Origin of the sequence: Thermotoga sp. 2812B (assembly GCF_000789335.1) — a bacterium.
GTDB classification, from domain to species: Bacteria; Thermotogota; Thermotogae; order Thermotogales; family Thermotogaceae; genus Thermotoga; species Thermotoga maritima.
This window is the reverse complement of the sequence record NZ_CP003408.1, coordinates 1775649-1833319: the sequence shown is the minus strand read 5'-3', so window position 1 is coordinate 1833319 and position 57671 is coordinate 1775649. Positions and strand designations below refer to the sequence as shown.

Genomic DNA, 57671 nt, shown 5'->3' with positions numbered 1-57671 from the left:
AGATAAGAAGACACCTTTCGCAGATAGGTTTTCCCGTTGTGGGAGACGACACCTACGGTGACAGACATTTCAACAGAGAGTTTCGAAAGAGATACGGTTTAAAAAGACAGTTCCTCCACAGCTATAGAATGAAGTTCATCGATCCGTGGACTGAGGAGGAAAAGGACTTCAGGGCACCCCTTCCAGATGATCTTCTCAGCGTTCTGAACCTTTTAGAAGAGAGGAGTGATGAATGGTTAGAAGAATTTCTTTCCTGATTCTCATTCTCTCGTCTCTTCTTCTGTTTTCTAAGGAAGTGCTCTTCAACACTTACAACAACACTGGCATCGTTTCGTTGACGAACAGAACTTTCCCTTTTGAAAATTCGCGCGACCTGGAGCCCTTCAAAGCCTCTCTCGAGACAATTTACACTCCTCCGAAGGTTCGAGGTATCACCATTGATCTTCCAGACAGCACGGCCCTTGTCTTGAGCAACGGTGTGACGATCGGAGTCGATGTGGGGGATATCCGAATTCCCGAGGATGTTTTCGCCGAGCTTCTTGACAGCACAGATCTCACGTTCGTTTACGACGCATTTCCCATTGAAGTCTTTTCACGCGACAGGGTCGTTGTAAAGGGATCTATTACAAAAGAGAAGCTCGAGTACTATCTTTCCTTCTTCTTCAAAAAATTTGAGGTTCCAAGGAGAATAGAAGGCACCATAGACGTCACTCCAAAGCCTCCTGAGGTGAGATATTCAAAGGTGTGGCATCCTCTTATCGGAACGGTGATCTTTCTGAATGTGACTGACGATTCTACCTTCGTCACACTCTGGAATGGAAGGGAAGGCAAATTGTGGTACCAAACCACGGAAGCCACGAGGCTCGAAGTAGAAGTGGTGGACTCTCTGGGACAATCCACCAGTCTCTCATTCGAAGCTCTTCCTGTTTCTTTCGCGGAAAGATCGTACCAATCTTCTGTTGAGTTCGGCCAAAGCCTCATTCTACCACCTCTTGTGAACTGGTTTCTTCCATCAACTGGAGAAAAGATCACTGTGTTTTCTCCAGAATTTCCTGGTGTCTATCACCTTATCGGTTGCGATGAATCCGGAAACTTTTTGAGAATGGAGATCGATGTGAGAGACACCACTCCTCCACTCGTTCTCTCTCCGGAGAAGATAGAAGACGCTTCTTCTTTTCGAGTTGAATACATCTGCGATGGAAGAGAAGTCCAGAAGATACCAGATGGGCATCACGTTGTCTTTGTGAAGGCTACGGATACTTTCGGTAACACGAGTACCGCTTTCTTTGTGGTGAACAGACCGCACAGAGTGATTGTGAGAGAAAGGCCCGTTCCCGTGTATCTGGGACCAAAAAGGAAAATCCAGATCGGCGGACTCTCCCTGAAAGGGAGTTTGATCTTCGGCTGGACTAGGGAAGAAGTCGAGGTGATGGTGGGTGAAGAAGTTTACAAACTTGAGAAATAGTCTTTTTCTCATTTTTCTGGTGAGTTCTGTTGTTCTCATCGTGTTCTTTCTTCCAGAAAGGGTGGCTTATGACAGGAAAGGGATGGAATTTTCCTTTCTGTTCGACGACATGATCGATGGAAAGCGAGTGGTTCTCTTTGACCTTTCGAGCAGAAAAGATTTGCCACCGGAAGCCGAGATCGTGATTCTCAAAGGTGAACCTCTCTTCTGGGAACCTCAAGAGTTGGCAGAGAAATTGAAAGGAAAATGGCTTGGGATTGTAGAGTTCGATCCATCTTACGATTTCGCAAGAAAAGTCGTGCTTTTGAAGAAAGACGGCCTCTTCTTTCGTGTTCACACGGTGAAACCCGAAGAGATAGAAAAGCTAAATCTGGACGAAGAAGCGCTGTTTCACAGGTACAAAAGAGCCGTTCTTGAACGAAGTGTGGAGGTTCTCTGGATAAGGGACATAGACGAAAAAGAGTTCCTCGTTCAGAGGCTTTCCAGTTATTTCAAAGGAAAAGTTGTACCGTTTCCGGCTCCTCCAGAATCTGAACCGCCTTTCCCGAAGTGGATCTTCTTGATACCTCCCATTCTTATGATAATCTCTCTGAACCCTCTGCTTCTATCTATAGTTCTCGTTTTGCCTTTTTCAAGGGAATGGTTCGTGTCTCTCCTTTTTGTTTCCGGTACACTGGCGGCGTATTTTGTGCCGAAAAAGAAATGGTTGAAAGTGTTGAGTTTTCTCTTTCTGTCGATCTCTCTGTCTCTGAGTCTCAGCGATCTGTACCACCTCAACGGTATCCTGGACTTCCGCGGAGTGAAACTTTCACTCGTGCTTCTTCCCGGGCTTCTCTTTCTTTCAGGACTTTGGAAGAACAGAAGAAACTGGAAAAAGTACCTGCCGCTCCTTTTCCTTGCCATTCCTGTGGGTTTCTATTATCTTATGCGTTCGGGAAATTCGGGATGGGTGCTGGAAGTTGAAAGAAAGTTCAGAGACTGGCTGGAGAGTGTCTTGATGGTTCGGCCCCGTTTCAAGGAAATTGTGTGCTACCCGTTTTTCTGGTTGGAAGGATTCAGGGAATACGATTTTCTCAGAGAGAGTTTTGGCAGCGTTGCACTCGTTTCGATGTTCAACACGTTCTGTCATGTTAAAACGCCTCTGGTGGTTTCTATCTACAGAAGCGCTCTTGGCCTTGCTATAGGATATGCTGTGTTCTTATTTCTGAAGGTATTTCTAAACCGCTTTTTAACTTCCAAATAATTTGCAATTCACAAACGGCTGTTATATTCTACGCATAAAGATGCAAAAAGAAAAACCCCTCTGTCCCGGGGACAGAAAAGGTTGTTGTTTTTCAAGTTTTGATCTTCACTCTCTTTGCTTCTGTGTGTCAGGGATGATAATTATACCATGAATATCATCAACATTCAAGAGGAGGTGTTTCCATGACGATCGAAGAAATCAAAAAGATCATCGAGAAGGAGAACGTCCGCTTCATCAGACTTCAGTTCACCGACATCAATGGAATCTTAAAAAACGTGGAGATAACTCCCGAAATTTTCCTCGAATCCTGGGAAGACGGAATCATGTTCGACGGTTCATCCATCGAGGGTTTTGTGAGAATCGAAGAGTCTGATATGTACCTCAAGCCCGTCCTCGACACCTTCGCCGTTCTTCCGTGGACGGTCGATGGTGCAAAGAGTGCAAGAGTCATCTGTGACGTTTACACTCCAGATGGTAAACCCTTTGAGGGAGATCCCCGTTACAGACTAAAAAGAATGATGGAAAAAGCAGAACAGCTGGGTTACACCCCTTACGCGGGTCCCGAGATGGAATTTTTCATCCTTCCCATCAACGAAAAAGGAGAACCTGTTCCTGAGTTCCTTGACCATGGAGGATATTTCGATCTTCTGCCGCTCAGCAAAGTTGAAGAGATCAGAAGGGACATCGCGATAGCTCTCGAAAAGATGGGTGTTGTTGTTGAAGCAACGCACCACGAAGTTGCTCCCTCACAGCATGAGGTGGACTTCAGGTACGACACTTTCCTGAGAACCGCCGACAACGCCCAGACCGTGAAACTCGTCATCAAAACCATGGCAATCTTCCACGGATATCATGCAACCTTCATGCCCAAACCATTTTACGGTGTGAACGGATCGGGAATGCATGTCCACATGAGTCTTTTCAAGGGAGACAAAAATGCCTTCTACGATCCCGACGATCCTCTTGGGCTTTCTAAAGAACTCAGATATTTCGTTGGTGGTATATTGAAGCACGCCAAAGCTCTCGCAGCCGTCACAAATCCCACGATAAACAGCTACAAGAGACTCGTTCCCGGTTACGAAGCACCCGTTTACATCTCCTGGTCAGTTGGAAACAGAAGCGCCCTCATCAGAATTCCAAAAGCGAGAGGAAAAGCGACAAGATTGGAGTACAGATCACCCGATCCATCCTGTAACATCTATCTTGCTTTTGCGGCCATCCTCGCGGCAGGTCTGGACGGTATCATCAACAAGATCGAGCCTCCCGCGCCAGTTGAAGAAAACATCTACCACATGACTTCTGAGAGAAGGGAAGAACTCAATATAGAATCGCTTCCAGGATCGCTGAAAGAGGCTGTCGAAGAACTCAAGAAAGACGATGTTATAATAGATGCACTGGGAGAACATATATTCGAAAAATTTGTGGAGGCTGCCGAAAAGGATTGGAAGGAATTCAGCACCTACGTTACAAACTGGGAACTGCAGCGCTACTTGTATCTCTGATTGTAAGTGTTTTCGCGGGAATCCTCGAAACAGAGAGGATAGATCTCAATGTGAATCCTTTGAGAGGAACGATCAACGAGGGTGTCATCACCCTCGTTGATTCTTTGAAAAGAGAAGTCGTCGCGGTGAATGCGCTTTCAAAGAGAGTAACAGCACGTTTCACAGGTTTTTCCTACCCTGTCTGGGGTATGTACCTCAAAGGGAACTTCTACGTTACTGATATGTTCGAGGGAAAGTTCGTTGAACTCACTCCTTCAGGAAAGAGAAAGAGGGAAATTCTTCTTGGTGGGGATCCCACGGTCTTTCTTTACCACAACGGTGTTTTTTACATTTCGTTGTTTTCTCAGGGAACGCTCGTTGGAGTGGATCTACGTTCCTTCAAAGTTGTGGAAAGGTACAGAACAGGAGTTTCAAGCACCTATTTCGTTCCAACTTCGAAAGGAATCGCCTATCTTTGTTACTGGAGAAATGAAGACGACTCCGATGTGATTTACCTCAGGTACGGCAGCATGACCTCTGTTCGTCTGGGACTCTCCCGACCTCTGCGCTACGTGGAAGGTTCAAGCGGTGATTACGTCCTTGACTACCGAAACGGCTGGCTCGTGAAACTGGTGAACGGAAAGGTGGTGTGGAAGAAAAACCTTCCCGATTTTGCTTACGGTATTTCCTTCTATGGACCCGACATCGCAGTTGCCAGCCTTGTTTCTCCCGTTATCTCTGTGGTTGACAGAGACGGCAATGTAAGACAAATCAACGTGCCGCACCCTGTGCTCTACCTCGAGGAGATAGGAAACTATCTGGTGGCACTTTCTGTGGAAGCAGAAGAGTTGTATCTGATAAAAAACGATAGAGTCGTTCAAACGGTTAAAACGGGAAAGTATCCTCTGAAGATTTTCAAGATCTCAGAAAAAGAATTTGCTGTTCTCTGCACCGATTCTGGAGAACTCATCTTCTACACAGTCTACTAAGTCTTCGCCTGGGATATCAGATTCACCAGGAGGTTGTAGGAAAACCACACGTCATCCAGTTCAAAAAACTGAGGCTTTTTCGTCTTTGCATCTTGGTACACCATGATTCCCTCTTTGTATGGAATGACCGAAATGATTTTTTCGTAAGGAATCTTATAACTTCTTGTTTGTCCGACGAAATACAGATTTTTGCTCGTTAAAACAAGTGTTCCTTTATCGACATGCGTCAGTTCAGTCTTTTCAACGGGAGTTCCTTTAAAGCCTCCCACCCTGTAGTAAACGCCACGTGCGATCCTTATACTGAGACCAGAATATCCTCCCGCGTACTCTTTTCGTTTTCTCATTTCGTAGTTTTCTACGCTTCGAAAGACCCACACAGGTACTTCCGATTTTCCAAGGATGACGGGGACAGGTCCTTCGAACTGTTCTATTTCTCCATGAACCACTTTTCTCAACAATCTTCCCTTCTTGAACTTCTCATAGGCACCCTTCCTGTTCAATTTTTCCTCAGAAAGTCCCGTTTCCCATATGAAACTGGCGAGGATCCTTTCCTCAGATTCATCGAGATTGCCGTCATTCAAAAAGTGATCCACCATCCTTTCCCAGACTGTTGCAAGTACATCTTCCACATCATTCTCTGTTCTGAAATGGTTCCGAGCTATTTCGAGAAGCTGACCCCTAAGAGATTGAAAGTTTCCATTTTCGAAAGACTTTTCGACGAAATCCAGCATCTTTTTCCATCCTTCCTGGTAGATAACCTCACACGCCTTATGCTTGGTCTTCAAGAAACCTGCGGGCTTCCCACAATATTTACATTTTCCCAAGGTTTCACCCCGCTATTCCACCATCATCTTACTGCAAAGCTTAATCCTCAAACCATTGGTTTCGAGAGTTACCCTCAAGAAGTACGCTTGATAAAAACCTTCAGGCTTTTCAGGAGGTACCCCGATCAGCGAATCATCGGTTTCTTCCACGCCACATCTGAGCCACACCGTCTTTCTGAAATCTTTGCTCTTCGATCTTGCAAACCACAGTTCCGCGTCCACAATTTCCGGGATCTTTTCAACGAGTATTTTACCGCCCTCGTAAGAAAATTCCACCTTCGGCAGTTTGGGGTACATCTTGAAGAACGAAGAAAGAGTCTCTATTATCTCTTTCACATTCTTCAGGTTATGGGGATCGTTTGGAGAATAGAATAGAAAGGTTTCACCCGGAAGGTCATCCACATAGAGGTTCGCCGAATCCACGGTCCAGTATTCGTCGTTGGTGCCGAGTACAAGGATCTTTGGAAGAGAGAGTCTCAATCTCATAGCGTAAGGATCGACAATTTCAAGGAGCCTTTTTCCCAGATCATTTTCGAGAGTTTCGAAAAGCCCTTTTTCCTGATAATCTTTGAGTTTTTCGCTGTAAGTGCTGTAGTACTCCTTTTGATGCAAAAGCTGGGCTTCTATGTTCAGATTGTCGTACACCATAGGAGCGATGGCGAAAACACGCGGATCGAAGATCGCCGTAAGATACGTGGTCCACCCTCTTTTGGAAGCCCCTGAAACCATGAAGCCTTTGATTTCTATGCCTTTTTTCTCAAGGAAATCCTGCGCTGTGTCCATGGCCTTTATCACACCGTACGTCATGGGAACAAGGAGAGGAAGAAACGGATCTGGGTTCTCAAGGAACATTTTGAACGTTTCTGCGATCAGGGCATCTTCTCTGAGCCCGAAAATCGGCTGATTCGGAACGTCCCCCACAACTATGAAAGATGCTTCGAATTCTTTCGCCACCCACAGATTCTCTTTTACGTCTTCCAGAAACGAATCGTAATAGCGTTCGTTTTCTTCCTTTCTGCTTCCTCCTGTTATGAAGAAAAACGCCCTGTCTTTGTAATTCAAGTTTGACGGAAGGATTATGCCCACTCTGTGGAACCACTGGATGTTCTGCCAGTTCATGCCGTAGGATTTCAGTATGTATATCTCGTCGCCGTCCTGGGTTGTGGTTGCAATGATCGTCTCGTAGACAGGATTTCCCCTTGCACGAACAAGAAGATCCAGAGGATGTATCGCAAGCACCATGACCGGAAGGATCAAAAGAATTGCCAGAAATCTTTTCATGTTATCTCCCCCCTCCAGTTATAAATTTTACACTGTTTTTTCATTTTTCTTTTACTACTGGACGTAGAATGCACAGGGAGGTGATAGAATGAAGGCGATCTTTCCTGTTATTCTCGCTCTTCTATTCCTTTCTGGATGCTTCCAGATGATGCCGGCTCTGCCCGAGGAAAAAATCTACGCCCTGGTGGCAACCGGGGAAGGTCTGGAAGTGTTCGACGTCACAGCCACCCCCGTTAGTATTTCTTTTGTTTCTCTCCCGAACAGCGCTCTCGATGTTGAAGTTTCGGGACGGTACGCGTTCCTCGCAGGCGGTCAGAGCGGAATCCTCGTTTTCGACATGAACGATCCTGAAAATCCCGTCCAGTTGAATCAGCTGAACACCCACTACGCTTACGGGGTGGAGCTATCCGGTGATTATCTCTACGTGGCGGACTGGACGAACGGTCTTCTGGTCTACAACGTAACCGATCTTCCTTCTCCTGTGCTGGTTGCAAAACTCGAAGAAGCGGACTGGGCGGAAAAGGTACACGTTTCAGGAGACCGCGCTTACGTGGCCTGTTACAATGAAGGTTTGAAGGTGGTGGATGTTTCAAATCCGGCAAATCCTGTATTTCTCGAAAGAGTGAATCTTGGAACGGTGAAAAGTGTCTTCGGGTCAGATGAGAGGATCTACGCCGTTGTCTACGATGAAGGGGTATCGATCATCGATGCGAACGATCTCTCTCAAATTCTGGGGACCTACGAATCGCAGACACCCTACGATGTGATCGTTTCAGATAGTGTGCTGTATCTTGCAGACTACGCGTTCGGTGTTCAAACAGTTGACGTTTCAGATCCTGGGAACCCGTTCGTCCTCGATCACATACCAACGAGTGGAGGAAAGGCCCAGAGTCTGTGTCTTCATGAAGGATTTCTTTACATTGCAGACTTCAACGGATATCTGACTGTGGTGGATGTGGGAGATCCTTCGCACCTGAATGAGGTTTTCAACGTTGTCACCCAGGGTTCGGCGAACGCTGTGTCCTTGCTGGCACAATGATCTGCATGGGAAGGCCGTGTTCATCCAGTGGAGGATCTTCCGGTATCGTCTCAAGAGGAAACTGCTGAGTCAGTGCAAGAACGAGTGAATCGAGCACATCGTGGATATAGATTTTGTGCTCTCTGCAGATTTTCTGCAGATTTTCCACATCGAAGACCAGATGTTTTCTCAAGGCCTTGATTCTCTGGTTCAAACCTTCTCTGGTGTGTTTCGATTCCATCATTTTGCTTGATATCCTCAGAAAACACAGCTCGGGATGGGATTCTCTGATCTGATCGGAAAGATCTGGATGGCTTCTAAAGAAAACGTCAACCTCTCTCACTTTCTCCACTATGTGCCAGAACTGAACAGGAAATCCTTTCCCCTGGCATTCTCTGTTGACTCTCAGTGCATCCTCGTAGCTTTCCTGATAAACGGCCGCTCTGCACGGGACCGTAAAAACACTTGCAGCTCTCTTTGAAAGGATTTTTCTGGCTAGTTTGTCGCACTCTCTTTCGCCTTTTTTCGGAAGACCGATGGGGATATCGACGAGTGTGGGAAAGTCCAGGAACCTGAAGTGTTCCATGAATCCTATCTCGAGAACTCTGTCTCTCTCCACTATCGAATACACCCATCCTCTTTTCGCACCATCAACTCCAATTGTGATCATCGTGTACATTATACACAGGAGGGAGGGTAATATGGTCTTCGACCCGGTACAAAGAGCCATGGAGATGGAATCGCTTGTCATGAACGGTGAAAAGCGAAAATACTATAGATTCAGATACTCTCTTTACTACGGAGGAATCGTTACAGCGGATACTGTAGGATGCGAGTTTCTCTGTGCCTACTGCTGGAACTACTTCAGAAACCTCAGGCCCAAGCGTGCAGGGGATTTTCTCTCACCAGAGGAAGTAGCAGAAAGACTTCTTGAGATCTCAAAGAAAAGAAAGTGTGATCTTTTCAGGATCAGCGGGGCGGAACCAATCCTTGGAAGAAGATCCGCCGAACACGTGAGAAGAGTCGTAGAACTTGTGAACGGCACATTCATTTTGGAGACGAACGGTCTGATGTTCGGGTTCGATCCTTCTCTTGTGGATCTTTTTGTGAATCTCAACGTTTTAATCAGAGTGAGCGTGAAAGGCTGGGATGAAGAAAGTTTTGAGAAAATCACAGGAGCAAGCGGTGAGTACTTCCGCTACCAGCTGAAAGCACTGGAGCATCTCCACGAAAAGGTCCATTTCTGGGTCGCTATTGTCTACGATCTTTTCAGAGAAAAAGGACTGAAAGAGCTCAAAAAAAAGACTCCCCATTCCGTGCAGGATCGAGAAAGAGTATCTGGAAATGTATCCGTAGAAATATTATGCTCTTCTTTCTTTCACAGAATCTCTTATAACGATTTCCGTTGGAAGTATGTACTCTTTTTTTCTTATCTTCTTTCCAGAAATAAGTGCAAACAGAACTTTCCCGGCTTGTTTTCCCATTTCATAAAGATCCTGACGAACAGTAGTTAGAGAAGGTTTATAGTATTTGCTGAAAAACATATCGTCGAAGCCTGTTACACTGACGTCCTCTGGAACTACCAATCCTCTCTCTTTCAGAGCTTCTATCACACCAAAGGCCATAAGATCGTTTCCAGCTATTATTGCGTCCGGTATTTTTGACAATCTTTTGGTGAGTTTATAACCACTCTCAAACGTGAATTCTCCGTACAGAACCTGGTAATCCTTTATCTTGTACTTTTTCATACGATCGAGAAAACCTTCCAGACGTTCTTTCGCAGTTGAGGTCATATCTCCACAAAGGTAGGCAAATGACCTATGACCTGTTTCGACCAAATAATCAACCATCCTGGCAACTCCTCCAAAATTATCAACACCAATATAGGGAGCATCGATGCCGGGATACCTTCTATCCACGAAAACCAACTTGAGGTGATATCTCTCTATAAGTTCTTTTAGAGCTTTGTTTTCGTAGCCTGTACATGTTACTATAACACCGTCTACGTTGTGGAATATGAAAGATTCGAGAATCACTACTTCATCTTTCGATTTATGATCGGTTCCTCCTATGATAAATGAATAACCTTTTTTTCTCAGAAAATCCTCTGCTCCCTTAACTATAGTAAGAAAAGCGGGATTCGTTATATCAGGTACGATGAAGCCTATCATTTTGGAATCACCAGTTCTCAACCCCTGGGCTATCTTGTTGGGTTTGTATCCCAGTTTCTTTATGGCTTCTCTTATTCTCTCTCCTAACTTTTCACTGACCTGCGAGGGATCTTTCAAATATCTGGAAACAGTTGAAATCGAAACACCAGCTAATTTCGCCACATCATTTATTGTAGGGCGCCTTTTCATGCTAATTTCTCCTTTCTGTCGAGTACCTCCAATGAAATTTTATCACTGATGAGAAGTCTTACTCTTTTAACCCTCCCATTGCTGCTACTCCTTCAATGATTTTCTTGCTGAAAATCGCATAAATTATAAGAGTAGGAATGAGTGAAACAATCGCAGCACTTGCCATAGCAGGTATATTCATACCGTATCTTCCTTGAAATTGATACAATCCCAGTGTGATGACCCATTTTTTGGGGTTTGAGATAAGTGTTAATGCATATACGAACTCACTCCAAAACATAACGAACGAGAAAACTCCCATAGCAACAACAGCAGGGGAAGACATTGGCAGAATTATCCTCCAGTATATATACCATTCACTGCATCCCTCAATTCTTGCTGCTTCTATATAGTCCTTCGGTATTCCACGCATATAATTTGAAATCACCAATATACTTACAGGAAGTTGGCTTGCAGCTAAAGGAAGTACTAAACCAAATAAATTATCATACAATCCAATTTTTCGGGTCAAAACGAAAACAGGTATCAATGTTGTGTGAATCGGTATGCAAAGTCCAATTATAAATATTAAGAACAATCTTTGTAAGAAATTATATCTGTAAATTGCGAAAGAATAAGAAGCCAAAGTAGCGAAAAAAATCAAAATTAATAAGGAAAAAGAAGCAACTACACCACTGTTAAAAATATACTTTTGAAAACCGACATTAAACACTCTCGAAAAATTTCCAAGAGAAAAACTTTTAGGGGGTTGCCAAGGAAACGACATAAAATATTCATCTCGTGCTTTAAAGGAGTTTATTACTAACAAATAAAAAGGGAAAAACGTCCACAAGAGCCAAATAAAGGCTACAATATAAACAAGTACTTTCATTCCTATGCTCATACAGTATCACCTCTCCTATATACTCTGTACATAAGAATGGAAATCACCAATGATATTCCAAAAAGAAAGAAAGCATATGCACTAGCATATCCCATCCTTTGGTGTCGGAAAGCTAATTTGTACATGTATGTTGCAAGAAGTTCTGATGTGTTTCCAGGTCCTCCTTCTGTCAGTATATAGACCAGATCAAAATATTTCAATGATCCGGTTATGCCCAGTATAGCAGCTGTTATGATGGTTCTTTTTAGAAATGGAAGAGTTATATAAATAAACCTCTTAAAAGAAGTCGCTCCATCTATCATTGCCGCTTCATAAAGCTCTTTTGGTATCTCAGTCAAAGCAGCTGCAAATATTATCATGTAAAATGGTATCCACTGCCAGGAAGTGGCAGCGTATATTGCTTCTACAACTACTTCTGGATCACCTAACCATATTTTTGCTAATTTTTCTAATCCTAAAATTTTTAGAAAGTTATTTAAGAAACCAAGGTAAGGATCATAAATTATTTTCCAGATGATAGCAATAGTTGTTGAGGGAATAAGAAGAGGTATGAAAAATGCTATTCTCATAAAATTCGTGCCTTTAATCTTTGAAGAAATCAGCAAACCTAAACCTATCCCGATCGGAATCTGGATTAGAAGAGTATAGATAATGAACTTAAGGTTGTTTAGAAGTGCTCTCCAGGTAACTTCATTGGAAAAGAGATTGTACCAGTTACCGAGCCCCACAAATTTGTCAGGTCTCAAGGAAAAACCTTCCCATCTGAAGAAACTGTAGAAGAAAGTCATAGGAATGGGAATTAAAAAGTAAAAAAGAAACAACGCTACAGCAGGCAGAGTAAACAGAAATGCTGTTATTTTTTTCTTTCTTTTATTGTACACCTTCATCCCTCCCAAAGGGGCAGGTGGTAAACCACCTGCCCTTGATAATATTACTGTCCATATTCTGAATGAGCCTTCTTGTATTCCTCAACAGTTTTATCCATTGTTTCAGCAAATTCCTCTGGGGTTATTTTAAGATCCATCAACTTTTGGAGGTTATCAAGATACACTTCAGCTATCTCTGGTGGTAAGTAAGTGTCCCAGCAGTGCATAACACTCGGTGCTTCCATAGCTGCTTTCACTATTTCGGACAAGAAAGGATCATTTTTAGTTGCGGGCAATTCTTCTATTCCATAAACAGGTGGAAGTGTACCTCGTTTCTCTACTTTCATTCTTACAACCTCTGGGTGCAACAGATATTCTCTGAGGAATTTTTCAGCGAGTTCTTTGTTTGAAGAATTTGCTGCTATTGAGTAGAACCAGTCTCCAACTATTCCTACCAACTCTCTTGGGTCTCCTTTACCATCTTCCACGATTGGGAATTTAGCCATTCCTAAGACAGGTATTAGATCTGGTCTCTCTTCTTTTATGACCTGATACATGAAACTGAGCTCACAAATCATGGCTGCCTTTCCTACATAGAACAAAACACGATCTTCTCCTGTGTTAAAATCAAGAGCGTTTACTGCCTCAGGGAATGCTCCTACCTTTATTAATTCCACTAGTTTTTCCAGAGTTTTGAGCATGAGAGGATCCTTCCAACTTCTTTTTCCATTAAGTATCTCCTTTACTACCTCGTTACCACATACTCGTGCAGCGAGTGTGGCTAGGAAATGATCGGCAGGCCATCTTGCTTTATTGCCCATAGTTATCGGTATGTAACCCAGTTCCCTGAGCTTTTTACAAAGTGCTACAAATTCACTCCAGGTCTTCGGAGGCTGAAGCCCATGTTTTTCGAATATGTCCTTCCTGTACCACAGGAAATCACCAAGTATCGAGTTGTTAAATGGAACAGCCCAGTACTTACCTTTGTAGTAAACCTCTTCAAGAGCGCCTGGCCAGAATGTTTTCTTCATCCATTCAACTGTTTCGTCACTAAGAGGATGAATCTGACCAGAGTCAATGTAGGATCTCAACTGGCTTCCGCCCCAAGTGAAAAAGAGGTCTGGTAACTTACCGGAAGCCATGGCAACAGCCAGTTTGGTTTTGTAAGTATCCACAGAGTATGTTACTGTCTTAAACTCTACTTCAGGGAAGTCCTTCTTGAAAAGCTCAATCGCAAGGGCAATGTCGGGGTTGACTTCCGCTCCTTCAACTTCTGGTGAGAGGCTCCAAAGTTCAAGAGTGACTTTACCAAATACCGTTAAGCCGAGAATCGTAAGAACGCAGAGTACGGTGAGACTGACCAACTTTCTCATAAAAACACCCCCTTTGAGAGATTTAGAGGATTATCAAACTATCAATATCTCTTACTCTCTGAATTCTTAAAGCGACATACGATTTCCCCGGCAACCTTATCACAACCTGTCCCTGGAAGATCCCCAGACTATGTATCTCTGTTTCCCAGCAGTCAACTAAATCTACTCTGTACTTACCTTCTGGAAGCTTTAAGGTTCTTTTCACTGGTCTGTTGATATCAAAGTAGATCAGGTAATATTCTCCTTCTTTACCAATGCAATGAACGTCCCAGTCCATCATAGGATCAAGCTTGATAGGTTTAAGAAACGGTGGAGCTTCTTCTATAATCGTTCTCAGGAATGCGATTCTTTTTGGACTTTCACCTTTCAATCTTCCGCCTTTTGACCACCAGAGGACTTCGTCTTCAGAGTAGTAAGTTTCTCCATGTGTCACATAACCTCCAGAGGTAACACCTTCCCAAAAGCGATTCATCATCTCCTGTGGTGGCAGATTACCCCATCCGTACTCAATGTTCCCTTCGTAGCCACATTCATCGATGATAACTGGTTTTTTGTACATCTCGCGCCATTTTGGTATTAAATTTATGCCTATATCTATCTCAGGTTCTCCGCTCCACGATCTCAGTGACCCCTGCCACTGAATGCTGGCGTGTGTTATCCAGGGTTTTGTGTGATCATAAAACTTGAAACACTGATGCACTGACCTTAGATGGTTATAAGGGTCTTTCTCCACTATGAAATGAAAGTATCCATCCCAGTCTTTTTGTGGTTTGATAAGGTCGTATTCGTTCGCCATTGACCACCACACAGTTTCTGTAAGAAGAAATTCTCGCTATCAGATACCTCAAGTACGCTTTGTCCACTTCTTCCGGCATGCTGCAAAATCCCCATTTGTCATACGGATGGAACAGTATCACGTCTGCTTCTATCCCCATGTCCATAAGTTCCTTCACTAACCTCTCAAAGTGCTGGAAAAACTTCACATTGAACTCTACCTGATATCTCCCATCTTCCTCTCTCCAGCTCATAGGAAGCATAGGAGGTTCTTCTCTGTTGTAAGCGTAGTACTTCGGAAACACACACATCCTGACTTTGTTGAATGGAGAGTTCCTGAGTGATTCGAGTGTCTGCTGAATGAGTTCTTCTCTCTGGTGTACCCACGCGTAGAGTGTTGTCCCAAACGGATGGTAAGGTGTCCCATCTTCATAGCAGAAATGATAAGTGTTGCACACTCGAACAGGTCCATGATTCCCTTCAGAAGGGTCAACACACAGAAACTCTCCTTTCATACCGTCAAGATCTTTGATGTCGCTTCTTACCTCGTACTTCCACAAACCAGTCCTGTTCGGCATGAACCTGATCTTGAAGGTATCTTCTCCATCATAAAAGCCTTCCACTTCAAAACTGTCACCAGCTTCGCTTGTAAACACTGCTTTGATTTCTACGTCTGTAAAAGGATTCCCCTCCGCTTTCCCTTTGAGTGTTATTTCGTATGTTCCCCATTTTTCAACATTGTTTTGAGTCATCGAGATCACCCTCCTTATTCATAGAGCATCCAGAACTGGTTTAATCTCTAAACTTCAGCGTTATGTTTATGAACTACTATCCCAAGATATTTTTCCAAAGCTTCTTTCACAGCATCTGCCACTCTCGAGAGATTTATCGCTACATGGTGTTCAAATCCGTTTTCACAGATGTATTTCATGAGTTCCTGGAGCTTCTCAATTCTTGCCACGCCCCTGCTTCCAAAGGTCTTTGGATTTTCATCCAGTATCTGCCCTTCTCCCACATATGCTTTCACTTTTCCTTCGTTATCATCTGTAGTGAGCCTCAGAAAAGTGAACGGTGAGGTCTTTATCTTCCCTGCACAAGCTCCATAGGCCCTTTCTTTACCCACAGTTGTTCCTATTACATCTGCATATTTGATTTCAGGTTTTTTTTCATAGATAGAAGCCGGGAAATTTCCACAGTGGAAGAGAATTGTTTCGTTTTCATCTCTGTAGTTATTGTTCCAGTCAACTATTGCAGATGGCTGTCCAGAAGCTAACTGGAGTACATACATAGAGAGAGCACCGGTGATATCAACCTCGCAGGCGGCAGGTTTTCCTTTTTCGCTGAGAAGGCTCATGATGGTACACGGAGTTATTCCCAAATTCCATTCAAGAGAGGTCCAACATTGAATTGCAAGAGCTTTTATATCGTTTTCCTCAATCCATTCGTCAATGACGGATCCAAACTTTGCCATCAAGAGAATTTTCTCTTCCGGTACAATCTGTAACCTGTAATTTTTCTTTATCTCCTCAAGTTTTCTCCTTACTCTCTCGTCGTCATCTTTGAGATTAGAAACTCTGTGAAGAATCTCCGAGAGGTCTACCGTTTCAACAGAAATGCTCATTCTTTCAAGAATCTTCTCAGAGAATCTCACCGTGTTGAAGGCACTGGGTCTCGCTCCTATTGCTCCAACTTTTATGTTTCTCATTCCCTTAACGATTTTGCACACGGCAGCAAACTTCTCTATGTCCCGTTTAAATACTTCACTTTCTGGATCCTCTGTATGAAGTGTCGTCAAGGAGAACTCTATCCCATATTGCTTCAGGTTGTTGCATACAGATATTTTTCCACAGAAAGAATCCCTTCTATTCTGAAGGTCGAGCTTCTCCGGATCATCTGGAAACGCATGGACCAGCACAGGAACATTCAAACCACTCAATCTGATTGCCTGAGCTACTCCTTTCTCATCACCAAAATTTGGAAGAGTAACAATAATCCCGTCTATTTCCCCGGCTTTTTCCTTAAAAAGTTCCGCACACTTTTTAGCGTCTTTAGCTGTTTCCACAGCTCCGAGTTTCGTATCAGAGGGTGAAAGGGTTACCACCCTGTATCCCATGCCTTCTAAAACTTTTATTACCCTTTCTCTTCCTTCTTCTACCAGTCTGTCGGGGAAAAATTCCCTGTTTCCGACGATCAAACCAAAGGTCATCTTTTCCATTTCATTTTCCCTCCTTCACTCGGTGAGTAGTTTTCTGATAGCAGTTTTCCACCCTTCATAGTACATTTCCCGTAATTCATCACCCATCCGGGGTTCGTATTTTTCCCTGTAAGTTATCTTTTGCCTTATCTCTTCAAGATCGCTGAACGCTCCGAGATGAAGCAAAGCAACAAAAGCTACTCCTCTCGCTGATACTTCCTCTATGTTGCTTACTAAAACTGGTATGTTCAGAATATCCGCCTGAAACTGCATAAGAAATCTGTTTCTTGTGATTCCTCCATCTGCCCTGACCTCGGTGGGTTCCTTACTGGATATTCTGACCATCTCCTCGAAGATATCTCTCACTTGATAGGCTATGGACTCCAAAGCCGCTCGAACAACATGTTCTTTTCCATGATTCCTTTGAAGCCCCAGAATAGCCGCTTTCACATCACTTCGCCAGTACGGGGCCCCAAGCCCAACGAAGGCAGGAACCAAATAAACCCCTCCGTTGTTTTCAAGAGAGAGTGCTATTTTTTCTGTTTCAGAGGGATCGCTTATGATTCCGAGTTTTTCCTTTAACCAAACAATTGTGTCACCTGCTGAATGAATGTTACCCTCGAGTACATAACTGGAAGTCTCTTTTACGACCCATCCAACAGAGCACACAATGGGCGAATCTGATACATTTGGTTTTTCCCCTATGTTCAACATGGTGGAACTCCCTGTACCGTAGGTAACCTTTATATCCCCTGAATAGAATCCTCCCTGTCCAAAGAGAGCGGCAGAAGAATCTCCCATGACACCGACTATGGGAATTTTTTTCGGTAAAAATCCCAAATCGGTGTAACCGAAGACAGAATCTGAACTTTTCAGTTCAGGGAGGATTTCAGGTGGAATTTCAAAGATCTCCAGTACTTCTTCATCCCATCTCAGTTCATGAATGTTGAGAAGAAGTGTGCGGCTCGCATTTGAAAAGTCTGTTGCATGAACTTCCCCTTTAGTCAATTTCCAGATCAGCCAGCTGTCCACTGTTCCAAAAGCAATTTCTCCTTGCTTTGCCTTGTTTTTTACGCCTTCCACATTGTCCAGAATCCACCTGATTTTACTGGCAGAGAAATAAGGATCAACTACGAGTCCTGTTTTTTCTTTTATCTTCCCTTCCAATCCCCTTTTCTTTATCTCTTCACAGAGAGAAGCCCCTCTCTGACACTGCCAGACCACAGCGTTGTAGACTGGTTTCCCTGATTTCTTCTCCCACAAGATGGTTGTTTCTCTTTGGTTCGTAATAGCTAGAGCTTCTATCTCGAGCGGTTTTATACCCGATTCTTCAATGACTTTTCTGCATGCATCTAAGGTGTTTCGAAAGATCTCCTCAGGATCGTGTTCTACCCAGCCTGGTTTTGGATAGTACTGTTTGTGGTACACCGTTACCCTGTGAACAATTCCTCCTTTCTCATCGAATATAATAGCTTTCGTACCAGAGGTACTCTGATCTATTGCGAGAACGTACATTCTAATTTCCCTCCTTGAACCACTCTAAGACAGTTTTTGCAATCCCCTCTGGCGCAAGGCCGTAGTGTTTTAAAACTTCATCCTGCGTTCCTGTAACCGGATACTCATCGGGTATCCCAAGGATTTTCATAGGAGTAGGTAAATTTTGAGAAAGGAATTCTGCAACCGCTCCACCGAGACCTCCAAAAATGCTATGTTCCTCAACGGTTACTATTCTTCCTGTTTCTCGAGCAGCTCTGAAAACTGCTTCTTCATCCAGGGGTTTAACGGTAAACATATCAATCACCCTTGCACTTATTCCTTCCTTTTCAAGAATCTTTGCCGCTTCCAAAGCTCTCCACACGACTTCTCCTGTTGCTATTATTGTGATATCATTGCCCTCTTTCAATGTTATTGCTCTTCCTACCTCGAATTTTTCGTCTCGTGAATAGATCACAGGTACCGGATTCCTTCCCGTTCTCATGTATACGGGTTTCTCATCTTTCAGTAACTGTTCCAAGATGGCAGCTGCAAGAACAGCATCACTGGGAAGCAATACTTTCAGGTTGGGAATGGCTCTCATAACAGCTACGTCGTGGAGAGCATGGTGTGTACTTCCCAGAGGGCCATAGCTGACCCCTCCACTGACTGCCACGATTTTCACATTGGCATCCGAGTAGGCAATGTCGTTTTTTATCTGCTCTAAATTTCTTGCGGAATAGAAGCATGCAGGTCCAAAGACCCAGGCCTTCTTTCCGCAGAGGGCAAGACCGGCGGCTACTCCAGCTGCTGTCTGCTCAGCTATTCCGACTTCTATTGATCTTTCTGGAAATACTTTGAAAAAGTCCGCAATGGCCGCGGATCCCCGTGCATCAGAGGTTACAACCACGATCTTTTCATCCTGCTTCGCAAGTTCTAGCAATCTTTCACCTATTGCCTTTCTGAGAGCAACTTTCATACCATATCACCTTCTTCTAGCGTTTTCAGCTGTTCTTCTAACTCTTCGATGGCTTTCCTGTATTCTTCATCACTTGGAACCTTGTGGTGCCATTCTACTCTTCCTTCAATGAAGGAGATTCCTTTTCCTTTTATCGTGTTTGCGATTATCAAATGTGGTTTCCCAGTTTCTCTAGGTATGGAGACAAACGTTTTGTAAAGTGACTCAAAATCGTGACCATCAACTTCCAGCACGTTCCAGCCAAATGCTTCCCATCTTTTTGAGAGTGGTTCCAGTTTCAAGACTTCTTCTGTGTGGCCAGATATCTGAAGACGATTCCTATCAACTATGCCTATCAAATTATCAAGACTATAGTGGGACGCCACCTGTGCTGCTTCCCAGACGCTTCCTTCATCCAGCTCCCCGTCTCCCATCAAAACGTAAACCTTGTAGTCTTTACCATCCATTTTTCCTGCTAAAGCCATACCAACCCCGATGGCAAGACCATGACCAAGCGCACCGGTGTTCACCTCAACCCCTGGGACTTTTCTGGTGGGATGTCCTGTGAGCCTAGAACCGTACTTGCAGTACGTCTCGAGTTCTTCTTTCGGGAAAAATCCTTTATCAGCTAAGACTGCGTAATATGCTTCAACGCTGTGACCCTTGCTCAGAATAAACCTGTCTCTGTCTTCCCAGTTCGGATCTTCCGGTTTCACTCTGAGAATTTTGTAAAAGAGTGTTACCAGGATTTCCACGCTCGATAAGGAACCGCCGGTATGCCCTGACTTTGCCTTGTAGATCATATCGAGAATCATCTTTCTTATTTCGATAGCTTTTCTTTTCAGTTCAAGAACCTCGTGTCTGGTCAATGCACCCACTCTTTATCACTCCTTTTCCCCTCTACCGAGTTTTTCTGCTATCACAGCAGCTATTATTATGAATCCCTTTGCAACCTGTTGCCAGAAAGGAGAAACACCAACGAGTACCAACCCATCGTTCAAAACACCAATTATCAATGCACCTAAATTCTTCAAAAACGCCTCTACTTCTTCTCTCGCTGGAATAGAACTTTGAGCTCCCAACCTTGTTACCGATATGGCCGCTGCTGCCGTTCCAAAGATTACCGCCTCTTCGGGATTTTTTCCCTCAGACAGAGCAACGGCAAAAGCTCCATTGAACACGTCCCCCGCCGCTGTTGTGTCCACAGCCTTTACTTTGAAGGTCGGAAAGTGTTTCTTTTCATTTTTGTTCACAAGAAGTACTCCTTTGTCACCGAGCTTCACTATCACATTCTTGACGCCGAGTTCCAGAAACTTCTCAGCGGCTTTCTCAACCGTCAAAAACTCACCGAAGAAATCTTTCGACAGGGCTTCGATCTCTTTTTCATTCGGTGTGAGATAGTCCAGGTACTGAAAGATTTCTTCGTTTATTCCCTGCGCGGGTGCGGGGTCAAAGATCACAATTCCATTGAATCTTTTCGCACATTCCAAGGTGGTTTCAAAAGGAATTTCGTTTTGAAGGAGAAGGATATCACTTTCAGAGAGCGTATTCCAATCAATCAATTCTTTTTTCAGTTCGGCGTTCGCTCCAGGAAAGATGATGATCCTGTTTTGTCCTGTTTTATCGACTTCTATGAACGCTCTTCCTGTAGGAAGACTAACTCTTATATATCCAGTTATTCCGAGTTTTTCGTAATTCTCTATGAGCAGATCAGAGTAATCATCGTTTCCAATGCACGTTACAAAACGGCATCCTTTCTCTCCAATTTTTGCGACTGTTACAGCCTGATTCGCCCCTTTTCCACCCGGAAAAACGTTCATCTCTATCGCTTTCTGGGTTTCACCAGGTTTTGTGAAGTGATCAACCTTCAGAACGATATCTATGTTTGAACTCCCCACGACGGAAATCACTAGAAACATCCTCCCTTGTGTCTTGATGAAATCGTTTTCGAAATCGTTTTCACAAGAATGGTAACACGAAGGAAAATGAAAAGTCAACGAGAGAAAAACAAAGAATCTCGATCATAAAACCCAATAATTCTTATTAATCGATGATAAATGAATTTTTTGGATAATATCCATGAACGAGAATTTTCATAATATAGAATTTCATGGTAACATGAGTAAATGGAAGGAGGGATCCGAGTGAAAAGAGGTCTGATCGTACTGATAGTGATACTCGTACTGGTAGTTGTCATCATTGGAACAACTGTGGGATACTACAACTACCTTGTTTCCCTTGAGCAGGAAGTTCAGGAAAAGTACAGCCAGATCCAGAATCAACTTCAAAGAAGGGCAGATCTCATTCCAAATCTCGTTGAAACTGTAAAGGGCTACGCCGCGCATGAAAAAGAGATACTCGAAGAAATAGCGAACGCCAGAGCGAAGTTGATAGGTGCGAAAACTCCTCAGGAAAGTGCTCAGGCCGATGCAGAGCTTTCTTCGGCCCTTTCGAGACTACTTGCCATAGCCGAGAACTATCCAAATCTGAAGGCAGACGCAAACTTCCGACAGCTCATGGATGAGCTCGCCGGAACAGAGAACAGAATCGCCGTTGCAAGAAGAGACTACAACGAAGCGGTGAAGAAATACAACACCGCTATAAAAAAATTCCCCGGTGTGATCTTCGCGAAGATGTTCGGATTCGAAGAAAAGCAGTACTTTGAAGCGAAACCGGGAGCCGAGGAAGTTCCCGAGGTGAAGTTCTGATGAGAAAGATCTTTCTGTTGATTTTCATTGTTTCATCGGTTCTTTTGCTTTCAGTTGAATTTCCAAAGCCGACCCCGTACAAGTACGTGAACGACTACGTAGGTGTTCTCGATAAAACTACCGTGGAAAAGATCATCTCCGTTGGAAAAGAATTGGAAAACAAAACGACAGCCCAGGTGGTGGTTGTCGTTGTACCTTCCCTCTCCGGCCTCACGGTCGAAGAGTATGCGAATCGGCTTTTCAGAGAGTGGGGAATAGGACAAAAAGAGAAGAACAACGGTGTGCTGCTCCTCGTTGCCATGAACGACAGAAAGGTGAGAATAGAAGTTGGTTACGGTCTGGAAGGTGCCATTCCAGATGGAAAAGCGGGAAGGATCCTCGATGAATACGTGATTCCCTATTTCAAAAACGGAGAGTACTCGAAAGGGATCTATTACGGCTACCTTGCCATCGCGAACGAGGTGGCGAAAGAGTACGGAGTGGAACTCACCGGGACTTCTGATCTTCCTGAAAGAGGAACGGACATCAGCGGTATTTCGATCATTGTAATTGTCATCGCGTTCATCATCTTCTCTTCCATCATGGGAAGAGGAAGGCGCTGGTACAGAGGCCCAAGGTTTCCTGGTGGGTTCGGTGGTTCCAGAGGTGGATCAGGAGGTTTTGGGGGATTCGGTGAAGGATCTTCCGGTGGTGGAGGTGCTTCGAGGGGATGGTGAAAAGCCCTGGCATTGCCAGGGCTTCATTTTTCTATTTCTTCGATCTGTTTTGCCACAAAATCCACGATCTCTCTTATGTAATCCCTCGAGAATTTGAGCTCTATTCCCGCGGTTTTATAAACTTCGTCCACCGGCATCGAACATCCCACGGATAAAAATCTCTGATAGTCTTTCAGTGTTTTTTCTGGATCTTCTATGTAGTTCCTGTAAATTGCCAGGGCTCCTATCTGTGCTATGCCGTACTCGATGTAGTAGAAAGGTACTTCGAAGATGTGAAGCTGAAAGAGCCACCTCGTTTTCTTTTCTTCGTCCAGATCGCTCCAGTCCACTCCCGGGTTGAATCTGTCCATCAAATAAGCGAAGTACTCGTCCCTTTCTTTTGGTGTGTGATCTGGGTTGGTGTAGATCCAGTGCTGGAAGGCGTCCACGATCATGCACCACGGCAGAAAGTAGAGTGCACCTTCGAGTTCTTCGATCTTTGCCTTTTTCAGATCCTCGGGGTCGGTGTAGAACTCGTCCCAGTATTCCATGGAGATGAGTTCCAACGACATGGAGGCGAGCTCCGCAACTTCCATTCTATGCGGTCTGTAAAAGACCGGAAGGCTCAGCGTTTCAAACGAGTGCATCGAGTGTCCCAGTTCGTGAAAGATCGTCCTCACATCCCCCGGTTGTCCCACCGCGTTCATGAAGATGAAGGGAGCTCCCGTCTTTGGAAGCGTGTGGTTGTATCCACCAGGAGCTTTTCCTTTTCTGTTTTCAAGGTCAAGGAGATTCTTTTCCCTCATGAGGCGAAATCTTTCCGCGAAGGTGGGGTTCAACCTTTTGAGTGCTCTCTCGGTTTTTTCCATGAATTCTTCCACTGAGGAAAAAGGTTTCAAGACCTTTCCATCCACATCTACCGCTGTATCCCAGGGTCTGACGCTTTCGATTCCCAGCTTTCTCTGCCTGATTTTTGTTCTTTCCACCAGATAGGGAACGACTTCTTTTTCCACCGCTTCGTGGAAACGGTACAGGTCTTCCGGGGTGTATTCGAACCTGCTCTTAAGTCTGTGCATGTAATCTCTGTAGTTGGAAAAACCCGCGTTCAGGGCCTGCTGGTGCCTGATTTCTTTGAGTTCGTCGAAGAGTTTGTTGAGCTTGTCCCGTACTTCCCAGATTCCTTCGTACCTTTTCCTCCAGGCGAGTTCCCTCGTAGATCTGTCGGGATCTCTCAGGTACACGGAAAGCTGCTGAAGCGTCTTTTTCTCTCCTTCGAAATCGACTTCGATGTTTCCCACGATCGTGCCGTAGTTTCTAGAGAGGATACTCTCTTTCACCTGAAGAGGAACGTTTTCCTCTCTGAACAGTTCCACATCGTTTTTGATCACCTTTATCATGTGTTCGTAACCACGCGGAGCGAAGTGTTCGTTTTCTACGATTTTCTCTTTTATCTTCTGTTCGTAAGGCTTGAGTTTTGCCACGATCTCTTTTTGGAACTCCTCGTAAGCTTTTGCGAACTCTTCCTTGTCTGCGTTCACAGTCATTTTGATGTAGAGCCATCCGTGTTCTTCTCTTACCCGGTCGAAGAAGTCCGTCACTTTGTTGATGAAGGTTCTGAATTCTTCAGGAGAACTGATCTGAAAATCCAGAAGTTCTCGAACAACCGGTTCAACCTCTTCCCAGCGCATTGTACATGCCCTCCTTGTTGGGTTCTCCATTATTATTTTGCGGCAAGGATGCTTCGAAGCTTCCCAATTTAAATCAAATGTTACTTAGTTCGCATCAAGAATTAGTGTATACTTACTTAAAAAAGATATGGAGGTGCGAATACGATGAGGATACTATATCTCGATCCTTTCTCAGGGATATCTGGGGACATGTTCCTTGGCCTTTTGGTCGATCTTGGGGTGGATCCAGAAAAGATAAAATCCCGTCTTGAAAAGCTCAACGTCGAATTCGATCTCGTGGTGAAAAAGGTAAACAAAAAAGGAGTAACCGCCACAAAAGTTGACGTTGTTTTCCCTAGAAAAGAGCACCACGAGGATCACATTGTGTCGGATCATGATCACCACCATCACCATGGAAGACATCTCTCCGAGATCGTTGAAGTACTCAGCAGACTCGAAGATCCTTTGAAAGAGAAAGCGATAAGGATGTTTGAAGCTCTCGCAGAAGCGGAAAGCAAGATCCACGGCCTCTCAAAAGAAAAGGTTCATTTCCACGAAGTTGGGGCCATGGACGCTGTGATAGAGATCGCGGGAGCTGTAGTTGGATTGGAGCTTCTCGAAGTAGAGAAGGTTTTCTGTGGCACTGTCAACACGGGAAGCGGTTTTGTGATGACAGAACACGGCAGATACCCGGTTCCCGCTCCAGCCACCGCTGAGCTGCTGAAAGGCATTCCGATCTATATGGATCAGAAAGTGCGCGCGGAACTGGTCACGCCGACGGGAGCTGTGATCTTGAAGAGCCTGGTTGACGAGTTCAGGACACCGATCTTGAGAGTAGAAAAAGTGGGATACGGGGCAGGGACGATGGATCTTGAAATACCGAACGTTCTGAGGGGGTATCTCGGTTACATCGAACCCTCCGAAAGAACCGGAGATGTTCTCATAGAAACGAATGTGGACGATATGAATCCACAGCTGTTCGGTCATCTCATGGAGAGACTGTTTGAAGCGGGGGCAAAGGATGTCTTCTTCACACCCATATACATGAAGAAGAACCGTCCGGCTGTCAAGGTTTCTGTTCTCTGTCACGAGTCGAAAAAAGATGAGATCCTGAAACTGCTCTTCAAAGAAAGCACCAGCATAGGTGCGAGGGTTTTCTATCCCGAAAAGGTAGAAGCGACCCGCACATTGAAGACGGTAAAGACCGAATACGGGGAGATTCCAGTCAAGATAGCGAGTTTCGATTCGGAGATCGTGAACATCTCACCAGAGTACGAGGCTTGCAAGAAGGTTGCACAGGAGAAAGGAATTCCTCTCAAAGAAGTATACAGAGCGGTCTACAAGAGTGTTTCGGAGGTTCGAAACGATGTTTGAAGATGTACTGAGATCTCTCGCAAGTGGTGAGATAACCATTCAAGAAGCGGAAGAGAAGATTTTGAGCAAATTTTTTGAAAGAACAAACGAGTTGATGCTCGACATGGAAAGAGACAAAAGGCAGGGATTTCCCGAAATCGTCTTTGCACTGGGGAAAACTAAGGAGCAGACGATAGCCGCTGTGGAGAAGTTTTTAGAGAGAAAGGGAATCGCCTTTGTCTCCGGTCTGGACGAGGAGAAAAAACGGGAGTTGAAAGATAGATTTTTTGGCTACGTGATAAAAGAAGCTGGAAGACTCGTGGTTTTAAAGAGAGAAAATACAACTCTGGAAAAGTTGAACGGAAAAGTCGGAGTGATAACTGCTGGAACTTCCGATGTTCCCTTCGCCGAGGAGACTTCTCTCATACTCGAGGAACTCGGTGTCAGCGTTCAGAAGGTTTACGACGCGGGAGTTGCGGGGATACACAGATCCTTTTACGCACTCAGCAAGACAGAAGATTCTGACCTTCTCATAGTCTTTGCCGGAATGGAAGGAATTCTTCCTTCTCTCATAGCTTCTCTCACAGATCTTCCGGTGATAGCCGTTCCCACACCCGTTGGTTATGGATTCGGTGGAGAGGGACTGGGAGCGCTTTCCACGATGCTTCAAACGTGTGTTCCGGGTCTTGTTGTGGTGAACATAGGGAACACCGTTGGAGCCGCAGCGGCCGCCGTGAGAATTTTAAGGAGGATAAGGAAAGATGGATAAACTTCAGAGAATAAGTGAAGCTATTAAAAGCAAGAAAAAACTCGTCGTCATGTTCTCCGGTGGGGTCGACAGCACCCTTTTAGCGAAACTGGCACGTGAAGTGCTGGGAAAAAACGCCGTGGCACTCACGATAGACTCCCCGGTGATTCCAAGAAAAGAGATAGAAGAAGCGAAGAATCTGGCAAATCTCATTGGAATAAGACACGAATTCATCGAACTGAACGAGCTCAAGAGCAGACACCTCATAGAGAATCCTCCAGACAGGTGTTACCTGTGCAGAAAGCTGAGAGACAACATCGTAAAGAACTGGGCAAGGGAGAATGGTTTCGATGTGATAGCTGATGGGTTGAATTTTTCGGACCTTCAGGATTACAGGCCGGGAGTGAAAGCATCCACGGAAGACGGCATCTGGCATCCCTTCATAGATTTTGAAGTGACGAAGGAAGAAATAAGGGAGTACTCCAGAAAACTGGGACTTCCAACCTGGGACAAACCCGCCATGGCCTGTCTGTGTTCGAGGTTTCCTTACGGATTTGGATTGAACGAAGAGCGCGTTCGAATGGTGGAAAAAGCGGAGAACTTTCTCAGAGAACTGGGATTCAGAGAGGTGAGGGTGAGATTTTTCCCGTACAAAACCGCTGTTGTCGAAGTGGGAAGAGATGAGATGGAACTCCTCATGGGCAAAAGAACAGATATTGTATTGGCACTTCAGAAGATCGGTTTTTCTTTTGTGACGCTGGATCTGGAAGGTTTTGCCAGCGGAAAGCTGAACAGGACGATAGAGGGTATGTCAAAGTAATGTTCTGGCAATGTTCCAGTAATATTAGTTTACGCAATCAAGTTGTACATAATTATAAATATTGAATAGTAAAATTTAGGGTAAATTAAATAACAAAGAGTATATTGTTTAATATTAGTTTAGATTAGCAAATATTAATATCTTCTTTGTTTCAAAATCGTTATTGTCATTTATTTCATTAAATAATTTTTGGAATCTCAATTCCTTCACTTGCTATCTTTAGGTATATAGAAGTGGTGGAGATGTTTGCGTGACCCAGAAGGGCCTGAATCTTGTTCAGGGGAACACCTCGTTCAATCAGCGCCACAGCGAAAGAATGTCTGAATATGTGGGGAGTCACTTTTTTCTTTATACCCGCTTTCCTTGCGTATCTTTTGACGGCTCTCTGTATCGATCGAACGGAAGGTTTCTTCTCGAAAAAGCCGGAATTCATGAGTTCTTCTACCAGTTCCTTTGAGACGTTGATGATTCTTTCCTTGTTTCCCTTTCCCTTTATTCTTATCCTGGCAGTTTCGTTCACCGAAATATCGTGAACTGACAGATTCACAATCTCCGATACTCGCATCCCGGTATTGGCGAGCACTTTGAATATCGCTCTGTACAGAGGGTTGTCACACGCTTCGATAATACGACGGACTTCATCGAGTTCAATGGCTTTTGGTAACACCGTATGACGGGGAGGCTCTGCTTCGTTCCAGAAGCGCTCTTCCGCGTTCAGCAGTCCTCTATCCGCTCTCCAGTTCAGGTAGTTCTTCACAACGACGAGCTTGTTCCTCTGGGTAGCGGGAGCGTTCTTCGATATTGTGTTGAGATACTCCTTCCAGGTTTCTGGAGTGATGGGCTCGAACCTGGTGAATTCTCTTAGAATAGATCTGTATTGATACAGCGTCCTTTCGCTTCTTTTTTTAACCACTTTGAGGTACTCCAGGTATTCGTCCACCGAAGATCACCTTCCCAATAATTTATGTTACACTATAAATCAAAAAACGAACGGAGGGATTCTATGTTTGAAGGAAAGCTGGTGAGGCTCAGGGCCTACAGAAAAGAAGACATAGAGAAAGCCCTGGAATTCGCCAACGATCCTGAAGTGAAGAAGTGCCTCGTTCCGGGTATTCCTTTTCCGTGGAGAAAAGAAGACGAAGAAAAATGGTACCAAAGTTTGAATCCCTTCAGCACAGATTCCTACTCGTTCGCCATCGAGAAGTTGAGTGATGGAGAGTACATAGGGGGATGCAGCATTAACAAAATCGACTGGAAAAACTCTGTGGCAGAGGTCGGCATATTTCTGGGGAGGCCTTACTGGAGCCAGGGATATGGAACGGACGCTATGAGGGTACTGGTGCGGTTCATTTTCAACGAGATGAATATGAACAAGATCAAGCTCCACGTGTTCAGTTTCAACGAGCGGGCAAAGAGAGTTTACGAGAAAATAGGCTTCAAAGTGGAGGGTATCTTAAGACAAGAACTTTTCAGAGAAGGAAGGTATCACGACGTTATCGTGATGGGCTTGCTGAAGAGTGAATGGGAAGACCTCACCGAAACAGATCTTTGAGTTCGACCAGTTTCACTTCTTCGGTCTCTTTTAGTCCATCGAAACCACTTCTGGAAAAGAGATAGTAAACAACGGAGAGATTATCTACTTGAAGATCCTTTAGAAGGTATGGAACTTTGCTTCTCAATCGATCCAGAACACGAACATCTATTTTCTTGTTTGACCACTTACATTCGCCAACGTATAGGGTGTTTCCTTTTATTCCTACGATATCTATCTCTACATCCTTGTTCATCGCCGAACCACAGTGTTTGCAAACGTACAAACCTCGGCTTCATCTGTCCACAGCACCGCATATAGAACATGTCTGTGAGGTGTGCGTTTCGAGCACTTCAATAACTCTGATTCCTACTTGATCGGCTTTGTACTTCAGTTTGCTGAGAAACTTTCCATACGGCATCTGGTGGAGTTTCTGGTTGTTGATCGAGTCGATGTCTATCTCGGTGATACCGTGGCTCAGTTTTTCAACAACTGATGATCAAAAGTTCTGATTTGTTGCTTGAAATCTTTCTTCTTAAAAACTCACATTCCCTTTCCCTGTCAATCAGCATGCCCATTCCCCCTTGAGATTCCTTACAATAAAAATTATAAATGATGATTTGCTAAATGTGAATTTAGTAAATTCAGATTTATATTTTTGGGAGGAAGACTTTGGTGTCGTAAAATGTCAATTTTACGACACCGCGATTTGAGAAACATCTACCGTTTAATTCTGGAGTGAAAAAAGCAGGTGCACGCGGTCCTCTCACCATGATATAATTTCCTGCGATTCACTTTTGTGTGGAGGGGATTGGCTTTGAAAGCGATCACCAAAAGATTCATTTTCATTTACATACCAGTTTTCGCTGCGCTGTTTTTTCTCTCAAGGATAAACTACCTGCTTTATCATACAATAATAGAGTTCTTTGCGATATTTACCGGTCTGTCGATTGGTTTAATAGCGTATGCCACACGTGGATTCAATCAAAACAGGATCTTCATAAAGTTTGGAGTCGTTTATGTTTTCGTTGCAATTGTCGACTTCCTTCATACGCTTGCGTATAAGGGTATGGGAGTTTTTCCAAACTGGACGGCAAACCAGCCCACTCAGTTTTGGATCGCAGGAAGATTGCTTGAAACACTCGGTTTTGTTCTGATCCTGTATTTTCCTAAGCTCAGCGAGAGAACATTGTTTTTTCTGTTCGGCCCTCTGACCACATTTCTGATCACATCTATCTGGACTGGAGTTTTCCCAGACTGTTTCATCGAAGGTTTCGGTTTAACAGAGTTCAAAATATCAATGGAGTACATCATAATTTTTGTTCTACTTGCGGTGCTTGTTCGAACGCTCAGAAGTAAAGATGTCTCGATCTCTACATTCCAAAAACCTCTCGTAGCTGCAATAATTCTCACGATCTTTGGAGAGCTCTCTTTCACACTGTATTCAGATGTCTGTGGTTTTTTCAATTTCCTGGGACATGTTTTCAGACTTTTCTCGTACATGGTGATTTTGAGGGGAGTGATAGTGAACGCTTTGGCGAATCCTGTTCGAGCTCTATTGTTTGAACTTCACGAAGAAAAAGAAAAACTCAAGGAAATCGCTCATCGCGATAGTTTAACAGGGCTCTTCAACAGGGCGTTTTTCAACGAATGGATTCAGGATCAAGTTCGAAAAGCGCAGTTCCAGAACGTTCCGCTGTCTTTCATAATGATCGATGTTGACAATTTCAAGCAGATCAACGACACATACGGACATTTAACCGGAGATAAGGTGCTCAGATTCGTTGCAAGATGTATTAGTGATTCGATTCGCTCTTCGGATTTTGCAGTGCGCTACGGTGGGGATGAATTTTTAGTTGTCCTTTACAACACCAGCAAACAACAAGCAGAACAGGTTGCTTCGAGGATAAGGGAGAAAATCAGAAACTCGAATGAACTGGGAGTGGATGTCGATATCAGCTACGGTGTGACTGAACTCAATCCAGGTGACAACTATTTGAAATTCCTTCAAAAAGCGGACGAAGAGATGTATGGAATGAAGAGAGAGAAAAAGTCCTGTTGTGATTAAAAAAAAGAGGAGCCAGAGGCTCCCCGTATTGTGTTTTTTCCGCAGATTCACAGCACCATGTCCTCGAAGTTTTCCTTAATCACCGAAAGTAGATTTATGGTTTCGTTCACACTATCGAGAACAACCTTCAACTGGGAGAAGAAATTCTGTATCGAGGAGCTTATTTCTTCCGCTGTTGCTGAACTCTCTTCAGAAATTGCGAGTAGGTTCTGGATACTGTTTGTTATACCGTTGAGGTTGTCAACTTGTTGATTCAGGACATCTATGAGATCGCTGAGTTTTTGCGATATGGAAGATATAACTTCGCTGGATTCTTTGTTTCTCTCTGAACTCTCGAGGAGCTGACTCGATTGTTCCTTCATCTCTTCGAATTCAGCCTGTATAGTTTTAACGAGTTTGTCGATACCTGTGTTTATGGTCGATAGATACTCCGCTATCTTTGAAGAGGAGCTGCGACTTTCTTCGGCAAGCTTTCTGATTTCATCGGCAACCACTGCAAAACCTCTTCCGGCTTCTCCACTTCTTGCAGCTTCTATAGCAGCATTGAGTGCAAGTAAATTCGTCTGTTCAGCGATGCTCGAAACAGTTGCAGCAACCTGCATGATCATGCCAGCCTGTTCTTGGAGATTTTTTGCCTCCTCAACGAGTTTGGAGAACCTCTGGCTCATCTTCGCTATGCCGTCAGCCGATTGCTCGACATTATTTGCCGATTGAACAATGAGCGACACAGCTTCATTGAGAGATTTTATGATTTGTGTTTGTTCGGAGATGATGGATGTTATAGTTTCAACGTTTGTTGTAACCGCACTCGATATCCTTTCCGTATCATTACTTATCTGTACAGCTGTGGTGGCTATTTCATTTGAAAGTGAACTCATGGTTTCGAGCTGTTCTTTCATGGAATTCACTGCATCTACTACTTTCGACGAGTAGGCGTCTATTTCTTGAACGTCTCCCAGTATACCCACTATGATTTCCTTGGTCTTTTCTACAGCATTGTTCAGTTCAGCGGAAAGATCGGAGAACTCTTTTGGTCCACTTATCATAACTGGATTGTCAAAGTTCTTCCGAGAAACGAGTTTAAGAGATTCTTTTATAACGTTCAGACCTTTTTTGAGGTCTTTTGTGTCGAATGCCATCACAAGAGATATGAGAAAGGCGCTGAAAACGGACTTGAGCAGATTTCCGAATGGCAGAAATGTGAAGATGATAAAGATAAAAACGAAACTGAACAGTGGTATCATGAAAACATTTATCGGAACCAGAGATTTCACGAATCCTGCCCCAAGAACGATCAAACTCCTTAGTTTTTCGAATTTTCCGTACTCTTTTGTGGCTTCCACTTCGACTTCGAGGTAGTTTCTACCGTCGATGCTACCTTCTCCCACCACTTTATATTTGATCGGGTCATTAAAAAACTCAGAAGCCGCTTCCATGAGTCCAAGGAAATAATTTTTGAAATTTCGTTTCGATTCATACCTTATCAGCGCTTTACGTGATGAAAGGAGTTTGAAGAAGATTCTCGGAGGTTTCGCTCCTTTGATCCTTCTGGTAAGAACTCTGTGTACCATATCCATAGCAGCCATGAAAGAAAGAAAACTCGTTTTCTTAAAGTATTCCGGGTAATGTTCAAAGAAGGTTTTCAGATTTTCTTTACCTGTCTTGTACCAGAGTTCTTCGTAAGTGATCCCTTTTCTTGATGCCAGTTCCCGGGACATATTCACGGGGAGTTCATCGGGGACATCCTCGAGGGGATTGTAAAAAGTATCGGGAACATTGTACTTATTCTTCATTTCTTTTACAACGTCAGCTCCAAAAATACGTGACCAAGTTTGAAGCCATATGTTGACTACAAAACCTTTCATATTCCACCCTCCCTAAAATTTCTGTTTAAATCGCGTTCGAAGTTAAATCTATCATTTGAATTACTTCATCGACACCATTCTTGAAGAGTTCTTCGAACACGTGTTTGAAGGACATCTCTTCTCGCAGGTCCAGGTTGTTTGCCATCTCTTTTAACTTCTGTACGATGAAACCATCCAGTTTTCCATTGATAGCATCCTGTTCAATTATATCCAGCGCCTCGCGAATCTCCATGGGCCCTCGATATGGTCTTTTTTCGGTCAGTGCGGAGAAGACATCGCATATTTGAACCACCTTCTGAAAGAACGACATCTGATCACCCTTCAATCCGGTTGGGTAACCACTGCCATCGAGTCTCTCGTGATGCGCGGCGCTGATCAAGGAGAAAAGTCTCAGGCCAGCACGCTCAAGCATGTAATAAGTGTCCACCACGTGTCTTTTCATTATTATCATTTCGTTTGCCTGAAGCCTTCCTTTCTTGTGCAAGATGTTCAGAGGTGTTTTTATCTTTCCTATATCGTGTAAAAGGGTAGCTGTGAAAATCAGTGCGGCATCCGCTTCTCCCAGAATGTCCTTCGTCAGCAATTCTGAGATCCTCGCAACTGCGAAAGAATGGTTTCTCGTGTATGGGCTTCGAAAGTCCAGCAGTGCGGAAAGTACTCTTGCGTATTGCTTGTATTCTTCGAGACTCAACATTTTTTCTGAGTGAAATAGCGGTTCTTCTTCCAGAAACAAATGATGCTTTGTGAAATCTTCTAACAGATCTACAGCTGCTTTTTTTACCTCATCAATTATCCCTTGATCTTTCTGAACGGAAGATATTATTTCATCAATGGAATCCGCGTCCAGTTCTTTGTTCGATCCTGTGTATTTTAGAAGTTTGAGTGAGATAACATCCGCCACTTTTACACAATTCGAAAGAGTCACAATTGAGTCCTTTTCATTTATTTTCTGATAAGGGGTGTGATGATAAAGGATCGATTTTGAACAATCAGAACAGAGCGGTATCTGAGACACTACCATCCACGAAATCACAGAGTGATGATCGTGTTTGTCAAGCGTCAGAACGATTCTTTCCATATCGGATATTCTTCCAAACATGTCAACAAAAAGTTCGTAGTTAGCGATCGAAGTTTTCAGGATCAGACCAACATCGTGCAAAAGGCTCGAAAGGTAAACCCCATCTTTTTCAAATGGTAAATTCAGGCGATCAGCTATCTCCACCGCAATGTTGGCAACCTGGATCGAATGTTTCACAAAATATTTGTATTCCAGAACTCCCATTTCTCGAAAAAGTTTGACGAAAGATTCAAGAGGAACTCTCAGCGTTAGATTCATTTTTTACCCTCCTGACACATAGGTTGCAACAAGAAGCATCCCTTCTGTTGAAACAATTACTGGTACAATCACATACAGAAACGTGGATAATTTCACTAAAAACACCTTCTAACGCTAATTTTAACAAATTCATCAACATCGGTCAACAATTGAAAAAAGAGCAGACTTTTTATGTTTGAAAAATATCTTCTTGATTTTACTGAAAGTACTTCAAATACTCGTTTTGATTATGACAAATAGCTTCTTTGAAAAAAACTTGTCCTAAACACCGGAGTGTCTTTCACTTTCTGCTTCAAGTTTTGGAATCTTTTTTCTGCTGTCTTCCCCTAGAAAAAGCCCCGAAAAGGCTTTTGAAGTTCGGTTCTGAATATTTCCCAATGCTCATGACAGGTTTTGAAACGACTGGAGAACAAAAGTCAGAAGAATCAAAAAGGCGTGCCACTTGCTCTCAATACACTCTACTTACATGTTTTAAAGAGATTACGGTTTCTTTATGTAGATTTTCATCACAGATCCGATCTGTTCAGTGGCCACTTCATAGCCTTCTCTCAGAGAAAAACTTGTGATCCTCTCTCCCGAGAGTGGATAGTCGCACATCACGATCAGGGTTTCTCCAGGCTGGAGTTTTTCCAGTTCTTTTCTGGTCGTGATCTCTGGAACGGGACATATTTGTCCCCGCATATCGAGAAATTTCTTCGACCCAGGCGACTCTTCTACTGAGATGATACTGGAAATTTTCTTTTCTTTTTCGTTCTCGTGGAGCAATTCCACCGCTGCTTCGAGCATCCTGAACACCTGAACAGAAGAAAAATCGTACCTGTCACCCTCGGGTGTCTTTAAGACTTTGAGGATCCCCGCTTTAACCATCTGGTTCAAATACCTGTAAGCGGTTGAGGGATTGATCTTCAGCTTCTCCGCCACTTCTGAAGCGGTGAGACAACTGTCTCTCAAAAGCATCAGGATGTCGAGTCGTGTCTGATTCGATAAGGTTTTAAAGAGTGTCAAAACGCTTCCGCGCTGTCCCATGGGTTACCACCTTCTACAAAAGCCGCGGACGAGCCGCGGCCTGCTGTTGAATTAGCGTATTCTTATTTTATCACATCTAAATCTCATCAGCCGATGAACTTTTTTTCGCTCTCCAAAAGATCTATGAATTCACTGTAAGTGATCAGCGGAACTTTTGAATCCTCTTCGGAATATCCTCTTGCAAGAAAGTCGTCCTTGATTGCGTAGACCTTTGCCGGTGTTTCAAGTTCTTCCAAGGCCCAGAAGACACCATTTTGTATGAGAACTATTTTATCTTCTGCCCTGGCAGATCTTATTTTGAGTTTTTCCACTGGGTGATCCGTTCCGTACTTAACGAGTACGAGTGCCATCTCCTATCACCTCACATGAATATAACGTAGTCGAAACTGTGTAAGAATTCTGGAAGATTTGCTTCGTCGATCACTTCTGCCCCGAAATTCTCATCCAGTTCCTTTACTCTGAATTTCTCAAGATGCTGTTTGACTGCGTAAACTTTGGTACCGTATCTTTTGATGTATTTGTGACAGATCGAGAGAGGAAGTAGTCCCAGCATCTCCGGCTTCGTATTTTTCGATAACGCAACAGAAGCCTCTTCGATTAAGAGAACACTTGGTTCTAGATCCTCTCCGTACATTCCAAAGGCCGTTCTGAACGCTTCGTTGACCCAGACACTTCCAACCGGTGATTGATAGGCTACAAACAGAAGTTTCTTCATGATCTCACCTCAAGCCATCAGATTTATGAATCTGTCGCAGGTGGCAATCAGGTTTGCGAGTTCTGGAAGACCGCTCGGTTTCGAACCATCTATTATCATGTCTGTGGTTATCCCTCTGTAGTCCATACATATTCCACATATGTGAACCTCGAAGTTTCCTTTTTGCATAAGTTCTACAAGTTTCTGTGGAATGTTTCTGTCGATTCTGATCGGTTTTATGTTTTTGTTAGTACATATGACGGAATCCGCGAAGAGAAAGAGTGTTACTTCATGGCCTTTTTCCATTGCGGCTTCGGCAATCTTTATCGCGGTGTCCAGGTCTTCATAAGTATAGGGCGGAACCATCACCTGTATTCCTATCTTCATAGTTTTTCCTCCTCTTGAAGTTTCATTTCTGTCTTCCAAACAGGAACCAGGCCATTGTCCAGTTTCCGAGAATGAAGAAGATAGATGCTACTATCGATGAAATGGCCAGTGTCGGGACACCGGTGAGGAAGTGACCTATATTACATCCTCCGGCTGTTACCGCACCGAATCCCATGAGGAATCCTCCCAGAAGAACCTGAGCGTAGGTTTTGGGATTCTTTGGCATTCTCAGTTTGAACTCTTTTCCTGCAATGGCAGATATAGCGGCTCCTATTATTATTCCGAGAATTTCAGCGCCTTCCCAGTTCAGAGAAGCATTGTTTGCGTAAACAGAAACCAGATTTATCCAGCCCCCTGTGATACCAAGACCGTAGTTTCTTCCTGTGCTCGCACTTGCCCACCAGGCTATGGGTGCGAGTATCGCTATGAGAACAGAAGCAGCGATCCAGTTCAATTTGGAAGGCCTCTGAGACTTATTCTTCACTCCGAAGGCATACCAGAGCATGAGCGCAAGGAAGATAATTGAGGCGATCCATGGACTGATACCGAGCACCGTTGCGATAGTTGGCCCAGTCTTTGGAGCGTAAACGGGACTCGTGTTCGAAACTGTCACCGTGTAGTTGTTCAGCCATTTGATCCATCCCGAGAACAATCCCTTACTTGTAGCATGAGCCGTCAAAGCGTAGGCCAGAGCTGCGAACCACGCTGTTGTCATTCCTTCACCAGTTCTGTAAGTCACTCCCGAAGCACATCCGCCAGCGAGGACCATTCCAATTCCAAAGATGAAGCCACCAACGATGTTTCCAATCCAGTTGAGGGGTTTAGGGTTGAGAGTTATGAGGCCGGCCTGAGCGAAGATAAGGAGCGTGATGGATTCGAGTCCAAGTGTCAACGCAGCGAGCCTCATCAGATAGTTGTCCTTGAAGATCAGAACGTCCCTGAAAGCAGAGTTAAAGCAGATCCTGCCACGCTGAAGGATTACACCGAACAATACTCCGATCAGTAGACCGGTCCAGATCATGATGTCTGCACCTCCTCATTTCACTTTGATGTAGATTTTCCATTCGCTTGGGCCCACTTCTTCGATTTCTAAGACTTCGTGGCCGAGTTTTTTGACAGTTTCCGGGATTCTTTCTTTCGACATTGGATAGTCAATCCATACCTCGAGGATTTCCCCTGGTTTCATGTTCTGTAGAGCCCTTTTGGTTTCGACATCGGGCACTGGACAAACCTCTCCTCTCACATCCAGAGTCTTGGTAACCTGATACTTCGCCATACTGCACACCTCCCCTTGAGTTTTTGTGAAAAAAATCCCGATCCTCGTGAAAATGATAACATTCTAATGTTACATAGACATCAATCAATATTACAATATGGTAAATTTACCAAACAATCATATTCAAAAATTGATCTTCTGATTTTCTTTCGTTAAGTGGTATCATAGTATTAACATTCTAAAAATGTGGAAGTGGGGGGATGATGGGTATGAAGAGATTGATTTTCTTAGTTTTTCTTCTGGCCGGTTTCAGTCTTTTTGGAGGATACGCCTATTTCTCCAGATATCCCACTCTACATCCAGATGAGGGGCTCTCTTTTGTGATCTCAGATCTGGAGGATGTCACCCTGAACGTGTGGAAGATAAATGAAGAAGACTTTTTGAAGGCAGTCTTTGACCCAGAAAACTTCAATTTTTCGCTGTTAGAGATAACACGCCCCACCTACAGTAAAAAGTTCTCCTCAGAGGAGTGGAAGGAATTCTCATTTCCACTGAAAAACAAAGGATTCTACTTTGCGACACTGGTTTCCAACGAAGGAACAGTTCTCAGAAGAGTGATGGACAAGGGTCTTTTCATCGTCACCGATCTGGAGGTGATCTACTTCTCCGACAGTGAAAAATTGAGACTCCACGTGTTCGACTCAAATGGTGATTTTGTAGAAGGAGCGGAGGTTTTTCTCTTTGAAGATTCAAAACTGATCGACAGAGTTTTCACCGGCAAAGACGGGGTCGTTTCTATCACGAAACACTTCGACACGTTCTACATCAGGTACGGGGACTCTCGATTTTTTGGAGGGGTGTACTTTTCAGGTGGAGGGCTTGAAAGAGAAAAGCTTTTCTTTGTCACAGACAGGCCGATCTACAAACCGTCCGACACGGTCCACTTCAGAGGTCAGATCTTCTCTTTTGAAGAGGGTCTCTACAAAGCCTTTGAGAAGACGAAAGTCACCGTTTCCATCTTCGACACAAAGAAAAACGAGGTTTACAGATCGGAGTTCGAAACCGACGAGCTCGGTGGATTCAGCGGTTCCATGAAACTTCCAGACACAGCCTCGGTCGGACTCTACAAGGTGAATGTCGATCACGGAGGAAGACGCTACTACGAATATTTTCTGGTGGAAGAATACAGGAAACCGGAGTACAAAGTCGAAATCGAAACGGATAAAGACGTGTACATATCTGGCGAAGTTGTGAACTACCTTGTCAGGGTGAAGTACTTCAACGGCCAGCCCGTCGCGAAGGCGCAGGTTGCCTACTACGTTCGGGCCTTTCCAGAGGAAGGAAGCGGCTATCTAGTTTACAGGGGAACGGACTTCACGGACGAAGAGGGAAACCTCAGGCTCGGTGTGAAAACAGAAGAAGGGTTTCAGGGCTCTTACCGGCTGGAGGTGATCGTGACGGATGAAAGCCAGCGTCAGATTGAGGAAACAAGGTCTGTGAAGGTGTACGCAGACAACGTTCTGATATCTCCGATGAATCGGTACGTTTCCACCTCACCGGGCAAGCAGGTGAGGGTGAAGGTGAAAGTGACGGATCTTTCCGGAAATCCTTTAGATGGACTGCTCACCGTCTCTTCTGAAGATTCAACGAGCACGGTGGTTGTGGAAAACGGTGAGACGATCGTCACTTTCACTCCAAAAGAGCCAAAAAGTTACAGAATAGAACTCTCCTTTGGAAAGGCGAAAACTCACTTCTACGTGTACGCTTACTGCGGTGCAGGAACAAGCAGCGAGTTCGTAATCAATCCGGCAACGAACACAGTGAAACCCGGGGATGAACTTTCGGTTCAGATCCTTGCACCTGGTAAGGTGATGGGAGTTCTGGGAATCGTCTCAAACAGGGTTTACGACACTATTCCTGTCTCCTTCACCGGGTCTGTCAACCTGCGTGTCAGAATACCGAAAGATATCCCTGAGAAGAATCTCTTCCTCAGCTTCATAGGACTCGACGACAATGGGCGTATCTACAAGCTGGAAAGACTGAACGTTCTGCTCGACACGAATTTCACCACCATGAAGATTCTGTTCGACAAGGATCAGTACGAACCTGGAGAAATGGCACAGATCACGATCGAATCGAATGTGGACAGAGTCTGTCTTTTCCTCGTTGATGAAGCGATATACGCCATGGTTGGAGCAGAACCACCGGTGCTCGAAAACTTCCTCTATCCTCACATGAACTATCCCCAAACAAGAGGAGGATTTCCGCATTACTGGAGACTCTATGTTTCAAGGGATTCGTTCCGAAACAAACTCGCTTCCCTCCCGGAGGAGAAGACCTTCGCCGATTTCAAACAGAACGCCATTCCATCTAAGTTGAACGTCAGGGAGTACTTCCCGGACACGGCCCTCTGGATTCCTTCACTGGAGCTTCACAACGGAATCGCGAGGGTGAGCTTCAAGGTCCCAGACAGCATCACTTCTTTCAGGGCAACGGCCTACGGTTTCTCAAAGGATCGATTCTCCCAGGCAGAAAGCGAAATGGTCGTTTCCAAAAAGTTCTATCTGATGCCTCACCTTCCGTCTTTTTTGAGGGAGGGTGATGTGATAAAAATATCCGCAACCGTTTTCAACAGGACTTCGAAGACGCTTCCGGTTCAACTCATGGTGGAACTTCCCGAGAACATAGAACTCCTCGAGGGGAGTTCCTCAAGACGCTTTTTGATGGAGGCGAACTCCTCACACACAGAGACCTGGACAGTGAAGGCTGTCTTTGCTTCTGAAGGAAGTTTTGTGAAATTTACTGCGGTTGGAGGTGATCTGAGCGACGCGGTCTCCATGAGACTACCCGTTGAAAGATTCGCTTTTGAAAGGGAATTCTACCGCATCATGCTCTTGGACGGGAAAGAGACGCTGAAGATCCCGGAGCAGTTCATCTCATCGAGGATAAGGTTTCTGGACAGCATCGTTCCGCTCGTCGAGGATAGCCTGAAAAGGCTGGTAGACTTCCCGTACGGTTGTGTCGAACAGACCATGAGCCGGTTCTTCCCGGCCGTGGTTGCAGCAAGTGTAGGAATAGAGGTGGAAAACCTGGAAGAGATCATCCAGAGGGGGCTGTTCAAACTCTACTCTTACCAGCACAACGATGGTGGCTGGGGATGGTTCAGATTCGGCGAATCCGATGACTTCATGACCTGCTACGTGATGGAAGGGCTGTACTTTACCATGAAGGCAGGATACGATGTCGCAGAAAGCGTTCTGCAGAGAGGAATAGAGTATCTCAGAAAACATCCATCGGCCTACGGATCGTATGTTCTCGATCTGTACGGAGTGAATCACGAGCCGTTCAAGCCAGAAAGCGAAGCGGATCTGGTGTTTCTGAGTTTGAGTTCAAAAGAGGCTCTGAAACAGCTGATGAACTACGTCGTCCAGGACGAGCAGAAGGCCTATCTGAATGTATATTCTAATAATCCCCTCATCAGTGAGATCCAGCTCAACAGCGTCTTCCTCAGGGCTCTTGCGAAGTGGAAAGAATTTCCAGAACTGGAAAGAAAAGTGACAAATTACCTTCTCTTGAAAAAAGACAGCGCTTTCTGGACTTCCACAAAAGACACGTCCTTTGTTATTTTGGCGCTCCTTGAGGCGATGCCGGAGTACGCTTCAACCACACTGAAAGTCATCAACTCCGAAAACACCTTCGAACTGAAGCCAGGTGAAGAAAGGTCCCTCGTTCCCGGTTCACTGACCGTCTCTGGAAAAGGCATTGTGGAAGTGGAGGTAGTTTACATCGAAGTTCCGAAAGAGGCTGTGAGCGAAGGTTTGGAGATAAAAAGAGAATTCTACAAAAGGTACGAACTGCTCATAGAGGAGAATAAAATGATTGTGGATGCCTTCGTGCCGATCGGGAGAGGATACGTACCGCGCTCGATACACCCTGTCGAGAAAGAGCAAACTGAAGAGCTCTACATCCTGCCGTACAAGTACTGGAAGAAGACAATCGAATACAGAGGAGTTCCCCTCGAGATAAACGGTGCAGAAGTGAAAATAAAGGGAGAGACTTACACGTTCTTCAGGATCGAAACGTTCAACGGCTTGATTCTTGTTTTTTTCAGAAACGAAGCGCTCATCTACGATACGGAAAAGAACACCATCACCAGGTATCTGGATGTAACGGACGCAGGTTTCATGAGAAGTGGTCCCGTCTTTCTCATGAAGGGATTCGTGCTGGTCGGTGATGAAAAGATACCCGTTCCCGAAGACGTTACGGGACTGTCCTGCACGATGGACGAAATCTTGCTGAGGGGAGAAAACAAAACGTACTGGTACAGGAACGGAGAGTTCGTGGATCTTCCGTTTGTTGCCAGAAGGGTATTCTTCTGGGATGGGAAGAAGCTGGTTGCGGAGAACATACGCTTCAGTGGATCTTCAAAAACTCTTCGGAACAGAGTTTTCGAGGTGGTCTTCGATGTTGGAGACGTGAAGATAGAATTGGGAGACATAATCAAAACGGTGGTGAGGGTTAAAGGAGATGGAAATTATCTCATAGTGGAGGATTTCATCCCGTCCTGTGCGCAGGTGCTCTCGAACTACAGAGAAAAAGGGATCGAGGAAAACAAGTTCTCGTACAGCTGGTACTCTTCATGGAACGCATGGTACTCTGGAAGGGAGATTCGAACGGACAGGGTGGCGCTCTTTGCCCGATATCTTTACGGTAATAGCTTTGACTACGTCTGGAGGGCGACTGCAGAGGGGGTGTTTCATCTTCTTCCGGCACGGGTTTATCCGATGTATTCTCGTGGTCTCTATGCTCATACAGATCCAGATGTGCTTTTCATCGGGGCGGATTTTATCGATGGAAGAGATGATCAACCTTGAGCTGGGAAAAGACTTTCTGGATCGCTTCACGAAGGTATGTGAATTCTTGAGGGTCGAGCCGAGTCTGGATGTGGTAGTCTTCGAGTGCGAAAGTCTTGAAGAGTTCCACGAAATTACGGGTATGCCGTACCACACAGGCGGGGTTTACCACGAAGGTGTCATATACACCCAGCCGCTCGATGTACTTCGAAGGAAAAACTCCCTCGAAGCGACGATCCTCCATGAGCTTCTACACCATGTTCTGGAGATGTATTTTGATCTGCCGCGGTGGATGGAAGAGGGTGTGGTCCTTGCAGTGCTCGGTGTGAAACCGGAAGAGGTCTTTGGCTACCACAGGGACTGTCTTCTGAGATTTATGGAGAAGGTGCGTTATGAAGAGATACCTGATCTTGTTGATCGTTACAGGCGTTCTTCTGTGGAACGTCGTTGAGGTTTTGAGGTTCAGGGTGGAGTTTTCTGGTGGGACTTTCGTTCTGAAGAACGTCCAGGACATTTTCGTTCCTCTTGAAGTCAGAGGAGCGAAGGTGGAGTGTTCCAAAAACTTCGTGCTCGAAGAAAACGGTGTTCTGATCAAGCAGGTGAGACCCGGCGAGACTGTGACTCTGCACTTTGAAAGCGGTGGCATTTTCAGGGTGAAGAAGGAGCTAAAGATCGAAGCCAGAGCCAGCGAAGAAGACAGCGACGGTGATGGATATCCGGACTCTCTGGAACTCGACAGTGAAGACAGTGAGAGGTTCAGAAACTGGTTCGTCTGGATAGCCCTGTCGGCGTTCAAGAACGATCCTCTCCTCTGGCCGAAAGAAGAAAGGGATTGCTCTGGTTTCGTCAGGTACTGCGCAAGAGAGGCACTGAAGAAACACACAGGAAGCTGGTTTTCTCTCTCAGGTTACAACGGACCCGTTTGGGAAGACGTGGAGAAGTACAACTACCCGAATCTTCCTCTTGTTGGAACGAAGATGTTCAGGATAGAGAAGGGAGCTTACAGGGGAGTTGAGGACTTTTCGAACTTTGCGGTTGCGAGGATCCTTGTGGAGTGCAGTATGGAATTTGTCACAAAGAGCGTTTCAAAAGCGCTTCCGGGTGACATAGCGGTTTTCTTCCATCCTGAAGACGTCGAGATGCCGTACCATCTCATGATATTCGTCGGAAATCTGAACCTCGCTGATCATGAAGGATGGTTCGTTTACCACACGGGTCCGATCGGAGAAAATCCGGGAGAGCTCAGGTTCGTCAGATACTCCGAACTTGTGAACTACGACCCCTCCTGGGCACCCCTCGAGATAAATCCGTACTTTCTCGGGTTTTACAGGTTCAGGTTCTTGAATTGATTTTGTGTACAATTTGATTGGTATGCATTGAATTTAAGGGGATATATACGATGAAAACATTCCTTGAAAGTCTCAATTCCCAGTCCAGGAAGTTGTAATCTACCTTCTTGAACAAAAGACCGTTCACAGCTTCCCCCTTAACTCCCTGAAGAGGATAAATTTTTCATTCCTAAACTGGTCAAAACCCTACTTTTCGAGTTCGATTTATTAGAATTTATAAAAATTTACAAAAGCTTTGATTTCCTTGAATTTTTCACAAAACGTTAGTTAACGTCGAACTATATCTTTTGAATTTTGACAAACTATGGGGAGAGGAGTTGATGAAATAAGTGAGGAAGACGTAGAAAAGGCCTTGAAAAATTCAGAAAAACTGGAAGAGAAAGTAAGGTCAAACTCGATTTTTGCTAAACAATAGGTGAAAATAAAAATTCTCTTGAATCCTCTGAAAAATCGGTACAATGGAGAATACGTGGAGGGTAATAGCAGCGATAGTATTTGTTATTCTGTACATTCTCAATCCTTTTGATCTGATACCAGATATTCTGTTATAGGGATAACAGATGACATCACAGTTCTCGGTTTTGTGTGGAATGTACTGATCTTAGAGGACGTCAGAGATTACGCCGAATGGAAGACAATAAGAGGCCCTAAAATGAGAAAATTCTTCAGAGGGGTTTTCGGTGAGGAATGATGATAAAAACAAAGCCGCCTGGGAAGGCGGCTTTATCTTAAACAGAGTTCTTTCTCAAACCTGCTGAAGGACCTTTTTGACTTCCTCCAAAGATGGAATTTTGCCAGAGATGACAACTTTTCCGTCCACCGCTACCGCAGGAGTCGCTACGACACCTCTTGAGACGATCTCGTTTATGTCTTGAACCTTTTCAACGACCGCGTCGATTCCCAGTTCTTCGATTGCCATTCTCACGATCTTTTCTGTTTGTTTGCACCTCGGACATCCTTTTCCTAGTATCTCCACCTTTTTTGCCATGCTATCCCTCCTTTTAAATTGCTCCGTATATCAGCCCAAACAGAGTGGAAAAGACAACCACAAGACCAAAGTAAGTGAAAGCCTTTTTCCTTCCAAGGAGCTTTGTGATAACGATCATACTCGGAAGGCTGAGGGAATTACCGGCCATAAGAAGAGCAAGGGTTGGTCCCTTTGCCATTCCAAGTTCTCGCAAAGCCTGAACTATTGGAACTTCCGTAAGAGTGGCAAAGTACATGAGAGTTCCTATGACGGATGCTACGAGGTTGGATAAGAAGCCATTGCTTCCAACAAGTGCTGTTACCACCTGCTGTGGCAAAAGTCTGGTCAGAACACCCGCGAAGAACACACCGATGAAGAGATATGGCAGTATTTTCTTTGCGAAGTCCCAGGTTTCGTACAGCCAGTTTTCAACGGTGTCTCTTTTGAAACCAAACAAAGCTATGAAAAGTGCGGAGATTCCGAGTATTGTCATCAGGGAATATTTGAAGGTCCGGTTGATTCCAAGAGAACTCGTTACCAGAAATCCAAGCTGTATCAAGAAGAATATTATTCCTCTTACACCGTACTGATCGTCATCAGAGGTGAACGCGAGTCCACCTTCACCCCTTTCCTGATAGATCATTTCCAGGATCAATCCTATCAAGACAGCCGCTGTTATCGTTGCAATGAGACGGGCAAGTCCCAAATCCCATCTGAGAACTCGTGCTGTCAGAAATATCGCTGCGATGTTTATGGCAGGCCCGGCAAACAAGAAAGTGGTTGCAGGGCCTATACCCGCACCTTTTTTGTAGATCCCTCCAAAGAGTGGAAGAATGGTGCAGGAACAAACAGCCAGAATACCACCGGAAATCGCAGCGACAGGATAAGAAATGATCCTTCTGGCATTTGGACCGAGAAGTTTCAAAACGGCATCCTTTTTGAGCATTACCGATATCGTTCCGGCGATGAAGAATGCGGGAACAAGACACAGGAGAACGTGTTCACGTGCGTATTCATGGAGCAAATAGAATCCGTTCAGGATACTTTGATCGACAATCGGATGCCCGAACGGAACGAAATAGAAAGCCACAAAGATCAGCGCGATCAGGATGAAGGTTGCCAAGTTTCTCACTCCTTATTCAGTAAATTTGGTAAAGAGCAAGAGTTAACGGCCTTAACACCATATTCCTTTCTCGCACGTTCGAGAATGGTTATAAGGAATGGATATTTTTCGATGAATCTTTCATCGATCGAATAGTAAACGAAGGAATCTTCTCTGCGAGATTTGGCAATGCCGTGGTTTTTGAGAACGTGAAGATGCTGTGAAATATTCGGCTGAGTCGTTCCTATACTTGCCAGTATCTGACAAACGCACATCTCCTTTTCCAAAAGAAGAGTTAAAATCTTCAGTCTGGTTTCGTTTGAAAGGATATGGAACAACTCGTGAAGCTTCATATAACCATCTCCTTATATAACTGATCACTTATATACTACTAGAAAACATAAACTTCATCGTTTAAATTGAGTAACGGATAGAAGACCTGCGGGTTACGAAACGAGTAATAAAAAAGCGCAGGAGAGCCTGCGCTTTTTCAGTCTTTCCAGTCGAGGAGTCTCTTTTCTCCTTCGAGTTCTTTTATCCTTGTGATGTCTTGCACCACTTCCAGTGTTCCCAGATAGTTTCCTTCTTTGTCCAGAACCGGGAAATAGCGTATGTGGATCTTTCTGCCACCCATGTTGATCCAGAACTCCGCAGGTTCTTTTCTTCCCTCTTTGAAAGCCTTGAGGATTTTGTTCACGATATGAACACTTCTTGGGGGGTGACAAAACTGAACCGGTCTTCCGAGAACGGTGGGTGTTCTGTGGAAGATTCTGTGACCACCAGAGAAGAAACGTACTCTTCCGTGTTTATCCACAAAGGTGACATCGAACGGCAGTGTTTTGAAAATAGCGTTCAATTCTTCTAAAGATAGATAACCACTTTCTATTTTTATGTCGTTGTCTCGAACCAGTGAATATTCTGTGTCTGGCGTGAGCATTCCGGCAACCCTTTTGATCTCATCGGGAAGTTTCTCGTAAGTTTCAGGTGAGACAACGGGATCTATCTCGTGAGGAAGGAGAGGTTTCTCAGGAGTTTCCCACTCTCCAGTCACTTCAATCTTGTAGTATCCTATGTCTTTTTCCAGTATCCTTACTGCTTTCCATTCACCATCGGTGAGGAGCACCTTCAGCGTCGGATAGAGTATGTTGTTTTCTCTGAAAACCATGTCTGAGAGCATCCTTGAAAGTTCCAGGGCTTCTTCTTTCAGTCGTTCATCGGATTCTTCTTTCTTCAAAAGATTGAGAAGGAGTCTTATCTTCAATCTGATCTCGTCGTGTTTGGACCAGAGGACCGTTGGAACGGCTGTGATGCCTCTTCTCTCAATGTATGGGAATATCAGCATCTCTTCCCTCGTGTAATGGGTGAGACCTATCCTGTGAAGCTCCAAGACGTGCTGAACGAGTTTTTCATAGAACTGTTTCCTGCGAGGATCGTCTTTTGGAAGAGAGAACGTGCTGGAAGCAAGTAAACTCAAAGCTTCCGCATCTTTGAGTATCTGTTTGTTCTCCTCATAGAGCGTTCTCAACGGGTGTCCATTCGGGAGTTTTTCTACTTCTCTGCCGGCTTCTGACACGGCTCCTCTGAAGAACTCAACATGAAGATCGCACATTTTGATGATGTCTCTTACATCTATCTCACCGCTTTTCAGCAATTCCTGCTCGATGACGGGTATCTCGAACGGTGGAATCTGTGAGAGTAACTCTCCGAATTGTTTTTTCAAAGATTCCACGTCTTCACCTTCGTGGAGTTTTTTCAGCACTTCCTTAAAAAGTTCTACTTTTTCTCTTTCCATAGAGATCCTCCTCCTTTAATTATTCTCGCCTAATTATCGATTCCGAACATATTGTAGCACAGAAGCACCATTATCTGCAATCAATAAAGGATCCTCGTGTAAGGTTCTTCCCTCAGCTTCTTTACATCCTGTGAAGGGGAAACACCGAAGAATCTTTTGTACTCTCTGCTGAACTGAGAAAGGCTCTCGTATCCAACCTGATAGGCTGCGGTTGTGGCATCGCTTTCTGTCATGAGAAGTTTCCTTGCCTCGCACAACCGGAGTTTCTTCTGATACTGAAGGGGAGTCATGCCGGTGAGAGTCTTGAAATTTTGGTAAAAACTCGATACACTCATTCCCACCATCTCGGCAAGCTTTTTCATGTTCACGGGTTCGCTGAAATGTTCTTTCAGATAATTCAGTGCTGTTACTACAACAGCTTCATTCGCGCAGAATCCTCTCAAAAACCGGATCAACTATTCTGTATCCGCTCTGCGTTTTTTCTATGAAGGACATCTTTTCCAGAGTCTTGAGGAGAGAGTACAATCGGGAGTCACCGATGAAGTCGCCTTTTGCGCGGAAGATGTTTTTCAGGGCAGACCAGGTGTTTATTCCCCTTGCGATCTGTCTCAATATGAATGGATACCTTTCGCTCCTTTTTCTGAGCTCTTCCATTTCCTTTTCAAAAAGAGCCTTCACGGCATGGAACACCTCTTTCAGTGCTTCATCTTTTTTCTTCTTTTCGAGGTACTTCACTCCAAAAAGGACAAGATACCCCACTATACCGTCTATTTCTCTCACAATTTCTTCCACGTCGAAGTTGATCTTCTCTCCCACTTCGCGGAAGCCTTCCATGAGGAAATCCACGGATTGATCGAAGGTGAACGGTCTCACCGTGAGAAAACCTATTCCACGGCCATGGAGGGGTGAGCTGTAGTCTTCGAGTTTCAAAAAATCGTGAAGAACGCCGACTTCTGAACCACTGATGATGAAGCGCACGTTTTCGAAGTTGTCGTAGCAGTAGGCAAAGAGTGCCAGAAGATCGTTTCCACCGCGAGAACCGTAGTATCTGAGATACTGCGCCTCATCGAAGAAGATGACTATCTTTTTCTTCCGCCTCTTTGCCGTTTCGTTCAGCTTTTCGAGAAGATCGGAAAGACTGAATTCCTTTGGATTGAGTTCTATCGATGTTCCACTCACTGTGATTCCACGGACCCTCTTGAGAACGTTCAGAAGTTTCTGAGATTTCGATATTCTGGACAGCTCCTCTCCGAGAAACCTTGTGAGATGATGGGACGAGATGTTACCCCCCGATGTCTCGTAGAGTCTTCTTCCGTCCACGGTTATGTGTAGAAGATCGCTTTTGTTCAGAAAGACTTTCACAAGGGAGGACTTTCCAACCCGCCTCAGGCCGGTGATCACAACGATCGGATAGGTTTCGAGCAGTTTTTCGAGGTCTTTCAGTTCTCTTTCTCTATCGAAGAGATCTTCCTTTTTCGTCTTGGGAGTAAGGGAGAAAAGCAAGTCGATCACCTCCATTCTTATCATATCACTTCTGGGGTCGGAAGTTGCTTCCGGGGGCGGAAGTTACAAAAGTTTCTCTTTTTGACTTTCTGGAGTGATAATATAATGGTGAAAAGTATGATTTAGATGAAAAGCTGTCTGGGGAGATGAGAAGATGATAAGGCCCGAATATCTTCGCGTTCTTCGTAAAATATACGACCGACTGAAAAATGAGAAAGTGAACTGGGTAGTTACAGGTAGTCTCAGTTTTGCGCTGCAGGGAGTTCCTGTTGAAGTTCACGATATCGACATTCAAACTGATGAAGAAGGAGCTTATGAAATCGAACGCATTTTCTCTGAGTTCGTAAGCAAAAAGGTCAGGTTTTCTTCCACGGAAAAAATCTGTTCTCATTTCGGTGAATTAATTATCGATGGAATAAAAGTTGAAATTATGGGAGATATTCGAAAACGGCTCGAAGATGGAACCTGGGAAGATCCCGTAGATTTGAACAAATACAAAAGGTTTGTAGAAACACATGGAATGAAAATACCGGTTTTATCCCTGGAGTATGAATATCAGGCATATTTGAAACTGGGCAGGGTAGAGAAAGCCGAGACGTTGAGAAAGTGGTTAAACGAAAGGAAGGGGTGATACATTGATCAAGAGGTTGTTTTTTGCCGTCGTTCTTTTACTTGTTGCAGAACTCTTCTCCGGTGTTCTCCACTTCGAGCACGCGGATGTTGTTTATCCAGAAGGATACTTTGAAAACGCCGTTCTTGTTGGAAACATCTTCGAGGCGATCAGGCCGAAGGTGATAGAGCTCGTTGGAAACGACCCGGGACGGATAACTATTGTCCTCAAAGACAGGGGCACCATCTCGAATGGCTACACGATGCCTTTCTTTCATAAAACGATTGTGGTCTACCTGTGGCCCCCTGAAAGCTGGCTTTCCTTTCGCCTTTCTCTCGAGGACTGGTACGCTTACGTTCTCATTCACGAATTCTCCCACATGTGCCATCTCACCTATCAGGACGAAATAGGAAAGACGGTAACAAAACTCACGGGAATTCCTCTTTATCCCCAACTCTTCAGCGACCTGGTGGAGGGTGTTACCGTTTTCAACGAGAGCTCTTTCTCGATCTCATCTGGAAGACTAAACAATCCTTTTTTCTCGAATGGTCTGTTCTACTACTCACTTCCCAACTTTCCATCTCCTGGTTACATAAAAGTAGCACCCGATGACGACTACAGAGACGGGCTTCTGTACTACAACTTCACAGCCGGGTTTTACAGCTACCTTGTGGAGACGTACGGCCTTGAGAAAGTGAAGGAGTTTTTCAGGGAAACTTCCAAAACGTTCAGTACTTTTGCCTTTGAGGGTTTCAAGGACCCATACGAGAAGGTCTTTGGAAAAACGCGCGAAGAGATCTACACGGACTGGATCTATTCTCTCACAAAACACGAGTACCCTCAGGGAGATCTTGTATACAGCGCAAAAAACACCTGGCTTCACAAGATCGATTTGTACGGGGACCATCTGGTTGTCCTTTCGGAAGAGTACGGGCCCTCCACTTCGTACACGGGGATGAAAAAACAGATTTTGAAGATCCTTGACCTGGATGGGAAAGAAGTTCAGAAGATTCCCGTGAGAAACGTTCTGGACGTGAAGATCGATGGAGAGAAGATCTACGTGCTCACCAAAGAAAAATCTTTCAACCGTTACGAAAATGTCCTGTGGGATGTGAAGGGTGGAAGACAGATTTCAAAGGGGAACATAAGCGCTTTCGATGTGGAAAACGGAAAGGTTTACCTTGCCTTTTACGATACGAAGACAGGAAAAGCAACAATAGAAGGATCGGAGTTTCACACCACGCTCGACGAATTCATAAGGTACATGGACGTATCAGATCGTTTTGTGGCGCTCTTCACAGAGAAAAACGACATTATCGTTCTGAAAACAAACGGAGAAGTCATCCTTGAACTGAAAAACGAAACAATGAAAGGACCGTACGTGAAGTTCTGGAAAGATGGAATAATATTCGTTCAGGTGGAAGGAGAACACACCGTTCCCTGCTACTACGATCTTGAGAAGAAAGAACTCCACAGACTTTCATCGAAGAGCCTCGTGGAAGATTTTGTGATCCAGGGAAGTGAAATTTACTACATAAGTTACATCCCATACGGCCAGACAGGGGGAACGGGTGTTTACAGAAAAGATCTGAGTATGGAACCTGTGGTGGTCGAAGTGAAAAAGAGTGAACCTTTTGTGATAGAAGGCAAAAAGTTTTCTACTGGAGACGAGTTCGGCTTCAGACTGAGAAAGTTTTTCCAGCCTGCGATGTGGTTTCCAGTGTATTTTGACAACGCTTTCTCTCTTTTCCTCATGTTCTCGAACGTGGAAAACAACACCTTCCTGTTTTTGATGCCGTCTGTTGATTTGAAGGGAAATTTCAATCAATACACCGGCTTTGTGGCTTCCAGGGACAATTTCACAGCGTACGGTGAATACTCCTCTTCTGGGGATTACAGTTTCGGTTTGACGGGGGTTTTAGGTGATTTTCCTGTTTCCGCAAACACACGACTCGACGTTACCTTTGAAATGAACTTCAGTTCGACCCAAACATCTCTGAACAGTGAAGCAGGAGCCGCTAACAACATTGGAGTGGGTGTCGATCTCAGAACGTATCTGCTGGATATGCCTTCCTCTTTGAAGGTGTCCCTGAATCTTCTCAATGACGACCTCTCACACCTTTTCGATCTGAACAGTTTGTTCTGTTTCGCTGGCCTGACTTCAGCGCTTGGAAAAGACGGAAGTTTCTCCGCAAACATCAAGTTTCAGCTTTTAAACTCGGAGGATTTCTCCTACGACGTGTCTTTTGCCCAGACGCTTTTCAAAAACAGTGCAGAGCTTTTCGATGGTTTTATTCTTCTCAGAAACACGGGGAACACGTTGGGAATCGCTCGACTGAGATTTTCCAATGGAGAAGAGGAGCACGTTATCTATGATCACCTTTTCCAAGAGGTGTACATGGAAGGGCTCAAGTTCTATATCACAGTTGGCGGATTTTTGAACATGAACGATATTTCCTCCGGTAGTTTCTACGTGGGAATAAGTACCAGTCCGAATGGATTACCTTCTATTTCACTTTTCATAAGAAACTGAGTGGTAAAATATTAATGCGAGAAGACACATAGAAAAGGAGGTGGCATTAATGATTGTAACAAAAAGGCATGCGATCGTGCTGAAGAAGCTCTACGAGAAGGGAGAAGAGTTCAGCGTAAAGGAATGGGAGGACTTCGACAGAGAAACGCTGTGGCACCTTGAACTTGCTGGCCTGGTCAAACCCGTCGGTGTTGAGATGTACGATCTGACCTTTTCTGGTAACATCCTTGGAGAACTCCTCACGGACATGATAAGAGAAGGTGTCTTGAAGAATCCTGAGGAATGGGACGACTCGTTCAGGTGGATCGGCTCCGAAGTCATTTCCATGATCAGATACTCGAAGCTGGCTCAGTCGAGAGTGAGAGGAGAAGTCGCTAAAGCGCTTGAAAAGAGAGGATTCGCGAAGGAAGGAAATCTCACGCCTTACGCTTATACTCTCGATGAGATTTACCATGCGTCACATCCCAGACTGGTTGTGAACTTGAAAGTTGCGGAGTACCTGAGAAAGATGGTGGAGGGTCCGGGGGAGTCCAGCACGCTTCCTGTGGGAGGAGATGAACTCCTTCAGCTTGAAGCGATGAGGATGATAGCCTTCTCTGTTCCAAGGTCTGATGTTTACGCTCTCACAGGACTCGGACAGCAGATCAGGGCGGCACTCAGAAAGGGTCTTGTTGTGACGGATGAACTGATTCTCGACGAACTCATTCTGGACACTGTCGCGAAGGCTTACGAAGGGAACCAGTTGAGTGATTTTGAAAGAAACGCACTTCTCGAAAGAGGCCTCATTGACTGGACGGGAGAGCTTCACCCAATGGCGGAGCATCTCTACCTTGCGTGGAAGATATACAAAAAGGGTCCTTACCTCATGACCCCCGCTTTCCAGATCTCGGAGGACGAAGCGAGGCTCCTGGAAGTGATCGTCAAGCTCTGGAAGAGGCATGAAAAGGAAGATGATGTCTTCCCAGAACCGAAGCAGATAGAGAAGGCAGTGGACTGGGAGTGGAAGAGAAAGGATCTCACCGTGAAGCTTGCACTCTACAACCTTGAAGGTTTCGGCCTTTTGAAATCGAGAGAACACAAACACGGAGCAAGGAGGACGCTCGTTTACGAGTTGACCAGCTATGGTGAAGAAGTGCTTGAAGATCAGAGAAAGAGCCTCAGGAGTGTCACGGCTGTCGGTGTGAAATCAATTACCATGACGAAGAAAGAATTCGCAGCTCCAAACATGGAATGGTATGAACAGGCAAGAAAAGAAGGCCTCGTCAGCGATGCTGCTCCCACTTCTTCTGGTCGTCTCTACGCGAGGCTTTCTGTCGAAGCCGAGAGAAGACCGCTCATAACGAACACAGAAATGAAGGTTCTCAGAAAGGTTCCGTACAAAGCGGGTGTTTTCATCGAAGATATGAATCTTTCAGAAGAGGAAAGAATAGCACTCGACAGTCTCGAAGCGAAGAATCTGGTGGAGATTTTGCCCACAGACGTTGTCACGCTCACAGAAGCGGGTCAGCTCATGAAGAGAGCTCTCTCTGCTGTTTCCGATGATGTGGAAGCACCGGTGACACCCCTTGTGATCAGACTTCTTCAGGCTATAAGAACACACGGCGGACTTCAGATGAGGGAGAAAAGGATCAGGATAAACCCGGAAAGCTGGAAAGTCGTAGAAAGAGAACTCGGTGTCGACCCGGAAACTTTCGATGATACAGTCAACCTCGCCAGAATATCTAAATTCATCACAGAAAACGCACTGACAGAAGCGGGAGTAGCACTACTTCAGGCAGTGGATGAACTAGCAAGAAAAGAGTATCCATGGGTTGAAGTTTGATGAATACAAAGCCCCACCTTCCCGGTGGGGCTTTTTTCACGGATAGATACCTCTCTTTTTCGTGGCGTACGCAACTCGATCGATCGCAAGAATGTAAGCTGCTGTTCTCATATCGACGTTGTATTTCTCCTTTACTTTCATAACATCGTTGAATGCTCCTTTCATCATCTTTTCAAGGGCGTTTCTCACCTGATCCAAATCCCAGAAGAAGCTCTGAAGGTCCTGAACCCATTCAAAGTAAGAAACCGTAACTCCACCGGCGTTGGCGAGTATGTCTGGTACCACAAGAATTCCTCTTCTGCTCAGGATTTCGTCGGCTTCAGGTGTTGTGGGACCGTTTGCTCCTTCCACCACGGCTTTTGCCTTTATTCTTTCCGCGTTTCCAGCGTGGATAGCACCTTCCAAAGCTGCAGGGACGAGAATGTCAACATCCAGTTCCAGAAGTTCTTCGTTGGTTATTCTTTCACCCTTCGGATATGTAACGACCGTTCCGTGTTCTTTTTTGTATCTGATCAGCTCCTCCACGTCGAACCCCTCGGGATTGTAGATACCGCCTCTGCTGTCGCTCACCGCAACGACTTTCGATCCGAGTTCTTGAGAAATCAAAAGAGCGGCGAACTGACCCACGTTTCCAAATCCCTGAACGGCAACTGTTGCTTTCTTTGGATCTATTCCCAGAACATCCATTGCAAGCCCTGCACACACCTTAACACCACGACCCGTGGCTTCTTCACGACCCTTTGATCCTCCCAGTTCCACGGGTTTTCCTGTGACAATTCCCAAAACGGTGTGACCCACATTCATACTGTATGTATCCATGTACCACGCCATCACATCTGCGTTCGTGTTTACATCTGGTGCAGGTATGTCGTTGTACGGGCCTATTATCACCTGAATCTCTGAGAAGAACCTTCTTGAGAGTCTTTCAAGCTCGTTTCTTGAGAGTTTCTTTGGATCTACCCTGACTCCTCCCTTCCCTCCACCGAAAGGCAGATTCATCACAGCAGTCTTCCATGTCATCCAGAATGCGAGGGCTTTCACCTCATCGAGTGTGACATCGGGGTGGTACCTGATACCACCTTTGGCTGGACCTCTCGCAACGTTGTGCTGCACACGGTATCCTGTGAAGACTTCGACGTGGCCGTCATCCATTCTCACTGGGAATTCAACGATCAAAACACGTTTTGGTCTTCTGAGAACCTCTGCAAGGTCTGATTCCAGATCCATGAGTGATGCGGCACGGTTGAACTGTTCAACTGCCATCTCGTAGAGGCTTTTCTCCGGCATACATTTCCCCCCTCGAACAGAAGTATGCGATATAAACCATATCGTTACCTATTGTATCATTTTTGGAAACAAAAATAAAAATTTCATGAAAAATTTCTTGAATTCTGTGACCAAAAGGGTTTAATATATAGCCGGAGGTGATGTGAGATGTATAGAGATAAAATTGCAAAAATTATCGGTACTGTCTTTTCGGCATTGACAGTACTTCCACTTGCGATTCCTGTCTTTCTCTCGTTGTTGGTTCTTGTGACGAGGGGAAAATTTCTCTACGATTTTTTCATGCCGGCGGAGCTCTTCGTTTTCACACTGGTGGGAGGTTTGGGTGTTATAGTTGTCCTTGCACTGATGAAAAAAGATTTCAGAAGGTTGGCAGTGGCTCTTTCGCTGGCGCTTCTCAATCTGATCGTTTCACAAGTCTATGCCAACGTAAGTGGGCTTGCACATGGAAGCACGGAACTTACAGGAACACATCTGTTCATTGTGAGCACATTCATCGTTCTTTACCACTTCTTTGCCTTCCTGGTGGTGTTTGAAAGTTTTAGATCGTTAAAGTTTCTGCGCTCTTGATAGCCTTTTATAACTCCTTCTGAGACTCATGATTATCAGAGAAGATATTATCAATCCCATCCCTGCAATCTGTTGAATCCCAACCGTTTCGTTTCTAAAAACAACCCCCGCTATCACAGAAACCACCGTTGTGAAGTTGGAGAAGAGGGTGGTGAAGATGGGAGACAGTTTCCTTATGGCGTAGTTGAGGAGGAAAAACGCGACGGTGGAAGAGAGAACACCGAGATACAGGGCACCGATTACCACATCAACGTTGAACACCGGTCTGAAATCACCCGTTGAAAGACTCAAAAGGGTGAAGAAAACTGCTCCGGTCATCATCATGAAGAAGGTGATTTCAGTTGGCGTGAACTTCTTTGAAAACTTTCTCGAGAACACACTGTACATCGCTCCAGAGAGTACGGCAAGGAGCATGAAGACTTTCCCAACGATGTTTCCCGGTGTGATGTTGAAACCAACTATCAATGAAACTCCAAGAAAACCCATTCCCACAAGAAGGTAGTGAAGAAGATCTCCCTTTTCTTTGAGAATGAAAGGAGCAAGGAGGTTGACAACGATCGGTATCAGGGCGATGATCATACCGGCTTCTGAGGAGTTCACTCTCTGAAGGCCGTACGTTTCGAAAAGAAAGTAGAGCACAGGCTGAAAGAGAACGAGTTTCCAGAGCTTCCAGTAGGGTTTCTTTCCAAGCTTCACAGCACCAGTTATCAAGAGGAGAAGGTAAGAGAGAAAAGCCACGATGAATCTGAATGAAAGAAAAGTCAGGGGAGTTACATAATCGAGAGCGTTCTTCGTGAAAAGAAAAGAAAGTCCGAATATCGTGGAATAAGCAAGACCTGAAAGAAGAACTCTTAGATCCATGTTATACCTCCAGCGTTTTTGTCTGTGATGGCATCACAGTTGAGATTTTACTATAAGAAATTCGAAAAGCTAACTACCATTCCACAGAGATTCTCTGGACCATTATTCCGCGATAATAATTGTACGCGGTGAAGCCAAGAAGGTAAAAGATGTGCAGCCTGTTGTTTTCATGTATCAGATTTATGCTCCAGGGGCCAGGAAAGATCCTCTTTTCTCCGATTTCAAAGTAGTCCAGGCTCTCAAGACCGTACTTTTCCATGATGGCCTTTGTGAGGTCGAAGGTCTTTTTCAATTTTCCATCCAAACCGATTTCGATAACGACAGTGTGAAACGTTGAGTAATCTAAGCCCAGAGTGAAAAAAGAATCATCCGTGTGACCGAGAACCGGGTATCCACCGCCACCGCTTGGTATGGAGAAAGGAATCTTTACCGTTCTTTTCTTTTTCTTTTTTCCGAACTCGTAAACGGTCAGCTCTCTGTTCATCCATCCTTCCACTCTGTAGTACTTTCCGTCTGCGAAAAAGTCCGGAAGATAATCCAGCTTGAATTGTTTTCCTTTCTCAGAGAGAGAACCTGAATAAGAGAACACCTGACAGAGGTAAGCAGAGGAATGTCCAGAACCGGTGATCTTGTAGGCAAGAAATTCTACTCCCGATTCGCTCGCTTCGTTGACCAGAAAATTCTCGAAATCCAGTTCTTTCTCATCGAGAATGTTTCCTTCTCTGTCGATTCTCATCAGATATAGAAAATTCTCTCCATCGAGCCCGACACTTCCGAGAAACAGAAAGTCGTTGTCGAGTTTGTACAGTTCTCCGTGGTAGAACGATACATCTTCATAAGGAATGTTCCAGATGTTGTTGTAGGTTGGTTCTCTGTAATCCCAGACATTGGAGTTGAGTTTTCTGTATCTTAAGATGAACCCGTCTCCGCTTGCTTGCCTGTAAGCGTATATCTCGAGAACGTTCTCTCCATCAATGATGGCATCTTCAACGTAGTTGTAGTTGTTCCCGAGGTAACACAGATCCACTCCTTCGAACGAAACGGCTTCTTTCGACACAGATCCCACAAAAACCAAAAATTTCCCGGAATCAAATCTAACTTTATCGATGCTCTGAGCGAAGAGCACAGC

The 57671-nt window shown here is 44.7% G+C and carries 56 protein-coding genes and 1 pseudogene (2 of these 57 cut by a window edge); 22 read left to right on the top strand and 35 right to left on the bottom strand.

Features of this window, described 5'->3' with window-relative positions; all coding sequences use genetic code 11:
• The 5 genes from T2812B_RS09400 to T2812B_RS09380 all read left to right on the top strand — a co-directional run.
• On the top strand, positions 1-257 hold the end of the coding sequence (locus tag T2812B_RS09400; RefSeq protein ID WP_008193211.1) for an RluA family pseudouridine synthase. The gene continues 658 nt to the left of window position 1, outside the view; the window shows 257 of its 915 coding nt (coding positions 659-915); the start codon falls outside the window, past its left edge; it ends in the stop codon at positions 255-257.
• Positions 233-1465, top strand: coding sequence for a hypothetical protein (locus T2812B_RS09395; RefSeq protein ID WP_008193213.1), 1233 nt, complete (start codon positions 233-235; stop codon positions 1463-1465). Before T2812B_RS09400 ends, T2812B_RS09395 begins: the two co-directional genes overlap by 25 nt.
• Positions 1437-2708: a DUF5693 family protein gene (locus T2812B_RS09390; protein ID WP_008193216.1), complete on the top strand. Its 1272-nt coding sequence runs from the start codon at positions 1437-1439 to the stop codon at positions 2706-2708. The genes T2812B_RS09395 and T2812B_RS09390 overlap by 29 nt, the downstream gene beginning before the upstream one ends.
• Before the next feature lie 182 nt (positions 2709-2890).
• Positions 2891-4210, top strand: a complete 1320-nt coding sequence (gene glnA / locus T2812B_RS09385) for a type I glutamate--ammonia ligase (protein WP_008193217.1) — start codon at positions 2891-2893, stop codon at positions 4208-4210.
• Positions 4150-5178, top strand: a complete 1029-nt coding sequence (locus tag T2812B_RS09380) for a hypothetical protein (protein ID WP_008193219.1) — start codon at positions 4150-4152, stop codon at positions 5176-5178. The genes glnA and T2812B_RS09380 overlap by 61 nt, the downstream gene beginning before the upstream one ends.
• On the opposite strand, the gene T2812B_RS09375 is transcribed toward T2812B_RS09380, so the two are convergent.
• Both T2812B_RS09375 and T2812B_RS09370 read right to left on the bottom strand, forming a co-directional pair.
• Positions 5175-5963, bottom strand: a complete 789-nt coding sequence (locus tag T2812B_RS09375; RefSeq protein WP_231556583.1) for a hypothetical protein — start codon at positions 5961-5963, stop codon at positions 5175-5177. The two genes, T2812B_RS09380 and T2812B_RS09375, sit on opposite strands and share 4 nt — an antisense overlap.
• Before the next feature lie 51 nt (positions 5964-6014).
• A complete protein-coding gene (locus T2812B_RS09370) occupies positions 6015-7283 on the bottom strand; it encodes a PhoPQ-activated pathogenicity-related family protein (protein WP_008193223.1) in 1269 nt (422 codons plus the stop codon).
• 88 nt (positions 7284-7371) lie between these two features.
• Between T2812B_RS09370 and T2812B_RS09365 the strand changes: the two genes are divergently transcribed.
• On the top strand, positions 7372-8322 hold the full coding sequence (locus T2812B_RS09365; protein ID WP_008193224.1) for an LVIVD repeat-containing protein: 951 nt from the start codon (positions 7372-7374) through the stop codon (positions 8320-8322).
• Here the strand turns inward: T2812B_RS09365 and T2812B_RS09360 are convergent.
• A complete protein-coding gene (locus T2812B_RS09360; protein ID WP_231556582.1) occupies positions 8279-8971 on the bottom strand; it encodes a DUF429 domain-containing protein in 693 nt (230 codons plus the stop codon). The genes T2812B_RS09365 and T2812B_RS09360 overlap by 44 nt on opposite strands.
• Between T2812B_RS09360 and T2812B_RS09635 the strand changes: the two are divergent.
• Positions 8886-9503 (top strand): annotated as a pseudogene (locus tag T2812B_RS09635) (radical SAM protein); the annotation flags it as partial. The gene T2812B_RS09360 and the pseudogene T2812B_RS09635 overlap by 86 nt on opposite strands.
• Before the next feature lie 159 nt (positions 9504-9662).
• Here the strand turns inward: T2812B_RS09635 and T2812B_RS09350 are convergent.
• From T2812B_RS09350 to rbsK, 11 genes are all read right to left on the bottom strand, one after another.
• Positions 9663-10661: a LacI family DNA-binding transcriptional regulator gene (locus T2812B_RS09350; protein ID WP_004080613.1), complete on the bottom strand. Its 999-nt coding sequence runs from the start codon at positions 10659-10661 to the stop codon at positions 9663-9665.
• A gap of 58 nt (positions 10662-10719) precedes the next feature.
• Positions 10720-11544 (bottom strand): carbohydrate ABC transporter permease, encoded by an 825-nt coding sequence (locus tag T2812B_RS09345; protein WP_008193234.1) that lies wholly within the window; start codon positions 11542-11544, stop codon positions 10720-10722.
• Positions 11541-12425, bottom strand: coding sequence for a carbohydrate ABC transporter permease (locus tag T2812B_RS09340; protein ID WP_008193236.1), 885 nt, complete (start codon positions 12423-12425; stop codon positions 11541-11543). The genes T2812B_RS09345 and T2812B_RS09340 overlap by 4 nt, the downstream gene beginning before the upstream one ends.
• A gap of 50 nt (positions 12426-12475) precedes the next feature.
• The gene (locus T2812B_RS09335) at positions 12476-13783 is read right to left on the bottom strand and encodes an ABC transporter substrate-binding protein (RefSeq protein ID WP_008193237.1); all 1308 of its coding nucleotides are present in this window, start codon (positions 13781-13783) and stop codon (positions 12476-12478) included.
• A gap of 22 nt (positions 13784-13805) precedes the next feature.
• The gene (locus T2812B_RS09865) at positions 13806-14579 is read right to left on the bottom strand and encodes a DUF5605 domain-containing protein (protein WP_008193239.1); all 774 of its coding nucleotides are present in this window, start codon (positions 14577-14579) and stop codon (positions 13806-13808) included.
• On the bottom strand, positions 14497-15309 hold the full coding sequence (locus T2812B_RS09860) for a DUF5060 domain-containing protein (protein ID WP_231556581.1): 813 nt from the start codon (positions 15307-15309) through the stop codon (positions 14497-14499). The genes T2812B_RS09865 and T2812B_RS09860 overlap by 83 nt, the downstream gene beginning before the upstream one ends.
• Before the next feature lie 47 nt (positions 15310-15356).
• Entirely contained in the window at positions 15357-16670 is a 1314-nt protein-coding gene (locus T2812B_RS09325; protein ID WP_231556580.1) for an L-fucose/L-arabinose isomerase family protein, read from the bottom strand.
• A gap of 117 nt (positions 16671-16787) precedes the next feature.
• Positions 16788-18266, bottom strand: coding sequence for a glycerol kinase GlpK (gene glpK / locus T2812B_RS09320; protein ID WP_004080610.1), 1479 nt, complete (start codon positions 18264-18266; stop codon positions 16788-16790).
• A 1-nt stretch (position 18267) separates the two neighbouring features.
• Positions 18268-19203, bottom strand: a complete 936-nt coding sequence (locus T2812B_RS09315; RefSeq protein WP_008193258.1) for a transketolase family protein — start codon at positions 19201-19203, stop codon at positions 18268-18270.
• A complete protein-coding gene (locus T2812B_RS09310) occupies positions 19200-20060 on the bottom strand; it encodes a transketolase (protein WP_004080608.1) in 861 nt (286 codons plus the stop codon). Before T2812B_RS09310 ends, T2812B_RS09315 begins: the two co-directional genes overlap by 4 nt.
• 6 nt (positions 20061-20066) lie before the next feature.
• Positions 20067-21092 (bottom strand): ribokinase, encoded by a 1026-nt coding sequence (rbsK, locus tag T2812B_RS09305; protein ID WP_008193262.1) that lies wholly within the window; start codon positions 21090-21092, stop codon positions 20067-20069.
• Between the two features lie 234 nt (positions 21093-21326).
• On the opposite strand from rbsK, the gene T2812B_RS09300 reads away from it, so the two are divergent.
• Complete coding sequence (locus T2812B_RS09300) at positions 21327-21890, top strand: LemA family protein (protein WP_004080601.1); 564 nt, start codon at positions 21327-21329, stop codon at positions 21888-21890.
• On the top strand, positions 21890-22606 hold the full coding sequence (locus T2812B_RS09295; RefSeq protein ID WP_004080600.1) for a YgcG family protein: 717 nt from the start codon (positions 21890-21892) through the stop codon (positions 22604-22606). Before T2812B_RS09300 ends, T2812B_RS09295 begins: the two co-directional genes overlap by 1 nt.
• 23 nt (positions 22607-22629) lie before the next feature.
• On the opposite strand, the gene T2812B_RS09290 is transcribed toward T2812B_RS09295, so the two are convergent.
• The gene (locus T2812B_RS09290; protein WP_004080599.1) at positions 22630-24273 is read right to left on the bottom strand and encodes a M3 family oligoendopeptidase; all 1644 of its coding nucleotides are present in this window, start codon (positions 24271-24273) and stop codon (positions 22630-22632) included.
• 144 nt (positions 24274-24417) lie between these two features.
• On the opposite strand from T2812B_RS09290, the gene larC reads away from it, so the two are divergent.
• The 3 genes from larC to larE are packed head-to-tail and all read left to right on the top strand — an operon-like array spanning position 24418 to position 27173.
• Entirely contained in the window at positions 24418-25626 is a 1209-nt protein-coding gene (larC, locus tag T2812B_RS09285; protein ID WP_008193267.1) for a nickel pincer cofactor biosynthesis protein LarC, read from the top strand.
• Positions 25619-26374: a nickel pincer cofactor biosynthesis protein LarB gene (gene larB / locus T2812B_RS09280; RefSeq protein ID WP_008193270.1), complete on the top strand. Its 756-nt coding sequence runs from the start codon at positions 25619-25621 to the stop codon at positions 26372-26374. Before larC ends, larB begins: the two co-directional genes overlap by 8 nt.
• Complete coding sequence (gene larE, locus T2812B_RS09275) at positions 26367-27173, top strand: ATP-dependent sacrificial sulfur transferase LarE (RefSeq protein WP_008193272.1); 807 nt, start codon at positions 26367-26369, stop codon at positions 27171-27173. The genes larB and larE overlap by 8 nt, the downstream gene beginning before the upstream one ends.
• A 178-nt stretch (positions 27174-27351) precedes the next feature.
• Here the strand turns inward: larE and T2812B_RS09270 are convergent, their stop codons facing one another.
• Positions 27352-28113, bottom strand: coding sequence for a tyrosine-type recombinase/integrase (locus tag T2812B_RS09270; protein WP_004080595.1), 762 nt, complete (start codon positions 28111-28113; stop codon positions 27352-27354).
• Positions 28114-28176: 63 nt separating this feature from the next.
• On the opposite strand from T2812B_RS09270, the gene T2812B_RS09265 reads away from it, so the two are divergent.
• A complete protein-coding gene (locus tag T2812B_RS09265) occupies positions 28177-28725 on the top strand; it encodes a GNAT family N-acetyltransferase (protein WP_004080594.1) in 549 nt (182 codons plus the stop codon).
• Here T2812B_RS09265 and T2812B_RS09260 read toward each other — a convergent pair.
• Together T2812B_RS09260 and T2812B_RS09920 are read right to left on the bottom strand one after the other, a co-directional pair.
• Positions 28706-28990, bottom strand: coding sequence for a DUF234 domain-containing protein (locus T2812B_RS09260; protein ID WP_010865227.1), 285 nt, complete (start codon positions 28988-28990; stop codon positions 28706-28708). The genes T2812B_RS09265 and T2812B_RS09260 overlap by 20 nt on opposite strands.
• A 9-nt stretch (positions 28991-28999) precedes the next feature.
• Positions 29000-29149, bottom strand: a complete 150-nt coding sequence (locus T2812B_RS09920) for a zinc ribbon domain-containing protein (RefSeq protein WP_369792337.1) — start codon at positions 29147-29149, stop codon at positions 29000-29002.
• A 372-nt stretch (positions 29150-29521) separates the two neighbouring features.
• Between T2812B_RS09920 and T2812B_RS09245 the strand changes: the two genes are divergently transcribed.
• Positions 29522-30772 (top strand): GGDEF domain-containing protein, encoded by a 1251-nt coding sequence (locus T2812B_RS09245; RefSeq protein WP_008193289.1) that lies wholly within the window; start codon positions 29522-29524, stop codon positions 30770-30772.
• A gap of 47 nt (positions 30773-30819) precedes the next feature.
• On the opposite strand, the gene T2812B_RS09240 is transcribed toward T2812B_RS09245, so the two are convergent.
• The 8 genes from T2812B_RS09240 to T2812B_RS09205 form a co-directional block, all read right to left on the bottom strand.
• On the bottom strand, positions 30820-32637 hold the full coding sequence (locus T2812B_RS09240) for a heme NO-binding domain-containing protein (RefSeq protein WP_008193291.1): 1818 nt from the start codon (positions 32635-32637) through the stop codon (positions 30820-30822).
• Positions 32638-32662: 25 nt separating this feature from the next.
• On the bottom strand, positions 32663-33973 hold the full coding sequence (locus T2812B_RS09235) for an HD domain-containing phosphohydrolase (protein ID WP_008193294.1): 1311 nt from the start codon (positions 33971-33973) through the stop codon (positions 32663-32665).
• A 480-nt stretch (positions 33974-34453) separates the two neighbouring features.
• Positions 34454-34999, bottom strand: a complete 546-nt coding sequence (locus T2812B_RS09230) for a sulfurtransferase TusA family protein (RefSeq protein WP_008193296.1) — start codon at positions 34997-34999, stop codon at positions 34454-34456.
• A gap of 86 nt (positions 35000-35085) precedes the next feature.
• Positions 35086-35349 carry a sulfurtransferase complex subunit TusB gene (gene tusB, locus T2812B_RS09225; protein WP_008193298.1) on the bottom strand — a complete coding sequence of 88 codons (264 nt, stop codon included), beginning with the start codon at positions 35347-35349 and terminating at the stop codon, positions 35086-35088.
• A gap of 11 nt (positions 35350-35360) precedes the next feature.
• Complete coding sequence (locus T2812B_RS09220; RefSeq protein ID WP_008193300.1) at positions 35361-35714, bottom strand: intracellular sulfur oxidation protein; 354 nt, start codon at positions 35712-35714, stop codon at positions 35361-35363.
• Between the two features lie 9 nt (positions 35715-35723).
• On the bottom strand, positions 35724-36080 hold the full coding sequence (locus T2812B_RS09215; RefSeq protein WP_008193301.1) for a DsrE/DsrF/TusD sulfur relay family protein: 357 nt from the start codon (positions 36078-36080) through the stop codon (positions 35724-35726).
• Between the two features lie 22 nt (positions 36081-36102).
• The gene (locus T2812B_RS09210) at positions 36103-37101 is read right to left on the bottom strand and encodes a YeeE/YedE family protein (protein WP_008193303.1); all 999 of its coding nucleotides are present in this window, start codon (positions 37099-37101) and stop codon (positions 36103-36105) included.
• A 15-nt stretch (positions 37102-37116) separates the two neighbouring features.
• A complete protein-coding gene (locus tag T2812B_RS09205) occupies positions 37117-37356 on the bottom strand; it encodes a sulfurtransferase TusA family protein (protein WP_004080581.1) in 240 nt (79 codons plus the stop codon).
• Between the two features lie 203 nt (positions 37357-37559).
• Between T2812B_RS09205 and T2812B_RS09200 the strand changes: the two genes are divergently transcribed.
• The 4 genes from T2812B_RS09200 (at position 37560) to T2812B_RS09915 (ending at position 44049) form a co-directional block, all read left to right on the top strand.
• On the top strand, positions 37560-42170 hold the full coding sequence (locus T2812B_RS09200; RefSeq protein ID WP_038050846.1) for an alpha-2-macroglobulin: 4611 nt from the start codon (positions 37560-37562) through the stop codon (positions 42168-42170).
• Complete coding sequence (locus T2812B_RS09195; protein WP_004080578.1) at positions 42148-42600, top strand: hypothetical protein; 453 nt, start codon at positions 42148-42150, stop codon at positions 42598-42600. Before T2812B_RS09200 ends, T2812B_RS09195 begins: the two co-directional genes overlap by 23 nt.
• Positions 42542-43498, top strand: a complete 957-nt coding sequence (locus T2812B_RS09190) for a DUF1175 domain-containing protein (protein WP_008193315.1) — start codon at positions 42542-42544, stop codon at positions 43496-43498. Before T2812B_RS09195 ends, T2812B_RS09190 begins: the two co-directional genes overlap by 59 nt.
• 458 nt (positions 43499-43956) lie before the next feature.
• Positions 43957-44049, top strand: coding sequence for a DUF1232 domain-containing protein (locus T2812B_RS09915; protein WP_081501912.1), 93 nt, complete (start codon positions 43957-43959; stop codon positions 44047-44049).
• A 194-nt stretch (positions 44050-44243) separates the two neighbouring features.
• On the opposite strand, the gene T2812B_RS09180 is transcribed toward T2812B_RS09915, so the two are convergent.
• The 6 genes from T2812B_RS09180 to T2812B_RS09155 form a co-directional block, all read right to left on the bottom strand.
• Complete coding sequence (locus T2812B_RS09180) at positions 44244-44486, bottom strand: thioredoxin family protein (protein WP_008193318.1); 243 nt, start codon at positions 44484-44486, stop codon at positions 44244-44246.
• Positions 44487-44499: 13 nt separating this feature from the next.
• On the bottom strand, positions 44500-45588 hold the full coding sequence (locus tag T2812B_RS09175; RefSeq protein WP_008193320.1) for a permease: 1089 nt from the start codon (positions 45586-45588) through the stop codon (positions 44500-44502).
• Between the two features lie 5 nt (positions 45589-45593).
• Positions 45594-45920, bottom strand: a complete 327-nt coding sequence (locus tag T2812B_RS09170) for a metalloregulator ArsR/SmtB family transcription factor (protein WP_008193322.1) — start codon at positions 45918-45920, stop codon at positions 45594-45596.
• Positions 45921-46057: 137 nt separating this feature from the next.
• The gene (locus tag T2812B_RS09165) at positions 46058-47359 is read right to left on the bottom strand and encodes a DUF438 domain-containing protein (RefSeq protein WP_008193324.1); all 1302 of its coding nucleotides are present in this window, start codon (positions 47357-47359) and stop codon (positions 46058-46060) included.
• Positions 47360-47439: 80 nt separating this feature from the next.
• The gene (locus T2812B_RS09160) at positions 47440-47802 is read right to left on the bottom strand and encodes an AraC family transcriptional regulator (RefSeq protein WP_008193326.1); all 363 of its coding nucleotides are present in this window, start codon (positions 47800-47802) and stop codon (positions 47440-47442) included.
• Positions 47780-48862 (bottom strand): ATP-binding protein, encoded by a 1083-nt coding sequence (locus T2812B_RS09155; protein ID WP_008193328.1) that lies wholly within the window; start codon positions 48860-48862, stop codon positions 47780-47782. Before T2812B_RS09155 ends, T2812B_RS09160 begins: the two co-directional genes overlap by 23 nt.
• A 154-nt stretch (positions 48863-49016) precedes the next feature.
• On the opposite strand from T2812B_RS09155, the gene T2812B_RS09150 reads away from it, so the two are divergent.
• The 3 genes from T2812B_RS09150 to T2812B_RS09140 are packed head-to-tail and all read left to right on the top strand — an operon-like array spanning position 49017 to position 53827.
• Entirely contained in the window at positions 49017-49493 is a 477-nt protein-coding gene (locus tag T2812B_RS09150; protein ID WP_004080525.1) for a hypothetical protein, read from the top strand.
• A gap of 4 nt (positions 49494-49497) precedes the next feature.
• Positions 49498-52005: a hypothetical protein gene (locus T2812B_RS09145; RefSeq protein ID WP_008193333.1), complete on the top strand. Its 2508-nt coding sequence runs from the start codon at positions 49498-49500 to the stop codon at positions 52003-52005.
• A gap of 49 nt (positions 52006-52054) precedes the next feature.
• Positions 52055-53827 (top strand): DUF505 domain-containing protein, encoded by a 1773-nt coding sequence (locus tag T2812B_RS09140; RefSeq protein ID WP_008193335.1) that lies wholly within the window; start codon positions 52055-52057, stop codon positions 53825-53827.
• Positions 53828-53863: 36 nt separating this feature from the next.
• Here T2812B_RS09140 and gdhA read toward each other — a convergent pair whose 3' ends face one another.
• Positions 53864-55114, bottom strand: coding sequence for a glutamate dehydrogenase (gdhA, locus tag T2812B_RS09135; RefSeq protein WP_004080520.1), 1251 nt, complete (start codon positions 55112-55114; stop codon positions 53864-53866).
• 147 nt (positions 55115-55261) lie between these two features.
• Here gdhA and T2812B_RS09130 point away from each other — a divergent pair, with 147 nt between their 5' ends.
• Complete coding sequence (locus T2812B_RS09130) at positions 55262-55681, top strand: hypothetical protein (protein ID WP_004080518.1); 420 nt, start codon at positions 55262-55264, stop codon at positions 55679-55681.
• On the opposite strand, the gene T2812B_RS09125 is transcribed toward T2812B_RS09130, so the two are convergent.
• Together T2812B_RS09125 and T2812B_RS09120 are read right to left on the bottom strand one after the other, a co-directional pair.
• Positions 55661-56542 (bottom strand): DMT family transporter, encoded by an 882-nt coding sequence (locus T2812B_RS09125; RefSeq protein ID WP_008193339.1) that lies wholly within the window; start codon positions 56540-56542, stop codon positions 55661-55663. The two genes, T2812B_RS09130 and T2812B_RS09125, sit on opposite strands and share 21 nt — an antisense overlap.
• A 73-nt stretch (positions 56543-56615) precedes the next feature.
• Positions 56616-57671: the 3' portion of a hypothetical protein gene (locus T2812B_RS09120; protein WP_004080514.1), read on the bottom strand. It continues 39 nt past the right edge of the window; the window shows 1056 of its 1095 coding nt (coding positions 40-1095); its start codon lies off the right edge, out of view — the gene reads right to left on this strand; it ends in the stop codon at positions 56616-56618.

Coding starts and splice junctions, on each gene's coding strand:
- T2812B_RS09395 (WP_008193213.1), top strand. CDS start 233: ATGGTTAGAAGAATTTCTTTCCTGATTCTCATTCTCTCGTCTCTTCTT.
- glnA (WP_008193217.1), top strand. CDS start 2,891: ATGACGATCGAAGAAATCAAAAAGATCATCGAGAAGGAGAACGTCCGC.
- T2812B_RS09370 (WP_008193223.1), bottom strand. CDS start 7,283: ATGAAAAGATTTCTGGCAATTCTTTTGATCCTTCCGGTCATGGTGCTT.
- T2812B_RS09365 (WP_008193224.1), top strand. CDS start 7,372: ATGAAGGCGATCTTTCCTGTTATTCTCGCTCTTCTATTCCTTTCTGGA.
- T2812B_RS09360 (WP_231556582.1), bottom strand. CDS start 8,971: ATGATCACAATTGGAGTTGATGGTGCGAAAAGAGGATGGGTGTATTCG.
- T2812B_RS09350 (WP_004080613.1), bottom strand. CDS start 10,661: ATGAAAAGGCGCCCTACAATAAATGATGTGGCGAAATTAGCTGGTGTT.
- T2812B_RS09345 (WP_008193234.1), bottom strand. CDS start 11,544: ATGAGCATAGGAATGAAAGTACTTGTTTATATTGTAGCCTTTATTTGG.
- T2812B_RS09335 (WP_008193237.1), bottom strand. CDS start 13,783: ATGAGAAAGTTGGTCAGTCTCACCGTACTCTGCGTTCTTACGATTCTC.
- T2812B_RS09865 (WP_008193239.1), bottom strand. CDS start 14,579: ATGGCGAACGAATACGACCTTATCAAACCACAAAAAGACTGGGATGGA.
- T2812B_RS09860 (WP_231556581.1), bottom strand. CDS start 15,309: ATGACTCAAAACAATGTTGAAAAATGGGGAACATACGAAATAACACTC.
- T2812B_RS09325 (WP_231556580.1), bottom strand. CDS start 16,670: ATGGGATACAGGGTGGTAACCCTTTCACCCTCTGATACGAAACTCGGA.
- glpK (WP_004080610.1), bottom strand. CDS start 18,266: ATGTACGTTCTCGCAATAGATCAGAGTACCTCTGGTACGAAAGCTATT.
- T2812B_RS09315 (WP_008193258.1), bottom strand. CDS start 19,203: ATGAAAGTTGCTCTCAGAAAGGCAATAGGTGAAAGATTGCTAGAACTT.
- T2812B_RS09295 (WP_004080600.1), top strand. CDS start 21,890: ATGAGAAAGATCTTTCTGTTGATTTTCATTGTTTCATCGGTTCTTTTG.
- T2812B_RS09290 (WP_004080599.1), bottom strand. CDS start 24,273: ATGCGCTGGGAAGAGGTTGAACCGGTTGTTCGAGAACTTCTGGATTTT.
- larC (WP_008193267.1), top strand. CDS start 24,418: ATGAGGATACTATATCTCGATCCTTTCTCAGGGATATCTGGGGACATG.
- larB (WP_008193270.1), top strand. CDS start 25,619: ATGTTTGAAGATGTACTGAGATCTCTCGCAAGTGGTGAGATAACCATT.
- larE (WP_008193272.1), top strand. CDS start 26,367: ATGGATAAACTTCAGAGAATAAGTGAAGCTATTAAAAGCAAGAAAAAA.
- T2812B_RS09265 (WP_004080594.1), top strand. CDS start 28,177: ATGTTTGAAGGAAAGCTGGTGAGGCTCAGGGCCTACAGAAAAGAAGAC.
- T2812B_RS09240 (WP_008193291.1), bottom strand. CDS start 32,637: ATGAAAGGTTTTGTAGTCAACATATGGCTTCAAACTTGGTCACGTATT.
- T2812B_RS09235 (WP_008193294.1), bottom strand. CDS start 33,973: ATGAATCTAACGCTGAGAGTTCCTCTTGAATCTTTCGTCAAACTTTTT.
- T2812B_RS09230 (WP_008193296.1), bottom strand. CDS start 34,999: ATGGGACAGCGCGGAAGCGTTTTGACACTCTTTAAAACCTTATCGAAT.
- tusB (WP_008193298.1), bottom strand. CDS start 35,349: ATGGCACTCGTACTCGTTAAGTACGGAACGGATCACCCAGTGGAAAAA.
- T2812B_RS09220 (WP_008193300.1), bottom strand. CDS start 35,714: ATGAAGAAACTTCTGTTTGTAGCCTATCAATCACCGGTTGGAAGTGTC.
- T2812B_RS09215 (WP_008193301.1), bottom strand. CDS start 36,080: ATGAAGATAGGAATACAGGTGATGGTTCCGCCCTATACTTATGAAGAC.
- T2812B_RS09210 (WP_008193303.1), bottom strand. CDS start 37,101: ATGATCTGGACCGGTCTACTGATCGGAGTATTGTTCGGTGTAATCCTT.
- T2812B_RS09205 (WP_004080581.1), bottom strand. CDS start 37,356: ATGGCGAAGTATCAGGTTACCAAGACTCTGGATGTGAGAGGAGAGGTT.
- T2812B_RS09200 (WP_038050846.1), top strand. CDS start 37,560: ATGGGTATGAAGAGATTGATTTTCTTAGTTTTTCTTCTGGCCGGTTTC.
- T2812B_RS09195 (WP_004080578.1), top strand. CDS start 42,148: ATGGAAGAGATGATCAACCTTGAGCTGGGAAAAGACTTTCTGGATCGC.
- T2812B_RS09190 (WP_008193315.1), top strand. CDS start 42,542: ATGAAGAGATACCTGATCTTGTTGATCGTTACAGGCGTTCTTCTGTGG.
- T2812B_RS09915 (WP_081501912.1), top strand. CDS start 43,957: ATGGAGAATACGTGGAGGGTAATAGCAGCGATAGTATTTGTTATTCTG.
- T2812B_RS09180 (WP_008193318.1), bottom strand. CDS start 44,486: ATGGCAAAAAAGGTGGAGATACTAGGAAAAGGATGTCCGAGGTGCAAA.
- T2812B_RS09170 (WP_008193322.1), bottom strand. CDS start 45,920: ATGAAGCTTCACGAGTTGTTCCATATCCTTTCAAACGAAACCAGACTG.
- T2812B_RS09165 (WP_008193324.1), bottom strand. CDS start 47,359: ATGGAAAGAGAAAAAGTAGAACTTTTTAAGGAAGTGCTGAAAAAACTC.
- T2812B_RS09150 (WP_004080525.1), top strand. CDS start 49,017: ATGATAAGGCCCGAATATCTTCGCGTTCTTCGTAAAATATACGACCGA.
- T2812B_RS09140 (WP_008193335.1), top strand. CDS start 52,055: ATGATTGTAACAAAAAGGCATGCGATCGTGCTGAAGAAGCTCTACGAG.
- gdhA (WP_004080520.1), bottom strand. CDS start 55,114: ATGCCGGAGAAAAGCCTCTACGAGATGGCAGTTGAACAGTTCAACCGT.
- T2812B_RS09130 (WP_004080518.1), top strand. CDS start 55,262: ATGTATAGAGATAAAATTGCAAAAATTATCGGTACTGTCTTTTCGGCA.
- T2812B_RS09125 (WP_008193339.1), bottom strand. CDS start 56,542: ATGGATCTAAGAGTTCTTCTTTCAGGTCTTGCTTATTCCACGATATTC.